Here is a 57,671-nt window from a genome sequence, read left to right as displayed (position 1 = left end):
GCAAGTTCAATCTCTCTTAAGCTTTTATCGCCAATAGTTCCTAAATTTTCAAGATAGACTATTTTTTTAAGTTTTTCAGGTTCTAAGCCTTTTTGTAAATCATTTTGATAAAAAAACATTGCATCACTTAATCTTGCTCTTAAAACTCTTTCATTACCGTGTATAATTTTAGAATAATCCTCGCAAACCGCATTGCTAACAACTATAAAATGATTACTCAAGCCTTTTTGATCAAAAACAGCAAAATAGCGTTGATTTTCTCGCATTGAAGTGATGATAACTTCGTTTGGAATTTCCAAAAAAGCTTCTTCAAAAGTTCCAAAAAGGGCCTTAGGGTATTCTGTAATTGCTACAACTTCAGTTAAAAGTTCTTCATCTTGTGCAATAGAAATTTTATACTCATTTTCAAGTCTTACAAATTCACTTAAAATTTTTTCTTGGCGTTTTTTTGGATCAAGAATAATATAATTATCTTCTAAAATTTGGAAATATTCTTTAGCGCTTTTAAAATCAAAATAGTTATAACTGACACTTCTATGGACAAAAGTTTTTTTGGAACTCTTTACTCCAAAAATTTCAAATTCAACAAGGTGATCATTTAAAATACAAGCTATGCTTTTTATAGGACGGATAAATTCAAAAGAATTACTTCCCCAGCGCATACTTTTACCAAAACTCAAACTTTTTAGGAATTTATCTATCATTTCTCCTAAAATTTCGGTACTATTTTTACCCCGAAGAGTTTTTTGATGATATAAGACTTCCTTTCCTTTAATTTCTTTAAATTCAAGTTCGTTTTCTTTTATACCCGCTTTTTCTAAAAATGCTTGACCCGCAGAAGTTAATTGTCCATCTTTAAAAGCTATATTTTTAGGTGCTCCTATAAATTCAGCGGTAGTATCTTCTTGTTTATTGTGAAAATTTTTATGAAAAAATACCAAACGACGAGGAGTGTAATAAAATATAAATTCACTCATTAAGCGATATTCATCTAAAATATTTTGCCATTTTTTTTCTATATTTGGAAGTTCTTTCAATAAAGGTATAGCGGGTAATTCTTCTACGCCAATTTCGATCAATAATTCACTCATTTTTTAAACTTTCTTTGAATACAATTTGTATTATTTTATGATATTTTCATTAAAAAACTCATAAATATTTTAATAAGTATTCTTTTAGAGTTTGTACGCTATCAAATTCATTTTCTTTTAAATTCTCTGTTTGATACCATTTAGCGTGGTAATATGGAATTTTTGCATTTTTAGCACATTCTCTGTCTTTTTGGCTGTCGCCTATAAAAATACTTGTTGGATAAGGTGCTTCGTTAATAAGAAGATTAAGCATTTGAGGATTAGGTTTTGGTTCTATACCAACGCTCACTCCTAAAATTTTATCAAAATATGGAATGATATTATGTTTTTTAAGTATGCTAGAAAGAGAACTTTGTGGAGCATTTGTCGCAATTGCTAAAAAACAATTTTTACTTTTTAAAAATTGCAAAAGCTCTATTACTCCATCAAATAAAATCACACTTTGTTTATAATGCTTAATAAAATATTTTTCAAAGCCATCTTTAAAACCAGAATGATGAAAATTGTCAATGTTGTAAAGCTCTTTAGCCCAATCTACATTGGGTGTATTGATAATTGTAATTATTTTTTCTTTAGGAAGAGGATTTAAATTTAAATCAGCACGAATTTCATTAACAGCACAAGTAATTGCATTTGCACTATCTATAAGCGTTCCATCCATATCAAAAAATACATTAATCATTCGTATTCCTTTAAATAGTTTTTATGTTTTTCTTTGTGGTTTTGGTTTTTTAGTTTATCTAAAGCGTTGGCAAGATTTAAAAGTTCTTCTTTTTCTTTAGAAAAATCAAGACAAGCATTGACAAAATTTTCTAATTTTTTACTATAGGTTGAGTTTAAAATAACCGCTTGACATTTTTCTACAACTTTTTTATTTTTTTGCATTCTTTCTTGAAATTTTTCCAATTCAAAATCTTCTCTTTTTAAACAGGATCTTGCTATATTAGAGAATTTTTCTAATGCTCTTAAATATTTTACTCTTAAGTTTTTTTCGTTAATTTTTGTCAAAACTATACCTTAGGTGTTTTTATGAATTCTACATTCTAAAGCTTCTTGAACTAAATTTCTAGCTAAAATTTTTTCAGAATTTATAACGCGAATATTTTCATCTATGCTTGAAAACAACATTTTTTCAAGATTTCCGCTAACGTGGATAATAGTATCAATAGGCTTTGGGTAAGATGATAAAAGTTGGCAAAGCATTTCAAGTTTTGCTTCATTGGTTATAGTAATGACTGCAACAGCACATTCTTCTATATTGGCAATTTTTAAAGTTTCTTCTTGGGCAGCATTTGCAAAAATCACATTTTCCCCACGACTATTTCCTAATTCAACCAAATTTAAATCACTTTCTAGTACTAAATAAGGTACACCAGTATTTTTAATCCTTTGCACCATTTCTTGCCCTAAGCGTCCATAACCAAAAATGACAAGATGATTTTTTAATTTGTATTGTTGAGTATTGTTTTGTATAGTGTTTTTATTTAAAGTCATATCTTCAACGACATTTGCAATTTTGCGTATGTTATTAAGTATAAAAGGAGTAATAATCATTGTTATAATTGAAACCACAATTAGAATTTGTGAAGTTTTAATATCAAGCATACCTTTAGCTTGCAAAAGAGAAAAAATTGCTAGAGCAAATTCTCCAATTTGGGCAATAGAAAAAGCAGTTTTTAGAGCTACTCTTTTTTTTGTATAAAGAAATAAAAATCCAAATATTATACCAAATTTCATAGACATAATTAGCAGGGTTAAAATACAAATTAAAAACCAATTTTCTGTGATAATATCGAGTTGAATTTGCATTCCTACTGTCATAAAAAAAAGCCCCAGGAGTAAGTCTCTAAAAGGAATTAAATCGGCTTCAATTTTATGTTTATATTTGGTTTCTGCTATCAATGCTCCTGCTATAAAGGCACCCAGAGAATAGGAAAAGCCAAAATAGTTTGCTAAAAAACTTGCACCTATTACCATAAATAAAATTGTAGCTATAAAAATTTCTTGAGAAGAAGCACGAATAATAAGCCTAAAAACCCTATCTACTAAATATTTTCCTATAAAAAAAAGCAAAGCAATTAAAATAATTGCTGAAATAAGAGAAGTGAGTAATAGCTGTCCTATGTCTTGATTGTTAGATGAAAATATATCTACAAGTAGCAGTAAAGGAATAACCGCAATATCTTGAAAAAGTAGTATTCCTAAAGCTTTTCTGCCGTATTGTTCATTAATATCTCCATTGTCATTTAGCATCTTAAGTACAACAGCAGTAGAAGAGAGTGCTAAAGCAAAACCTGCTATGGTTGCACTTTTATCTCCAAGACCTAAAATTCCCATAGTAATTAAAGTAAATACAAATCCGCAAGTAAGCATTTGCAAAGATCCGTTTAAAAAAACCTCTTGTTTCATAGCCATTAAATGCTTAAAAGAAAATTCAAGTCCAATTGTAAACATTAAAAAAACGATACCAAATTCAGCAATATGAGTTATTTCGCCTTTCCCGCTTAAATGATAAATTTCAGAAATGATTTCTCCAGCTGCTATATAACCGATAATAGTTGGAATTTCGAATTTTTTTAAAATAACATTTAAGATAATAGCAATAGCCGCCGCAATGAGAAAAATTTCTAAAAAATTATCCATTTTTTGTTATTTTTTCTCATAGAAGATTAAATCAAAGCTGTTTTTATGTTTAACAACAGCTTTTGAGGTTGCATTAGGATTTTTCTGTTTGCTAAGTTCCAAACGTAACTCATCGATTAAATTTTCAAATTCGTGAATTTGATTTTTTAATTTTAATATAACATCAACTCCTGCTAAATTTACACCCATATCACGAGTTAAGCGAAGTATTAATTTGATGCGATCGATATCTCTTTGAGAGTATAGTCTTATTTTACCATCAGTTCTACTTGGCTCTACTAGTCCTTCTCTTTCATATTGTCTTAAGGTTTGTGGGTGTATGCTTAAGACTTTAGCAACAACGCTTATTAGGTATACAGGTTCGTCGTAGTGATGATCCATTATTTTCTCCTTTCTATGGAAGTTTTTCTTTTAAAAGTGTGATAAGTTTTTCATCTAATGTTTCTGTATTTGGCAATATAATATTTAAAATCAAATACATATCTCCATAAATATTATTTTTTCTATTTTGCACCCCATAACCTTTTAAACGTATCTTTTGTCCATTTTTTGAATTTGGAGCTATAGAAATTGTAGCTTCTTTCTTGTTTTCTTTAAAAGTTTTAATTGTAATTTTACCGCCAAAAAGAGCCGTTTTAAGTGAAATATCAACTTTTTGATATAAATCATCATCGTCTCTTTGATATATTTTACTTTCTTCAATTTTTACTATAATAATGAGATCTCCACGGGTTTTATTGTAAGCATTCTTTCCTTTTCCGCGAATTCTAAGTTTTTCTCCTTCTTTAATACCGTGTGGAATTTTAAATTTAATATTTTCTCCTTGAAAGGTAAAAGTATGTTCTCCCCCAACAACAGATTTTTCAAAAGGAATGGTTAGTTCTATGGTTAAGTCTAAATCTTCTTCTTCAAAATTTCCAAACCCACCAAAACCTTTAGAAGAAAATCCATTAAAACGATGATGGCGTGAAGATCCACCAAACCCTCCGCCAAATAAATCTTTCAAGATATCGTCTAAATTAATTCCTCCGGTATTTCTTGAAAAATCGTGAAAACTTTGTCCTCCAAATATAGAATCACCATATTGATCATATTGAGTACGTTTTTTTTCATCACTTAGAATTTCATAAGCAGCATTGATTTCTTTAAATTTTTCTTCAGCTCCTTTTTCTTTATTGATGTCAGGATGATATTGTCTTGCTAAGCGACGATAAGCTTTTTTTATTTCATCAGAGCTTGCATTTTTTGATACTCCAAGTGTTTCATATAAACTATTCATTGCTTATTTTTTTCCTTAAAAAAATTAGTTTTTTATATTATTGTTATTATAACATAAACTTTAGTCTAAGTCAATCAAGTTTTATCAATTTTTACCACTCAAGTTTTTTTATTTACAATTTCGTAAATTTTTGATTTTATACTATGTCTTATGTAAAAAATATTTTTTTACAAATAAAACCATATTAGGATTTATAAATTTTCTATATAGAAAGGAAAAAATATGAAAAAGATTGTTTTGTCAATAGGTTTAGCAAGTGCATTATTTGCAGCGAGTGTTAATTTCAATGAATCAAATACGTCTGCTAATCGTGTTAATCCAGCAGATGGTGGAGTTATATTAAGTTATCATGATTCTATTAAAGATGTCAAAAAATCAGTTGTTAATATTTCAACTTCAAAAACTATAGCACAGGCAAATCATTTTAGCCCTTTAGATGATTTTTTTAATGATCCTTATTTTAAGCAATTTTTTGATTTTGATCTTCCTCAAAGAAAAAGCAAAAACAACAAAGAAGTGATCAGTTCTTTGGGATCAGGAGTGATTATTTCAAAGGACGGTTACATTGTTACTAACAATCACGTAGTTGATGATGCGGATACAATTACTGTAAATTTACCAGGCAGTGATACAGAATATAAAGCTAAGTTAATAGGCAAAGATCCAAAAACTGATTTGGCTGTGATTAAAATAGAAGCTAAAGATCTTTCAGCTGTTACTTTTGCTAATTCAGATGATTTAATGGAAGGCGATGTTGTATTTGCTTTAGGAAATCCTTTCGGGGTTGGCTTTAGTGTTACAAGCGGAATTATTTCAGCGTTAAATAAAGATAATATTGGTCTTAATCAATATGAAAATTTTATACAAACTGATGCCTCTATTAATCCAGGAAATTCAGGCGGTGCTTTAGTTGATAGTCGTGGTTTTTTAGTGGGTATTAATTCAGCAATACTTTCTCGTGGTGGTGGTAACAATGGCATAGGATTTGCCATTCCTTCAAATATGGTCAAAGATATAGCTAAAAAACTTATCGAAAAAGGAAAAATTGAAAGAGGTTTCTTAGGAGTAACTATATCAGCTTTACAAGGAGAAACTAAAAAAGCTTATAAAAATCAAGAAGGTGCTTTGATTACCGATGTTCAAAAAGGATCTAGTGCCGATGAAGCCGGATTAAAACGTGGAGATTTAGTTACAAGGGTAAATAATAAAGTCATTAAAAATCCAATGGATTTAAAAAATTATATAGGCACACTTGAGATTGGAGAAAAAGTAGTAATTGATTATGAAAGAGATGGAGACAATAAGCAGACTAGCTTTATTCTTAAGGGAGAAAAAGAGAATTTAACAGGAGTGCAAAAAAATCTAATTGATGGTTTAAGTTTAAGAAATTTAGATTCTAGATTAAAAGATCGTTTGCGACTTCCAAGAGATGTGAATGGGGTTTTAGTAGAGAAGGTTAAGAGTAAAAGCAAGGCCGATGAAGCTGGATTTAAAGAAGGAGATGTGATTATAGGTATTGGTCAAGATGAGATTAAAAATTTAAAAGACTTAGATCAGGCGTTAAAACATATCAATAAAAAAGAATTTACCAAAATTTGGGTATATCGTAATGGTTTTGCTACTTTATTGGTGTTAAAATAATTTATGGCAAAAAAGGTTTTCTTTTTGTTATAAATTTTAGTTTAAAATTAAAATTAAAGAACAAATTAAAGGAGTATAATGACTAATATTCTTATGATAGAAGATGATTTAGAATTGGCTGAAATTACTGCTGAGTATTTGGAAAAATTTGAAATGAAAGTGGATATAGCACATGAACCTTATATAGGTCTTTCAAAACTTGCTTTGAAGGAATATCAGCTGATCATTCTAGATCTTTCTTTGCCAGGGCTTGATGGGCTTGAAGTTTGTGAAGAAATTCGTAAAAAATATGATACTCCTATAATTATTTCAAGTGCAAGACACGATATTACAGATAAAGTAAATGCTTTAGAGCTTGGCGCAGATGATTATTTGCCAAAACCTTATAATCCTAAAGAACTTCAAGCACGTATAAAAAGTCATTTAAGACGTATTTCAAATACTAAAAGTGTTCTTGCTAAGAGCGTAAAAGATCTTGTGTATGATCAATACAAGCATACAATTTCAATGAAAGGACAAGAGCTTCTTTTAACGAATGCTGAATTTGATATCTTAAGTTATTTGATCAAAAAAGAAGGTGGAGTTGTGAGCAGAGAAGAGCTTGTTTATAATTGCTCATCTATAAGTGAAGATTCTAGTAATAAAAGTATAGATGTTATTATTAGTAGAATTCGTCAAAAAATGGGCGATGATCCAAAGACGCCAAAATATATCCATTCTATTAGAGGTATAGGGTATAAATTAACTCAATGAATAAATCTTCAGTTTTTTATACCATTACCTTTATTTTTATTTTTGCTGGTATAAGTGTTGTTTTAGGTTTTTTATGGCTTATTGAATACGACCAGCAAAATTATACTAGAGAGCTCAATACTAAATATTCTTTAATTGCCAATGCTAGACTTTTGTATTTTGCAGGAGTTATCAGTGAAAGAGAATTTGAAGAGCAAACTAAAAACTATAATAAAATGGAACAAATAATAGAAGCTAGACGAATTCGAAAAATTCTTTTTAATGGCGATATTTTAGATAGAGTTGAAGTTAGAAATGGTTTAATAGAAATCATTTCTTATAATAATCAAGTTTATCTAAATATAATTTATGATGGTAAAGTAAATCTTTATAAAGATCAAGATTATCAAACTTATAGATATTTTATTATAAAAGTGATCGCTGTAGCTGTAATTTGTATACTTGTTTTGCTTTATATTTTTATATTTAAAAAATTAAAACCTCTTAAAACTCTTAAAAAACAAATTGATAAATTTGCACAAGGAAAGCTTAATGATATAGAAGATGTCAGTACCGGAGCAGATGAAATTTCTCAAGTGAGTGAAGCTTTTTATCAAGCTATTTTACAAATTCGAAAACTAAATCAATCGCGTCAATTTTTTTTAAGAAATATTATGCATGAGTTAAAAACTCCAATTACAAAAGGACTTATCACTCTTGAAATGTTGGAAGATAATAAATATAAAGAAAGATTAGAAAATATTTTCAATAGACTTGAAATTCTAATCAATGAATTTGCCGCTATAGAACAAATAACCTCGGGGGCCGCTTTTATTAATAGAAAAAAATATAATATTTTAGATGTTTTAGATGAGGCTAAAGAAATAGCGATGCGTGATGATAATAATATAAGAATTTTTATGAAAGAAAGTTTTTTCGTAAATGTTGATTTTAAACTTTTTACTACAGCGATTAAAAATATGATAGATAATGGTATTAAGCACTCTAAAGATGGTTTTGTGCAAATAAATATAACACAAGATTTTATTTGTTTTAAAAATTGTGGTCCTGAACTTAATAATACTTTAGAATATTATACTCAAGCTTTTACACAAGGAACAAAGCAAAAATCTAGCTTCGGACTAGGGCTTTATATAGTAAATACTATTTTGCAAACACATGAAATGAAGCTTGATTATAGCTACAAAGATGGAATGAATTTATTTTATTTTGTTGATTTGAAGAATATTATTGTCAAGGAATGATTTAATATCTTTTAAAAAAATCTTGACAAATGTATTAATTTTCAATATAATTGCATTTTTAATTTTATTCCGGATTAGCTCAGCGGTAGAGTAGTCGGCTGTTAACCGATTGGTCGTAGGTTCGAATCCTACATCCGGAGCCATTTTTACTTCTTTTTCAAATCTTTCTTATTTCTCAATATTTTTATTTTGGTTAAATTTAGATTTGTAGTTTGATTTTTTTGTTACAATTATATAAAAATTATAATTCTTAAGGGAAATAATGGCGACAAAAATTTTACTTTTAGAAGACGATTTAAGTTTAAGCGAGATTATAGAAGAATATTTAATAGAGCAAGGATATAAACTTGATGTTTGCAATAATGCTCAAGAAGCTTTAGAATTAGCTTATGAAAAACATTTTGATTTATGGATTTTAGACGTTAAAGTTCCATTAGGAGATGGTTTTTCTCTATTAAAAGAGTTAAGAGAATATGGAAAACAAACTCCTGCTATTTTTATGACTTCTTTAAACACAGTTGATGACTTAAAAGAAGGCTTTAAAGTCGGTTGTGATGATTATATACGAAAACCTTTTGAACTTACGGAACTTTCTATTCGAATACAAGCTTTGCTTAAAAGAGCATTCTCTCATAAAAATGAAGATTATGAAGATTTAGGGAATGGTTTTAAATTTAGTTTTACTTCTCAAATTCTTTATCATTTTGATAAAGCTTTGACTTTGCCAAGTAAGGAAATCAAACTTTTATCATTGCTATTAAAAAATAAAAATATTTTTTTAAGCCCAGAAAGGATTTTTGAAGAAGTTTGGGAATATAATGAAGAACCTAGCGAACTTAGCTTAAGGGCTTATGTTAAAAATTTAAGAAAATTATTAGGCAAAGAGAAGATTATTAATCAAAGAGGCAGGGGATATCGTTATGAGCAAGAAAGTCATTAGACAAATTTTATTGCTTTATCTTACGACTACGGGATTTTTTATAACCTTCTTTTTTGTACTTTGGTATCAAAAACTGCATGAAGAATTGATAATTTTAAAAAGCACATCTTTAAGAGAGATCCATAGAAATATTGTTATAGGTATTATAAATTCCCGTTTTACTCCTATGAATGTAAGTGCTAAAAATATTGCACAAAGTTCCCGGCTTAATTTTGCTATTTTTGATAATAATAAAACTATTTTTGATAATTTAGATTTTAATTTTAGAAAAGCAAAAATTGAATTTAAGGGCAGGGGAATTTATGACGGAAAAGTTTTTTTAATCGCTCCAATGAGCACAGATTTATATTTTTTGCAATATATTAAAGATGAAAATTTAGACAATGAAAATGGATTGAAAATTTTAATTCAAGGAGAAGATGTTAGCAAAGAACTTTTTTATATTAGAGTAAGGGTTTTTGGTTTTGCTATAGCAGCTTTTTTTGCACTCGGTTTAATAGCTTATTTATTGGTAAAAATTGCCTTGAAACCTCTAGAAGAAAGAATCAGTATTTTAAATAGGTTTATAAAAGATTCTACACACGAACTAAACACTCCTTTAAGTGTTATTTTGATGAGCATAGAACAGCTTGAACAACAAAATTTGAAATATAATCATAAATTTAAGCGCATTAAATTAGCAGCAAAAAGCTTATCTCAAGTGTATTCTGATTTAGTTTTTTACAATTTTCCAAGTACTTTAGAAAGCGAAAAACAAGAATTTGATTTAAAAATTTTATTAGAAGAAAGAATAGAATATTTTAAATTATTTTTTGAACAAAAGAAGATAAAACTAGAACTTCGATTAGATAAAGTAAAGATTTTTGCTATTAAAAATCAAATTTCAAAACTCTTGGATAATCTTTTGAGCAATGCAATTAAATATAATAAAAAAAATGGAGCTATTTCTATAGAACTAAAAGAAAATTTTTTAAGTATTACTGATACAGGTTGTGGTATATCAAAAGAAAATTTGAAATTTATTTTTGATCGTTACGCAAGATTTAATAAAGATCAAGGAGGATTTGGTATTGGATTATCCTTGGTAAAAAAGATTTGTGATGATAATAATATAAAAATTATTTGTGAATCAGCGGAAAATCAAGGGAGCGTGTTTAAGCTAAGTTGGTGAAAATCAAGCCAGAAAGCTGACTTGATTTTAGCTTAGATGGAAATTACATCATTCCACCCATGCCTCCCATTCCACCCATACCACTCATATCAGGCATAGCAGGTTTGTCTTCTTTAATTTCACTAATAGTTGCTTCAGTTGTTAAAAGCATACTTGCTACAGATACTGCATTAAGTAAAGCAACTCTTTCTACTTTAACAGGATCGATAATGCCAGAAGCAAACATATCTACATATTCGCCTTTAGCAGCATCAAAACCTGTATTTTCTTCTTTTGTGTTTTCTACAGTATTAACAACAACACCTGCATCAAAACCAGCATTCTCAGCAATTTGTCTTAAAGGCGCTCTTAAAGCTCTTTCTACTATTGCAGCTCCAATAGCTTCATCACCTTTAAGATCTAGTTTGATTTTTGATTTTGCTTTGATAAGTGCGGCACCACCACCGATCACTATACCTTCTTCAACAGCAGCTTTTGTTGCGCTTAAAGCATCATCAACGCGATCTTTTTTCTCTTTCATTTCGGTTTCAGTTGCGGCTCCAACTTTGATTAAAGCTACGCCACCGCTTAACTTTGCAAGTCTTTCTTGTAATTTTTCTTTATCATAATCACTTGTTGTTTCAGCAATTTGTGCTTTGATTTGATTAATTCTTGCATCAATATTTGCTTTTTCACCAACACCATTTACAATTGTAGTATTATCTTTGTCGATAATCACACTTGAAGCTTGTCCTAAATCCTGTAAGGTTGCACTTTCTAAAGTTCTTCCAAGTTCTTCAGAAATCACTTCCCCGCCAGTTAAAATAGCGATATCTTCAAGCATGGCTTTTCTTCTATCTCCAAAACCAGGCGCTTTTACAGCTGAAATATTTAAAACACCTCTTAATTTATTAACCACTAAAGTCGCAAGTGCTTCACCCTCAATGTCTTCAGCAATAATTAAAAGTGGTTTTCCTGTTTTTTGAATTTGTTCTAAAATTGGTAATAAATCTTTTAAATTCGATATTTTTTTATCATAAAGTAAAATATAAGGATTTGAAAGTTCCACTAACATTTTATCAGCATTTGTGATAAAATAAGGGCTTAAATATCCTCTATCAAATTGCATACCTTCAACAACATTTAATTCATCATTGATTGATTTAGCCTCTTCAACAGTGATCACACCATCTTTTCCAACTTTTTCCATTGCATCAGCAATTAAATTTCCGATTTTTTCATCAGAATTTGCTGAAATAGTAGCAACTTGAGCTATTTCTTTTTTATCTTTAACTTCACGAGAAAGTTTTTTAAGTTCAGCTATGATAGCTTCACAAGCTTTATCCATACCGCGTTTAACTTCGATAGGATTAGCCCCTGCTGTAATATTTCTTAAACCTTCTTTAAAAATTGCATGAGCTAAAACGGTCGCAGTCGTTGTTCCATCACCTGCTTGATCAGCTGTTTTACTTGCTACTTCTCTCACTAAAGAAGCACCCATATTTTCTAAAGAATCTTTTAATTCAACTTCTTTAGCAACACTTACACCATCTTTTGTGATACTTGGTGCACCAAAACTTTTTTGAATTAAAACATTGCGACCTCTTGGTCCCATAGTTACTTTTACAGCATCATTTAATTTTTTAACACCCTCATAGAGTTTATTTCTTGCTTCATCTGAAAAAAATATTTCTTTTGCCATTTCTTACTCCTTAAAAAATTATTTTAAAATTCCTAAAACATCATCAATGTTTAACACTAAATATTCATTTTCATCAAGTTTGATTTCGGTTCCGCCATATTTGGCAAATATAATTTTATCACCGTTTGATATATCACTTATTTCTTTACTTACTGCAATTACTTCTCCGATTAGTGGTTTTTCTTTAGCATTATCTGGTATAATTATACCCGAAGATGTTGTTTTAGTTTCTTCTACGCGTTTAACTAGAACACGTTTTCCTAAAGGTTGAAAATTCATTTTGTCCATCCTTAAAAAATAATTTTAGCACTCTTTAATTTTGAGTGATAAAATCATACAATAAAAAATGAATTTTGTCAATAGTTTTAGTAAAAATATTTATATAACTTTAGTTAAATAGACTAAATTTTTTTTATAAAAAATATATCAAGGATAAACGAATGAAAAAATTTTTTTATGCGGTTTTTATTTTAATTGCGGTGTTTATAATGGTTCTATATGGAATCTTATTTACAAGTTTTGGTAATAGTTTTGTTGCCAATATAGCTCAAAGCAAGATTAAAGAAAGCTCTGGGCTTGATGTGAATATTACACGCTTTGATCTACGCTTTTCAAGTATCAATCTCCAGCTTAATTTGGAAAATATGGTTAATCTTGATTTGTATGGAAAATTAAATCTTTTTAAATTAGGCTTTGATCTTAATTATGCTATTAAATTTGATAAAAGTTATGCTCAAAATTTAGGTTTAAATTTAAAAGAAAATTTAGTCTTTGGAGGAAAAATTCAAGGCAAAGCGAGTGATTTTATCGCCGATGGAAAAGGTTATTTATTTGGATCTGATGTCTTGCTAGATACTCGCATTTATGATTATTCTCCTATTGCTTTAAATTTAAGTGCTCAAAGTATGCAAATTTCGGAACTATTAGGACTTCTTGGTAAGACAAATTTGGCAAAAGGAACTTTAGATATAGCGAGTAAAATTACTGCCAAAGATTTAAAACCTGATGGGAATATTATAATAAAACTTGATAATACTTATATAAACTATGAAAAGTTTAAAAAAGAATTCGGGATAGATTTGCCTGAAAATTCTAATTTAAAAGCTCAAATTTTGGCAAATATAAAAGAAGATAAGGTTTATATTGTGAGTAAAATTTATAATGGTTATTTAAATTTACAAACTCAAAAAACTTTATATAATTTATCCAACAACACTCTTTTTACAGATTTTGATTTAAAAATTCCTAGTCTAGCTAAACTTGAAAAACTGACAAAAACAAAACTAAATGGTGATTTACAAACTATAGGAGATTTAAGTTTGGCTAATAATGCCTTACAAGCTTTAAATGCTAATATTATAGGATTAGGTGGTGAAATAAAAGCTAGTTTAAAAAATAATCAATTACTTGCTCAGATTGATAGTGCAGATTTAGGAAAAATTTTAGCTATTGCCGGATATGGTAGTTTGATTAACGGTAATTTGAATGCTAATTTAAGCAGCACAGGTCTTGATTTTGCTAATTTTAATGCCGAAGCAAAAATCGATAATGCAAAAATAAACACCCAAGAACTTAAAAAAAATGCCCACATAGAACTTCCAAGTACAACTTTTAGTTTCGATGCAAAAGCTCTTGCTAAAAATAATAATATCACTTATAATGCAATTTTGGCTTCTAATTTATTAAATATCAAAAAATTATCTGGAAATTATAATTTAAAAAATGGAGAATTAAATACAGATTTAAATTCTTTTATCGATGATTTATCACAATTTAGTGCCATTGCAGGACAAAAGCTACAAGGTAATGTGCAATTAAATGCAAAAGCTCATATCATAGGTTCAAAGATACAAAATTTAAGCGCAGATGCAAATATTGCTGATGGAATTATAAAAGCGAGCTCTGATGGAGAAAAGCTGGATTTAAATATCAATAAACTCGATCTTTCAAAAATTTTAGTTATTGCAGGTATGCCAAATTATGCAAGTGGAGATATTAATGCAAAAGCGCATTTAGATAGTGTTGATTTGAAAAATCTTAATGGAAATATAAATTTAAATGCAAAGGGTATTTTAAATTCTGTAGTTTTAGGTAAAATTTTAAATAAAAAATTTCCAAGCAATATAAACTATGATTTAAAATCTAACGTAGTTTTAAAAAATAGTATTGCTGAGTTTGATAGTGTTTTAAATTCTACTTTAGCTAATCTTTCACATTTAAAAGGTAGTTTTGATATTAATAAAATAAATTTAAAATCTAATTTTAATTTAGATGTCAATGATTTTTCAAAACTAGGATTTTTACTAGATAGAAAACTTAAAGGTTCGGCTAGTTTTAATGGCGATATCAATTATGATAAAACGTTAAATTTTAATATCATGAGTAAAAATTTATTCAATGGAACTTTAAATGCAATTTTAAAAAATAATATTATTAACGCTGATTTAAACAATGTAGATTTGGATACTTTAGCTCAAGGAATAGATATAATGGATGTTTATCAAGGTAAGGCTAATGTAAAAGCAAATTATAATATTTTAAATGAACAAGGCGAAGTGAATTTAGATGTCAAGCAGGGAAAACTTAAGCCAAATTCTATTACCAAGGCTTTAAAAGCTTTAACTTTAAAAGATTTTACCCAAGAAGTTTTTCATACAGCAAATGCAAAAGCATTGATTAATAAGGAAAATATAAAATTAAATTTAAATATGCAAGCTGATAATGCTAGTATTGTTATAAATTCAGGAGAGCTTAATTCAAAAAGTGGTTCTTTAAATCTTCCTTTTAGTGCTAAAATTGACAAAGCTGACTTTAAAGGAAATATTGCAGGAACGACTGATAATCCTAAGATAAAATTAGATGTGGGCAGTGTTGTTGATTCTGTGAAAAATATACTTGGTGTTAAAAATAATGATGCTAAAGATACAGATAAAAATAAAAAAGTTGATAAAGCAATTAATAAGCTATTAAACAAGATATTTTAAGGAAATTAATGTTTAATGGTCTTATAAGAGAAATTGCACAAGTTGTATCTTATCAGAATAACATTTTAAGATTAAAAGCACAATATAAGCCTAATTTAGGAGATAGCATAGCTGTTAATGGAGCTTGTTTGAGTGTGACAAAAATTTATCACGATGGTTTTGAAGTTGAGCTTTCTCATGAAAGTCGTTTGCATATAGCGGTGCAAAATTTAAAAGAGAGTGTTCATATAGAGCCAGCTTTAAGGTTTGGCGATAGAATTGATGGGCATTTGATGCAAGGACATATTGATTTTATTGGAACACTTGAACAAATTCATAAAGATGAAAATGGAGTAGATTTTTTTATTTTATTGCCTAAAGATGCGATGAAATTTGTCGCTTCTAAGGGTAGTATAGGGATCGATGGGGTTAGTTTAACTATCAATGAGGTTTTTGAGAATCAAATTAGATTAACCATTATACCCATCACTTTTAAAGAAACTCTTTTTAAAGAGTATAAAATAGGTAGAAAAATTAATATTGAAACTGATTTGCTTGCTAGATATATATATGCGCAATTAAAAGATACTAAGGAAATGTCATGGAAAGAGATAGAAAAAATTTCTTATCTTTATTAGATAATGAAAAAGTAAGTATTTTTTGTGCCTATGATCAAGATTATGGTGTTTTTAGAGCAAATTCTTTTAAGAAAAATTTATTTTCTCATTTGGGTTTTGAGGGTATTTCAGAATGTGTTTTTATGGATCAAATTCATTCTAGTTTTGTGCAAATTTATGATACAAATTTAAAAGATCTTACTTGTGATGGTTTGATTACCAAGAAAAAAAATGTTGCGCTTTGTGTTTTGAGTGCGGATTGCTTGCCTTTGCTACTATATCACGAAGATGGCATTGTAGCAGCTTTACATTCTGGCAGAAAAGGAAGTTTTAAAAATATTTTAAAAGAGTGTATAGAGAAGATTAGTTTAGAAAGTCCTAATTTGGATGGGAGTAAATTTCATCTTTTTATTATGCCAAGTATTTGTTGGAAAAATTATGAAATTAGCGGAGAGGTTTTAGATTTTGCCAAGGAAAATTTTAAAGATTTTTTATTAGGTAATCAGTTAGACTTAAAGTCTTTGGTAAAATTCCAAGCCAAAAATTTAAATATAAATAATATTTTAGACTCTGAAATTTGTAGCTTTGAAAATAAAGATTTTTTTTCTTATCGTCGAGATAAAACACAAAAACGTTTTGTGAGTGTGATTTATTTAAAGGGTTAAAATGTATGAAAAAAAAGATTTAAGGGTTTTAAAAATCATTCAAAAAGCTAGAGAATTTGGTGATTTAGATCTATGTAATGAAATTTTAGTCAATCAACTTGTAAATTCTACCTTTAATGAGATTGATTTTAAAGAAAAAGAAGAGCTCATCGCTCTTTTAAATTCTTTAATCGAGGTAAAAGATAAAGCACTGCTTAGCAATTAAAATTCTATATAGTTTTCAAATTCTTCTTCTCTAGGTGGATTTGGTTGATGAGTTTCTAAAGCTTCTTGAACAGTTTTTTCATATTGGACTATAGTGTTTTCAAATTCTTTTTTTTGTTTTCCTTTTAATTCAGATTTAGCAATTTTTACTACTGATGTTGGATTGATAGCTTTATTATTAAGATAAACTCCAAAATGCAAATGAGGTCCTGTGCTCATACCTGTTGAGCCCACATAGGCAATGATTTGTCCCTGATTTACTTTTTGACCGCTTTTAATTTTAGCAAAGCGACTTAAATGTGCATATAAAGTGGTATAACCTGCATCATGCTTTATTTGAACGACATTTCCATATCCGCCTTTTGTTCCTACAAAAATAATTGTTCCCTTACCCGCACTTTTAACAGGTGTGCCAGTAGGGGCTGCATAATCAATACCAAGATGAGCACGATATCTTTTAAGTATAGGATGGTATCTTGCAGTGCTAAAAGGAGAGGAAATTCTTGTATAATTAACTGGTTTGATGAGTAAAAAATTCTCTAATTCTTTACCATTTCTATCATAAAAAATATCATTATAAGAAAAAACTTCTTGAATATTTTTATTGATTTCTACCGATGCCATTTTAATTGTAATATCTCCCCAAAGCCTCCCCATACGACGTTTTTGTTCATAATAAAGAGTTATTTCATCTCCTTTTTGAATATTTCTAAAATTAACACTTCTTTTAAAAGCTCGAACCATAGCACGAGCTAAGGTACTGCTACCGCTTTCTTCATATACATCTTGATAAGCTGAGTTTTTAACTGTTAAATGTAAAATTCTATCATCTTTTTGATAAGAAACTGGAGTGAAAGTAAGAGTATATTGATTGTTTTTGTCTTTATAAATATGAATTTGTAAATCATCACTGATAGGGATTAGAACTTGTTCTATATTGTTGTTTTCATCTTTTAAAATTTGATATTTTACGTTATAGGCTATATCAGAAGCAAGTTCTTGGTCTTCTTTATCAAGTTCATAATAAAGTGACATAGGAATGGAGTTTCGTTGTAAAAATTTAAGCAAAGTATCTCCGTTATCCCAAGTTGATTCTTCTATACTTAAAGCAGCAAAGCTTTGAATAACAAATACAAACAAAAGCAAAATTTTTCTCATAAAAAACCTTATTTTGAAAAAATTTTAAAAAAATAAAAGCTATATTTTACTTTATTTTCCTTACAATTACTTAATAAAAAAAGAATATAATTTTGTAAATAATTTTTTAAGGAGTAACATTTGCTTAAGATTATAGTATTTTTTTTGGCATTAAGTATCAGTGTATTTGCTGTAGATTTTAATTTAAAACCTATCAAAACTGAACTTTTAAGAGTGGATGATATTTATGGTTATATTAAAGATGATCCGAAGATTAAGGTTAATTCTAGCGGTATTGTTGTGCAACAATTTAAAACTTCTAAAAGTATTGTTGCAAGAGCAAGTGTGATTGCAAAAGAAAATGGTTTTGCAAAATTAGAATTCAGTGTTTTTTCAGATCTAGAACAAAAGGCTTTGCCTTTACCTGATGTTTTGCCTAAAGGTGGTGATGAAGTTATTTTAAATTTTCTTTATGATAGAGGTGTGGTTATTGCTCCAGATGAAAAAACTTATAATGAACTTGTATTAGATTTTCCTCAAATTTATTTTACCCATATAGATGTTTTTGGAGCACAATTGATTAGAACTTCGACTTTAGCCCCAAAACGAAGTGATTTTAGAAAATTTTGTGCAGACAATGCAGTGGGGATTTTGGTTTTTGCATTGGAAGATAAAGCGAAAGTTGTTGATTGTCAAAATTTTAAAGAACTTTTTGAAATACCTATTTTTAAGTCTTCTAATATACAGATACCATTTTTTTCTCGCATAGGGGGATATAGAAGTAATTTTTTTGATTTAAATTCTCAAGAAATAGGTAATTATTATAGATATTATAATGCTTTAATTGATTTTTCTAAGGTTTAATAGCTTTTCAATGAAAGTAGAATTTGAACAATATTTTAAACAGCTTTTAGGTGAAGAGAATGTTTATTTTGATGAAGCCCATAGGCGTGTTTATAGCTACGATGCAACCAAAAAACATTACTTACCAGATGGAGTTCTCTTTCCAAGAGATGAAGAGGATATTTCTAAGATTTTAAAATTTTGCAATGATAAAGGTATTATCATAATTCCTCGTGGTGCAGGATCTGGCTTTAGTGGTGGTGCTTTGGCTGTAAATGGAGGTTTGGTTTTAGCTTTTGAAAAACATATGAATAAAATTTTAGAAATTGATTTAGGTAATTTGGTTGCTGTAGTGCAACCTGGTGTTATCAATATGCATTTACAAAAAGAAGTGACTAAATACGGACTTTTTTATCCCCCTGATCCTGCAAGTATGGAACATTCTAGTTTGGGTGGAAATGTGAGTGAAAATGCTGGTGGAATGCGTGCGACTAAGTATGGGATTACAAAGGATTATGTAATGGCCTTAAGGGCAGTTTTACCTAATGGAGAAATAATTTCTGCTGGGAAACGAACTATAAAAGATGTCGCGGGTTATAATTTAGCTGGAATTTTAATTGCTAGCGAAGGTTCTTTGGCTGTTTTTAGTGAGCTAACATTAAAATTGATTGCTCTGCCTAAATTTAAAAAAACAGCCATGGGAGTTTTTCCAAGCGTAAAAAGTGCTATGAATGCTGTTTTTAAGACTTTAGCAAGTGGTGTTACTCCTGTTTCGATGGAATTTTTAGATAATCTTAGCATTTGTGCAGTGGAAAATAAATTTAATATAGGACTTCCTAAAGATGCAGGAGCAATTTTAATTGTCGAGGTTGATGGAAATATTCAAGAGGTAATTGATGAAGATTTAAAAACCATAAAACATTATTTTTTAGAAGAAAATGCAAGTGAATTTAAAATTGCTAAAGATGAAAAAGAAGCCAAAGATATATGGTTTGCTCGTAAAAGTTGTTCTCAAAGCATTACTGTGTATGGAAGTTTAAAGTTAAATGAGGATATAACTGTCCCTAGATCAAAACTTCCTGATTTACTAGAAGGAATTGCTGAAATTTCAAAAAAATATGGTTTTAAAATTCCTTGTTTTGGTCACACAGGAGATGGTAATGTTCATACTAATATTATGATTGAAGATAAAAATGATCAAGAACAGGTTAAAAAAGGACATTTAGCTGTAGAAGAGGTTTTTAAGCTCACGATTAAACTAGGTGGGACTTTAAGCGGAGAACATGGTATAGGAATTTCAAAAGCATCTTTTATGAATTTAGCTTTTTCTGATGCTGAAATGAATTTGATGAGAAATATAAAAAAAGCCTTTGATCCAAATAACATACTTAACCCTTTTAAAATGGGACTTTAAAGGAATGAAAATTTGAAAAGGATTTTTAATATTTTATGGAGTATTCGCGATAAAGAAATTTTAAATTATGCTGCTGCGCTTAGTTTTTATACAATTTTATCTTTAATTCCGATTTTATTTATATGCTTTTCTGTTTTTACTCAAATTTCAAGCTTTAAGATATATTATGAAAAAGCTAAGCGTGTTATTTTTGCTTTTTTAATTCCTGCTCAACAAGATATAGTGGCTACTTATTTAGATACTTTTTTAAAAAATAGCGTAAATTTAGGTATAGTGGGTCTTATAGCGATGACTTTTACTTCCTTAGCGTTTTTTTCTGGTTATGATTTTGTTATCAATCGTATCACTAAAAGCGAACCTAAAGGAATTTGGCAAAGCATTAGTTCTTATTGGACTTTATTGACTCTCGTTCCTTTGGGACTCGGGCTTAGTTTTTATATTTCTGGCTTTATTCAGCAAACTTTGGATGATTATAAAATAGGATTTAATTTTTTTGAAATTCTACCTTTTGTGATTGTTTGGGGTTTGTTTTTTATATCTTATTCAAGTTCTGTGCATAAAAGTTCTTTAAAAAGTTTATTTCTTGTGTCCTTTAGTGCAAGTGCTATTTGGTATATCGGAAAGAATTTATTTGTTTATTATATAGTTTATAATAAAACCTATGCAAGTGTTTATGGATCTTTTTCCACTATACTTTTTTTCTTTATTTGGATTTATATTTCTTGGATAATTTACCTTTTTGGACTTAAGGTTTATTTTTTTCTAAATCACAATGATAATGAAGGGAAGAAGGTTAGAAAAAATACAAAAAAGAGCTAATAATTTAAAACGAATCGACAAAAGTGAAACTCCAATATAACTGATAAAAATCCAAAATGGAATTTGAACATTGCTTGCATAAAATTTAAAATCAAAAAATTCTTTCAATGCAAAATCAAATAGATCTCCAATTCCAATAAAATGTAAAATCAAACTTAAGGGATAAAATATTACAAAGATAGCACTTAAAAATATGGATAAAATTTGTTGATAACTAATCAATGGAAAGAAATAAATAACGGGTAAAGTCATAGCAAAAAAAGTCCATATATTTAAAAAAAGTACATTGAAAAAAGCGTTAAAAGATTTTGAAAAATGATGTAAATATAAAAAAATATAAAAAACTCCCATGATGGAAAATAAAAATCCCACGCTAAATAAAAGCTTAGGATAGCAACAAATACAAATAAAAACACTGGTAAAAAGTGTGAAAAAATTAAGCACTTTGATATTTTTACAAATAAGATAAAATCCAAAAATAGCCATAGTTAAAGAACGCACATAAGAAGGAACAAAGCCTATAAGATAGGTATAAGAAAAAAGCAAAATAAAAATTAAAATACTTAAATCAAAACGCAGATTTCTATAAGGAAAATATTTTTTTTGAAAAAAGCTATAAATTGGAATTAGGATAAAAAATATCAAACTAAAAATAAGACCGATATGATACCCACTAATAGCGATTAAATGAGCAATTCCATAATAATTAACATCATTTCTTAAATCTTTAGATATAGGTAATGCAAAAAACAAAGCACCATAAAATTCGCGAATTTTTTTGTTTTCATGTTGGTTTAAAAAATAAGAAACAACGGCATTTTGTTCTTTTATTTTTAGCTTTTCAAGATCATAACTAGGCACGTAAAAAGTTTGGCTAAGATAATCTTTGAAATTGATATTTTCAGTAATGATTCTTAAATTTAAAAGTTGATTATCGCTTAAATTTAAATCTTTAAAACTTGTCGTGTAAAAAGTAAAATCTTTTGTTTGTATTTTCAAAACCCAATATTTTTTATTTTTTTTTATTGTATTTTATATAGTTTTGCATTAAAGTGGCATTTTCTACTAAATAATGTTTATTTTTTTTAAATGATAAAAAATCATAATATTCTAAAGATAGATTAAAAATAAAAATTATTATTCCAAATAAAAATATATAACGAAATTCTTTTAAACTATTAAAAAAAGAATTCCGCCAAAACATTATTTTTTAGAAAATTTAGCCAAATAAAACCAAATAATTCCAGCAAGTATTAGTAAAAAAAGAGGTGCAATGTAAGGATAAGAACTAAGCTTGTTAAAAATTGTTTCTATAATATATCCAAAGCTATAAGCACCAAAACCTAAAATAATTGACCATATTAAACTTGCTAAGGTGTTAATCATAGCAAATTTTGTAAAATTATATTTTGCTATTCCAGCCGCTATAGGTATGAAAGTTTTTAATCCATAAATAAATTTTTGCACAATAAGTAAAATCGTGCCGTATTGTTTGATTTTCATTGTTGCTAGTGCAAGTTTGCGCCGATGATTTTTAAAATAGGGCATGATGTCTTTTTTGTAATATTTTCCAAGTATAAATAACAAAGTAGAGCCTAAAGTATTTCCTAAAAAAGCTAGAAAAATACATAGGCCAATTTCCATTTTTCCTTGAGAGCAAAGTATTCCAGCAGCTAAAATTCCAACCATGCCACCACCTAAAGAATAAAAAAACAGGACTATATAGCCATATTGGATTAAGGTATCAACCATATCTTGCATTATAAGTCCTTATTTAGCGTATTCTATAGATCTTAATTCCCGTATGACATTAACTTTAATTTCTCCAGGATATTGCATTTTTTCTTGAATTTCATTAGCAATTTCTTTAGCCAACAAAACACTTTCATTATCATTGATTAATCTTGCATTAGCAATGACACGAATTTCTCTACCTGCATTAATAGCGTAAGCGTTTTTAATTCCTTCTTTGCTTTTTGCAATTTCTTCAAGCTCTGTAACTCTTTTCAAGAAGGCTTCTAAAACTTCACGTCTCGCTCCAGGTCTTGCAGCACTTAAGGTATCAGCAGCACACACAGCAGCAGATTCAATACTCGTTGCTTCTTCGTGTCCGTGATGAGCATAAATAGCGTTAATTACTACTGGGTGTTCTTGATAGCGTCTGCAAAGTTCAGCACCTAAATCTACATGTGAACCTTCATAATCATGAGTTAAGGCTTTTCCGATGTCGTGTAAAATTCCAGCTCGTCTTGCTAGATTTTCATCACCTCCGCATTCAGCAGCAATAATCCCTGCTAAGTGAGCTACTTCTAAAGAATGCGCTAAGGCGTTTTGCCCATAGCTTGCACGATATTTAAGTTTGCCAATGAGTTTTACAATTTCTGGGTGAATTTTACTCAAACCTAAATCCATAACTATAGTTTCGCCTTCTTCTAAAATAGCACTATCAAATTCTTGGCATACTTTTTCATGAACTTCTTCTATACGCGCAGGCTGAATTCTTCCATCTTCTACAAGTAATTCTATTACTTTTGTAGCAATAGCACGGCGATAAAGATTAAAGCAACTGACTATAATAGCTCCAGGTGTATCATCGATAATGATATCAACCCCCAAAACCATTTCTAGAGTTTTAACATTACGCCCCTCTTTTCCTATAATTCTACCCTTAAGTTCATCATTTTTTATATTGATAACATTAATAAGCCTTTCAGCAGCAAATTCACCTGCAAAACGTGAAGTAGCCTGAGCTATGATATAATTAGCTCTTCTTTTGGCTTCATTTTTAGCTTCTTCTTCATATTTTCTTACTATATGTGCAATTTGATCGCGTGAGGTTTCTTCAACTTTTTTTAAAATAAATTCCCGTGCTTCGTTTTGGGTTAATCCCGAAGAACATTCTAAAATACCAAGAACTTCACTGAGTTTAGTTTGATATTGATTTTTTAATTTATCAGCGTCTAGATGCAATTCTTGAATTTCTTTTCTTGAATGAATTAGTTTTTCTTGATTTTCTTTTAAATTTTCTTCTTGGAGTTGAAGTTTTTGTTCTTTTTTGGATAATTCATCAAATTTTTGACTAAAATCTCTTTGAAATTTGTGAATTTTATCTTCATATTTTTTTTTAGCCTCGAGCTCAGCATTTAAAATAGAATTTTTAGCATCTTTTAAAATAAGTTCTGCTTCATATTCTATAGCTTTTGCTCTTGCTTTTGCTTGCTCAACAAAAATTTCATGCTTGGCATCGTTGATTTTTTTGGCAACTAAATATCCTATTCCAAGACCGATTAAAGCGGTTATAAGTGCGATTACTAACTCTATCATTTTTGTTTTCTTTCCTAAAATATTTTTTATAAGGATTGATATAAAATTCACCCATAATATCGTGTTTTTCAGTGATATTTTTTTCACTAAAAGCATCGATACTTTGAGTGAAAATTATATAAGGTTTATAACTTAAATTTTCAAAAAATCTATCATAAAACCCTTGCCCATGTCCTATTCTTTTTAGATCTCTATCTATGCCTATAACAGGCACAATAGCTAGATCAATTTTAATTTCTAAAAAAGAGTTCATAGGTTCTAATACTCCAAACCTTTTTTTAATAAAAGGTAATCTTAATTTTACAATTTTTAAACTTTTATCTTGCATAAATGGAGCAAAAAGTATGCATTTTTTACTAAATAAATGACGAAATTTTATTAGATTTGGCTCATAACTTAAAGGAATAAAAATTAAAACCTTTTTTGTTTTAAATTTTTTGATTAATTTAAAACATTCTTTAAATATTTTAAAATCTTGTTTAAAATAAAATTTTTTATGTTGCTTGAGTCGAAGTTTTTGCAATTCTCTAAAATGAGTTTTTTGCATTATGTACCTTTTAAAAACTTATTATCTTAGTTGTGTTATAATTTTACCACTTTTAAATAATAATTGAAGATATGGATTGGTTTTTATGAAAAAAATATTTTTATTGAGTTTTATAATTTGCTTTTTTATAGCTTGTAGCGATAACAAGCAAGATAGTGATGATAATGCAAGTATTGATTCACAGGCTAATTTGGAACAGGGTGATGATGTTGATTTTAATATCCAATTGATTGATGGAAATTCTATTTTTGTTAAAAAAAATGATGGAAAAATAACTTTTGATAATGATAAAGCCACTTTATTTGTTTTTTTTACAACTTGGTGTACTCCATGTATAGCGGAAATTCCACATCTTAATAAACTTCAAGAAAAATATAAAGACGATTTTAATATAGTAGGAGTTTTACTTGAAGATAAAAGCGATGAAGAAATTAAGGCTTTTAAAGAAAAAAATAAAATTATATATGAAATAGCAAATGGAGAAAATAATTATCTCTTGGCAAAAATTTTAGGTGGAGTTGATGGAATTCCTACTATGTTTTTATATGATAAAAACTCCCAATTAATCAATGAATATTTAGGTCTTATACCTGAAGAAATGTTAGAAATTGATATACAAAAGGCAATATCATAAATGCTTGGCTTTTTGCAAAAAGGACTTTCAAAAACTCTTGAGAGTATTGTTGGCATTAAGGGTGAGAATAAGAAAATAACAAAAGATTTACTTGAGGAAATTTTATTAGAATCTGATGTAAGTTATGAAATTGTCGAGGAAATTATTTATTATTTACCGCCTAGCAGTGAAGTCAAAAAAGAAGATTTGAAGCGAGTAATGAGTTCTTATTTTCTTTATGATAAATCTGAAATTGTAAATTCTAAGCCTTTTGTGGAATTGATTTTAGGAGTTAATGGGGCAGGAAAAACAACGACGATTGCTAAACTTGCTCATTTTTATAAAAACAGACAACAAAAAGTGATGCTAGGTGCTTGTGATACCTTTAGAGCAGGTGCGATCGAACAATTACGCCTTTGGTCTGAAAAAATTGGAGTGGATATTGTGCTTACAAGTCAAGGGCATGATCCTTCAGCAGTTGCATTTGATACGATCAGCAAGGCTAAGGCTAAAAATTTTGATCAAGTTATCATAGATACAGCAGGTCGTTTGCAAAATCAAAAAAATTTAGCTCATGAGCTTGAAAAAATCGTAAGAATTTCAAATAAAGCCTTAGAAGGAGCTCCACATAGAAAAATTCTAGTACTTGATGGCACTCAAGGAAATGCAGGAATTTTACAAGCTAAAGCTTTTAATGAAATTGTTAAACTTGATGGAGTGATTATTACTAAACTTGATGGCACAGCCAAAGGAGGAGCTCTTTTTGGTATAGCAAGAGAACTTGAACTTCCTATTTTATATATAGGAGTGGGTGAAAAGATGGAAGATTTGATAGAATTTAATCCGGATAATTTTTTAGATATTTTATTAGAGGGCGTTTTTGAGTAAATGGCCAAAAATAGAATTCTTTTTGAATGTCAAGCTTGCGGAAATCAACAAAGCAAATGGTTAGGAAAATGTCCAGAATGCGGTGCTTGGGATAGTTTTATAGAGTTAAAATCCGAGCAAATTAAAGTTTTAAAAGAGATTGCAAAGGCAAGTTCAAAAGCCAGTGAAGCTGTATGTATCGAAGATGTAGAGCTTGAACATTTTTCAAGATCAAGCACAGGGGATGATGAGCTTGATTTGGTTTTAGGCGGAGGATTGGTTGAGGGCTCTTTAGTACTTATTGGCGGAAGTCCTGGTGTTGGTAAATCAACGCTTTTATTAAAAATTGCTTCAAATTTAGCCAAAAAAGGCAAAAAAGTTCTTTATGTCAGCGGTGAAGAAAGCAAAGCGCAAATCAAATTAAGGGCGGATAGACTTGAAGCAAATGCTCCAAATTTATTTTTATTGATCGAATTATGTCTTGAAAATATTTTAGAAGAATTGCACAAAAAAGATTATGAAATTTTAATCGTTGATTCTATACAAACTTTATATTCTAATAAAATTTCTTCCGCAGCAGGAAGTATTACGCAGGTGCGCGAGATTACTTTTGAGCTTATGAGAGTAAGTAAAGCTTTTAATATAAGCACTTTCATTATAGGACATATCACCAAAGAAGGGTCTATAGCAGGACCTAGAGTTTTGGAACATATGGTAGATGTAGTGCTTTATTTTGAAGGTGATGCAACAAAAGAAATCAGGCTTTTAAGAGGCTTTAAAAATCGTTTTGGCGGGACGAGCGAAGTAGGAATTTTTGAAATGACTTCTAAGGGTTTAATGAGTGCAAAAGATTTGGCCAATCGCTTTTTTACTCGTGGAAGAGCCATTTCAGGGAGTGCTTTAGGTGTTGTTATGGAGGGTTCTCGTGCTTTGGTTTTAGAGGTGCAAGCTTTGGTTTGTGAAAGTGCTTATCCAAAACGCAGTGCTACAGGCTATGAAAAAAATCGTCTCGATATGCTTTTGGCATTGCTTGAAAGAAAGCTTGAAATTCCATTAGGGCATTATGATGTGTTTGTAAATATCAGCGGTGGCGTTAGAGTAAGTGAAACTGCAGCTGATTTGGCTGTGGTAGCGGCTATAATTTCGAGTTTTAAAAATCGTCCTTTAAGTAAGGATAGTGTTTTTATCGGAGAGCTTAGTTTAAATGGTGAAATTAGAGAAGTTTTTAGTCTTGATACTCGTTTAAAAGAAGCAAAAATGCAAAAATTTAAAAATGCTATTATTCCTTCAAAACCTATTGAAGATGTAGGTTTGAAATGTTTTGTGGCTAAAGAATTAAGTCAAGTTCTAGAGTGGATGTAATGAGAAATTTATTATTGTGTTTTATTGTTAGTTTTACTTATGCGAATATAAGTGGTTATTATATTTTAGAAAAAGATGAAAATAATAAACAAGCTGTTGTAGAAATTCTTGAATATAATCATAAATATTATGCTTATGCATTAGGGTATAGTGATAAAAGTTTTCACAAAAGCGAAAATAAAAATCAAATTTTTATGTGGGGTTTGGAAAAAGTTGATGAGTATAATTTTGATAAAGGAAAAATATTAAACATTAAAAATAATAAAATTTATGATATTGCAGCCAAAGAAGAAGGTAATAGTTTAAAAATAAAAATAAAAATAAAAGTTCTTTTTGGGCCTACTTTAAAATGGTATAAAATTTTAGATGAAGAATTTAAAAAATATAATTTTATTAAACCTGATAGAAAATTAATTTTGGAAAATATCAAGAAAGATTTTAATGAATAAATTTGATGTAATTGTTATAGGATCGGGGTTAGGTGGATTGAGTGCGGCTTCGTATTTGGCTAAAAATGGTAAAAAAGTTTTAGTTTTAGAACAACATTCTTTAATTGGAGGATGCGCAACTTGCTTTAAACGGAAAGATATGTTAATTGATGCAGGACTCCATGAAATGGATTGGGGAGATCCAAAAACCGATATGAAAAAGATGGTTTTTAAGAAATTAGGCTTAATGGAAAAAATCGAGCTTGTTTCTTTGCCTAGTGTTTGGAGTATCTTATCTAAAGATTTTCATTTACAAATTCCACATGGAGGAGAAGTTAAAAAAACCTTAATTCAATCTTTTCCTCATGAAGAAAAAGGAATTAAAAAATATTTTAAAGCCATTAAGCTTCAAGCTTATTCTGCACGTAGGTTTTCTTGGGATATGAATAAACTTGAATTGTTTCTATTTCCTTTTACTACAGGATGGATTTTTTTAAAAAATAAATTGTTAAATTTAAAGGTGAGTGATGTTTTAGATTCGATTATCAATGATGACAAATTAAAAAAAATTTTAAATATAAATATAGGTTATTATCATCACGATCCTAAAAAATTTATTTGGAGTTTTCATGCAATTGCACAAAAACATTACTATGATGGATCTGTCTATGTTAAAGGAGGTTCGGGTGCTTTAAGTAAAGCTTTTGAGGAGATTATTTGCGAAAATAATGGAGAGGTAAAATCAAAGTGTGAGGTAGTAGAGATTTTAACTTCAAATTCTAAAGCAACTGGAGTGCGCTATAAACAAAATGGAAAATTTTTTGAAGTACATGCTGATAATATTATAGCAAATTGCGATCCAGAAATTGTTTATAATGAACTTTTAAAAAATCAAAATTTAGATTTGTCTTTAGATATTAAAGAAATAAAAAATAAAAATAGGGCTTGTTCTTTAATCAGCGCTTATCTTATTTATGATCGAAATATTTCTGAAATTTATCCAAATATGGACTATGCAAATTTTATTCTTGATAAAGAATTTTTTAATTCTAGTAATAGCAATACATTGGATTTTGAAATTTCAAAAAGAACTTTAGCTTTTGTAAATTATTCAAAAATAGATAACGGATTGAGTCAAAAAAACGATAGATTTTTAGGTGTTGTAGCTATTTCCTCTCATTTTAAGGAGTGGGATTTAGATAAAGAAAAATATAAAGCTAAAAAAGAAGAGATTTTGCAATCTATTATTTCTAAACTAGATGAATATTTTCCAAATTTAAGTTCTTATATGATACATTCGGAACTAGCTACACCTAAGAGTATTTTAAGATATACTCGAGCAAAGGAAGGTGCTGCATATGGATTTTCTCAAGATAATGAAGGAAGATCTTATCGTTTAAATTATGTTTCTAAAAGTGTTAAAAATTTATTTTTTGCTTCAGCCTTTACTTTTCCAGGTGGAGGCTTTACAGGCACTATTTTAGGTGGATATTATACAGCAAATAAAATCCTTCGCAAATTTTATAATTCTTAGACAAAGTTATTTTTTAAATTCTTTAATATATTTTTCCAATGCTTTTATGGTTAAGTTTTCAAAAAGGATTTTATCTTCTTTGATATTATTTTGTAAAGCAGATTCTAGATATTTAATAAATATATTCTCTTCCATTTCTTCAAATATAGGACTATATAACTCTTTTATAATTCTAAAAATGTTAAGCAATTTTGTAGATTTTATTAAGGGAATATTATCTATAATGCTTTCTAATTCTTTTATATTAAGACTAGGATGTTTCATATTTAATTTTGAACTTTTTTGTTGAGTTTTTAAATTTTTAAAGACTTTTGTCAAACTTGTTAAAATATTATCATACTCAAGAGAATTTAAATCTTTTTGTGCATTTTTTTAAATCACTCTCTGTTTTTTCTTCTATAAAATCATAATCATTTGATTTTATAGTATTTTTTAATTCTTCTTTTTCGTTAAAATCAAGATCAGTTTTACCTCTAGGTTTGATTTCAATTCTATCAAATTCTTCATTTTTTTTCAATATCTAATTTATTTTTATTTTCTTGAAAATTTTTCTCAATGTTTTTTGCATCAACAAAGCGAAATTCTATATTGCCAATTTTAAAGGTATCTCCTTTGTTGATCATAGTATCATAACTACTAGACATTTTTGAAAATGAGCCATTGTAATAAATTTCAGCATCTTCAATAGGGGTTATTGTAAAGGAATCTTCTTCGTAGGATATTTTAGCGTGTATTTTTTTTATTTGTTGTAATTTGTCTCGAACATAAAATTTACAATCCTCCTACTTCCTATTAATCCATCTTCTGTTTCAAATATACAAGATTTAAAATGGCTTTCGCATTCTTCAGAATTTTCTATAATAATTCCAATTTGTATTTTTTCCATTAATCTACTCGCTTTTGGTTTTTGTTGTATTTTCTATAATTTTAAAATCATTGAAAATTTGAAGCACTTGATTTAGTTCATCAATTCCATTAATAATTTTAAAATCAAAATAAAGATTTTTATTATTGTTGAAAAATATACTATAATTTCCCATATCATTCTTACTTTCTTTCTTTTATAAATTTATACCAAGCCCATTGCCTTTATAGGATTTTTCATAATTTAAATTCGTGTTAGAATAGCTATGAGCAATTAAAGTTAAATTTGTCCCATTATTAAATTCCTCGGCAACAATTTGCAAAGTTGGATTAAAAGTATGGTCATATCTTATATTTTTATTTTGATAATTTAAGTCTATGAAAGAAAAATCACCACTTAAATCAAGACTTTGTAAGGTGAATATGATTTTTAAATTATCATTCGCATTAAGCATTAAGTTTGAAAGATTAGTTGCATCAGTAATAAAATTTATAAATTCTTTAGAAAAATTTAATTTAGAAGAGAATTTAGAATTAATAAGATAGGTGTTCTTCTTTTTATTAAGACATTTTTGAGATATCTCTTGTAAAAATTACTTAAAATACCATTTTTTCCAAAAAATGTTTTAAAACTATCCATACTCAGATCTGTTGTACTTTCTTTATTAAAAGGATAAAATAGTGCAATATCATTTATAAATGGAGTATAAACTTCATTAATCCAAGCATTGTTAAATAAAGAGATCCCATAATTTTCTATTAAATTCCAAGAATAGTTAGAAAGTTCATTGTAGTATCTTTCTAAATCGTTAAGCAATTTTTTGGTGTAAGTGTTAAACATAACAAAGGCATCATTAGTATCTTTGTTATTTCCTAAAGCGTATGAAATTTTCTTCAATGCTTTGATTATTATTTGAATTAAAATCTATTATCTTATTTGCAAGATTGTTTGTATTTACATTTAAGGAATTTAAAATTGCTCCTCATTAGAATTTTTTCCAATTTCGATATCTCCCAACACTTAAAATCGCATTTTTATTTAAAAGTTTATGATACGGTGCAAATTTATTGGAGATATTTATAAAACTAGATTTAACTTCTGCAGCATTAAGACCTAAATTATACGCTTGTGTAAGCAATGTTGCATCATTTAGATTTGTATTTGAGCTAATAATTTTGAGTAAAGAATATAGAGGATTTTCTTTCTTCGATAAAATATTAAGTTCGTTAAGCATAGCTTCTTTTGTGTTGTACCGAACAGGACTTAAATAAAAAAGAATATTTTGCCAACTTTGATACGCGTTTAAATATAATTTTAATATTCCCATAGTAATATGATTTTTATTTTCTTTCGAAGTATTTTTTAGCATCCAAGATTCAATCTTAATAGTATTAATCGATTTGCTGATTTAGAGTATTTAAAAAATCCATCATGCCAGATTTGGTATAAATTTTATCAATCAAGTTTATTTGAGAATTGTTTGAAAAAATACTATTAGCATTAAAACCTAATTCTTCTTTTATAATATATTTTTCTTTAGGCTTATCACTATTTAAAAAAATTAAGAAGGATATAAATTCTTTGAATCCTACTAATCATTTCAAGTTTATTTGTTGCTAATTTTACACTTTTACATCTTCTTTGAAGCTTTCTAAATTGATTTGTTTAAGCTCATTAATGCCTGACATAAAGTTTTCTTTTGAAATTTTGTATTTTTCCAAATGATCCCAATTGTCATTAATCCACAATTTTAGCAAATTTTTATTGAGATATTTTTGTTCAAACAAAGATTTATACATATATAAAGTTTTGATTAAATTTTCTTTATCTTGACTTGTTTGAAGTATATTTTCCATTTCTTTTGGTAGAGTGTTTTTTAAAACATTTTCATTAAGTTCATAATAAAACTTTTAGCTTTTTCAAATCCTTTATTAGAATATATTTAAATTAAAATATTGCAAAATACTTTCATTTTCCCAAAGTTGTGGATATATATTAAAATATTTTTTAATTTAATAAGAAACTCTGCTTTTTCTTCAATATTTAGTTCATTGTAGTTTTGATTTTTAAACAGCGAGTGTAGCAGATCTAAAGTTTTATTGCTTTTTTTGAAATTCGAAATTGTTTTTAGAAATGAGATAGAGAGATAAAGTATAAGTTCCTATGGTTATTATTAAAACTAAAATTAGAAGAGATAAATTCTTTATATAAGTTCTTATTGTGCTTAGAGAATAATCTTTGAAAATAATATCTTCAAATGATTTAACGAAATAACTTTGTTTATTGTAAGTCGAATTAGTTTTAGCTAGATTTTTCTTGCAATTATATTTATCACATATAGAGTCGAGTAAAAAATTTCTAGGAATATTTTCTTGGTAAGCACTTACAAAATAAACTCCTCTAATATATGAGTTATTTTTAAGTTTATTTTCTTTTTGTATATCCAATATAAAGATTTTTACTAAAGCAAATAAATTATCAAGTTGTTTCAGAAAAAGATAGCTTTTGTTTTTATCTTCTAAATTAATTATAAATAAAATTATTTTTATTCATAAAAGATTGCGTTAATGAGTTGCTAAGATCTTTAAATTCGAGATCCAAATATTCTTCGCTTAATATTTGACTAAAGGATAAACCTAAAACTTTATTAGCTATTTTCTCATTAAAAATATCAAAATATTCTTTCATTCCTTCGATTAAATCAAGTTTAGAAAATACTATATAAATAGGTAATTTTAAATTTAAAGAATTTTCGCATTCATTCACTCTTTTAGTTAAGTATCTAATGAGATTTTGAGAATATTCTTTTGGACTATTTAAAAAAAGAATAGTATCAATTATTAAAACAATACCATTAAGTTTGCTATGAAAAAAATTTTTATTTAAAAAAGCTAAAAAATTTTTCCATATATATTTTTTTATTAAAAAATCTCTATTTTTATTTAAATCATCTTCTGGTAATTCATCACTACTAGTAGGTTTAAAAAATTCTTCCTGAGAAAAATAGTTGCCTTCTGTATCCAATAAAGCCCCCATTTTTTGAAATATAAAGGGCGAAATTTCGAGTTGATTTATGGAGTTTTTATAAGATTCTAAACTATCACTTAATGGGTATTCAATATTGGAATAATTAATAAAAGTACTTTTACCTGCACCTTCATTTCCTATAATAATTACTAATGGTAAGTTTTTTATTTTTATATCTTTTTTCCAAGTATTTTTAGCATCTTGAAGTGCAATAAAAAATTTCTTTTTGCTTTGAAAATTGATTTATTAATCTCTTTTTTAAGAGTTTTTAATTGGTTTCTTTTTTCACTTTTAAAGAAGTCATGAAATTAATAAATTAAATAATAATTAAAATTTATAAAAAAGCATAGCGATAAGCCGAGTTCTGTCTAGAATGCTCATTTATCTAGTTTTGTTTTTGCAAACAAAATCAAGCGAAGGGTAAAATTAAAGACTAAAACCATCCCTTCTTGCTGCACATTGGGTTTACATAGCCGAAATTGTTGCCAAAATCGCTGGTGGGCTCTTACCCCGCCGTTTCACCTTTTCCATAATATTTTATGGTAGTTTGCTTTCTGTTGCACTGTCCCTTAGGTTTCCCTAGCCATCCGTTAGATGGAATGTTTGTCTTTTGCAGCTCGGACTTTCCTCTTCCAAGTTACGGAAGCGAGCATTTGCTATGCTTTGTCTTAAATTCTAACGCAAAAATACTTAAATTTAATTGCGATATCAAGTAATTTTTGCTAGAATTGTGTTTTATTTTAATATAAAAAGGAACATTATGGCATCTTATTCAATGGGTGATTTAAAAAAGGGACTAAAGATAGAAATTGATGGAATTCCTTTTAAAATAGTGGAATATCAGCACGTAAAACCAGGAAAAGGTCCTGCTTTTGTCCGTATTAAAATTAAATCTTTTATTGACGGAAAAGTTCTTGAAAAAACTTTCCATGCAGGAGATAAATGCGAAGCTCCTAACTTGGAAGATAAAAAAATGCAATATCTTTATGACGATGGAGAAAATTGTCAATTTATGGATACAGAAACTTATGAGCAAGTAGCTATTAGCGAAGAGGATGTAGGTGAAGCTAAGAAGTGGATGCTCGATGGTATGATGGTAGATGTACTTTTTCATAATGGCAAAGCTATTGGTGTAGAAGTTCCTCAAGTTGTAGAACTTAAGATAATTGAGACTGCTCCTAACTTTAAAGGAGATACACAGGGCTCAAATAAAAAACCTGCTACACTTGAAACAGGTGCTGTAGTGCAAATTCCTTTTCACGTTTTAGAAGGAGAGGTGATTCGCGTAGATACAGTGCGTGGTGAATATATAGAAAAAGCAAATAAATAAACTCAAAGAGTGTTGATTAAGGACTCTTTGAGTTTAGGTTATTACACAAATCTAATATCACTTATTGTAAGTTTTCTAACTTCTTTTTAAATTTTAACCTTGGAGAAAATATGAATTGGCTATTGCTTGCTTGCATTCCTTTAATTATTTTAGGTTTTATAATTAGATTAAATCCTTTTTTGGTTGTGACTTTTGTAGGAATTTATGCTGGAATTATAGCCAAATTTGATTTTTTTAAAATAATTAGCGATATAGGACAATCTTTTGTAAATAATCGCTATGTAGCAATCATATGGTTAATATTACCTTTGCTTGCTGTTTTAGAACGTAAAGGTTTAAAAGAGCAAGCGAAAAATTTAATTTCAAAAATTAAAACTGCTAGTACAGGAAAAATTTTAATGGGATATTTTATTTTTAGACAAGTAACTGCGGCACTTGGACTTTTATCCTTGGGTGGTCATGCACAAATGATAAAACCTTTAATAGCGCCGATGGCTGAAGCGGCTGCAAAACTTAAATTTAAAAATCTCACTCGCAAAGATAGTCAAAAAATAAAAGCTTATTCTGCAGCTACAGATAATGTTGCTGTTTTTTTTGGTGAAGATATCTTTATAGCAGTACATTCTATTTTATTTATACAAGCTTTTTTTGCAAATAATAACATTTCAGTTAGTCCTATAGATTTGTCCATTTGGGCAATACCAAGCGGGATTTTAGCTTTAATTATTCATTGTTTTAGATTATATTTACTTGATAAAAGGCTAAAAAAGACATATGGAGTTGATGATGCTCACTCTTGATTTGTTATATTATATAGTTGGATTTTTATTTTTGATTTTCGGAATTCTTAATTTTTTAAATAAAAATAAAAAAATAAAAGCTAGATTAAGTGGAGGGATATTTTGGACAAGTTATAGTGCGACTTTTTTGCTTGCAAATATTTTATCCGATTTTATTATGGGTTGTATTGTAATCTTGCTTGCTATTATTGCAGGATTAAATTGGTTAAAACCTGAAAAAATTGAGATTACACCTAAAGAAAAAGAATATGAAATTCAAAGTGCTAATATCTATAGACATAAACTTTTTATTCCAGCTTTGTTGGTGCCTTTTATAACTCTTACAGGAACTTTTTTACTTCCTTATTGTAGTTTTTTTGAAGCTAAAAATGCTACTTTAATTTCTTTAATTTTAGCTATTATATTCTCTTTTATCTTGGCGTGTTTTATGTTTAAAGCTTCTCCCAAAAAGGCAATAAAAGATGCAACACACACTATGGATCATATAAGTTGGGCTGCTTTATTGCCTCAAATTTTAGCAACGCTTGGAGTTATTTTTGTTTCTACCGGTATGGGTAATGAAGTTGAAAAGTTATTATCAAATTATATTTCTTTAAGCAATAGTTTTATAGCTGTAGCTGTTTATTGTATATGTATGGCTCTTTTAACCATGATTATGGGAAATGCTTTTGCTGCTTTTCCTGTGATTAGTGCTGCTATTGCCTTACCTGTTTTAATCGTAAATATGCATGCAAATCCTGCTATAGTAGGAGCTATAGGTATGCTTAGCGGATTTTGTGGCACTTTAATGACGCCTATGGCGGCTAATTTTAATACCGTTCCAGCAGCTCTTTTAAATTTAGATGATAAAAATGGTGTTATCAAAGCACAATTTATGTCAGGATTGCTTTTATTGGTGGCCAATATTTTTTTAATGTATTTTTTAGCTTTTAATTTTTAAGGAGAAAGTAATGAAAGAATTTATCAAACAATTTAGTTCTATAGCTTTAGAAAATATTTTTAGAGAGTTACCAAACAAAATCACTCATTCTTTTAATGATCTTAATGACATAAAAATACCTAAGCAAATGTATCCTATATTTTATGGATCTTATGATTGGCATTCTAGTGTGCATTCTCACTGGCTTTTAGTGAAAATCTTAAGGAATTTTTCCAAATTTGCTCCGGTTGATGAGATTACAAAGGCTTTAAATTCTCAATTTAGCAAAGAAAAGGCAAATGGGGAATTAAGATATTTAGAAAATCCAGATCATAAAGGTTTTGAAAGACCTTATGGATGGGGGTGGTTTTTAAAGTTAGCTTTGGAAATTAATTTACTTGCTAAAGAAAATAAAGATGCACAAGCATGGGCTAAAAATTTAGAAGGCATTGCGGATTTTTTCGTTAAAGAATTTAAAGAATTCTTACCAAAAATGGATTATCCAATCCGAGTAGGGACTCATTTTAATAGTTCTTTTGCATTGTATTTTGCTTTGGAGTTTGCAAGATTTAAGAAAGATGTAGAGTTGGAACAATGTATTATTGAAAGTGCTAAAAGATGGTTCTTGAATGATAAAAATATGCAAACCTTAGAGCCTTGCGGAGATGAGTTTTTGTCACCAGTTTTAATGGAAGCTGTGCTTTTAAGTGCTGTTTTGCCTAAGGATGAATTTAAAAGTTTTTTCGTGCAGTATTTACCAAATTTAGATAAAAAAGAGCCTCGAACTTTATTTAATCCTGTAAGGGTAAGCGATAGAAGTGATGGAAAAATTGCACATTTAGATGGGCTTAATTTGAGTCGCTCTTGGTGTTTGAAAATTTTATCTAATTTTTGTGATGAAGAATTGAAGAATATTCTAAGAGAAAATGCTATAAAACACTTTGATGAAGCAATAGCACATATAGAAGAAGATTATCTTGGATCTCATTGGCTTGGAAGTTTTGCTTTACTTGCCTTGGATGTAGAATTAAAGTAAAGGTGGTTTTTTCCTTAAAAATATCTTTTTTAGAAAAATTTTTAACTAGAAGTAGAGTATTTTTTATAAATTAATTATTTTTTTATCATAATTTTTATTTTTTATTTAAAAAAAATTAATAAAATATAAAAAATAAAACATTAAAAAAGGTGGAAAAATGAAAAAAATAGATTTAATTGTTATTGGTGCAGGGCCGACTGGTATAGCTTGTGCTGTTGAAGCAAAATTAAAAAATAAAGAAGTTTTAATCCTAGAAAAAACAAACAATGTTTGTCAAACTCTGATGCAATTTTACAAAGAAGGTAAAAGGGTGGATAAAGTTTATAAGGGATGTGAAGGTACAAATTACGGTCATATTCCTTTTGAAGATGGCACGAAAGAAAGCACTATAGAATTATTTGAAAATATTTTAAAACAATACAATATAGAAATAGAATTTGGTTCAGAAGTCGAAAGTGTAAAAAATGAAAATAATCTTTTTTTAGTAAGCACAGCCAAAGAAACTTATGAATGCAAAAATATCATCGTAGCAATTGGTAGAATGGGTAAACCAAACAAGCCAGATTATAAACTCCCTATGACTTTAACTAAAATTATCAATTTCAATGCAAATTCGGTTTTAGGAAATGAAAAAATTCTTGTTGTGGGTGGTGGAAATTCTGCTGCTGAATATGCTGTAGATTTAGCAAAAACAAATAATGTAAGTCTTTGCTATCGTAAAAAAGAATTTACAAGATTAAACGATATCAATCTTAAAGACATAACCGAAGCTGGAAATAGTGGAAAAGTCAATCTAAAACTTGGTATTGATATCGAAGCTATTGAGGATGAAAATGGTAAAGCTAAAGTTAATTTCAATGACTCAACAAGCGAAACTTACGATAGAATTATTTATGCTATTGGTGGATCAACTCCGGTGGATTTCTTGCAAAAATGCGGTATTGAAGTTGATGATAAAGGTGTTCCTTTAATGGACGAAAATAAACAAAGCAATGTCAAAGGCATATTTGTGGCAGGAGATATTGCTACAAAAAATGGCGCAAGTATCATTGTAGGACTTAATGACGCTGCAAAAATTCTTTCTATCTTATAAAATTTAGCCTTTGGCTAAATTTTGACTTATTAAAAGTATAGTGCTAGAATACCGCTAGGTTCTATACTAAAATTTAGAGATTTTTTATGCAAAATAGAATGGAATTAAATAAACTTACAATTAAAATTTTCTACTTAAATTCTTATACTTTAGGATGTTTAGCATTTTATTAGCGGACTTAAAAAGTATTTTTATTTGAAATATTTTTTAAGGATAAATTATGTCAGATCTTTTTAGCACTTTAAGCCCTTTTAGGCTTTTTATAAAGTGTGCTATGCCTAATATGATCAGCATGGCATTTCTTTCACTTTATTATATTGTAGATGGAATTTTTGTAGGCAAATATCTAGGAAACGAAGCTTTAGCTGCTTTAGCTTTAATCATCCCTTTTATTATGATGTCCTTTGCTTTATCTGATACTATAGCGATTGGCTCTGCTGTTCAAATTTCTATAAAATTAGGGCTTGGTAAGAAAAAATTAGCCAAGAAAATTTTTAGCTCTAGTATAGTGATTATTTTTATATTTTCTTGTTTGATTGGAATTTTAGAATATCTTTTAGCGCCTATTTTTATCGATTTTTTAAATGTTAGCTTAGAGATTAAAACCATGGCAAAAGAATGCATGATGGTTTTCGCTTTATTTGCACCCATTACCATGCTTTCTTTTGCTTTGGATAATTATTTAAGAATTTGTGGCAAAACCACTTATAGTATGATCATTAATATTATCATTGCTTTGAGTAATATTTTATTTGATTATATTTTTATAGTTATTTTAGACTTGGGATTGTTTTCAGCTGCTCTTGCTACTTGTTTAGGTTTGACTTTGGGTGGAATTTTTGGAATTTTCCCTTTTTTATTTCAAAATTTAGAGCTCAGATTTTCTTTTCCTTATATTAATTTTAAAATTTTTAAAAATATTCTTTACAATGGCAGCAGTGAATTTTTCAACAATGTTTCAGGCTCTCTTTATGGTGTTTTTGCAAATTTTGTTTTGCTTAAAATAGCTGATGTTAAAGCTGTGGCTGGATTTTCTATTATAGTTTATATTGATACTTTTATTATGATGCTTATTATCGCTATGGCGGATGCCATGCAACCGGCTTTAAGCTATAATTACGCTAAAAAAGATTTTCATCGTATTAAATCTTTTTTAAAAATTATGTTTTTATCTGGATTTGTTTTTTCAATTTTTGTTTTATTTTTTATCTATATATCAGGTGAAAATTTAATAGGATTTTTTATAAAAGATCATGATCAAGATTTTTTAAATTTTGTTTATTTAGCCTTGATTCTTTTTTCTTTAAATTATATTTTTGCTTGGTTTAATGTATTAAGCAATTCTTTTTTAACTGCTTTTAATAAACCTAGTTTTTCTTTGATTTTAAGTTTGAGTCAAAATTTATTTGTTCCTTTATTTTTCCTTTTTCTTTTGTCTTATTTTATAGGCTTAAAAGGAGTTTGGCTTACTCCTTTATTTGCGGAATTTTGTGTGGTGATTTTGGCTGTTGTTTTATTGAAAAAAAGTTTCAATGTATCGAAATAAATTCGCTTTTTAAGCTCTTTTTGCTAGAATTTTAAAAAATTTTATAAGGAAAAAAATTGCAAGAACATTTTGATCTGGATCTAGAGCGTGCGATTTTAAGCAGTTGTATTATGAGTGAAGATGCTTATTCAAGTATAGCAGGAGATATCGAACCTAAAGATTTTAGTCTTAAAGCTCATCAAGATATCTTTAAGGCCATTATTGCTTGTGCAAATTCTGGAGAGCCTATATCTATAAGTTTTTTTAAAAAACACAAAAAATTAGACGAACAAATTTTAAATGAAGTCATTGCTACGCCCTCAATGATTGATTTAGCCGCTTATGTTAATGAACTTCGCGAAAAATCAATCAAAAGACAGCTTTTAAGTTTTGCACATCTTCTACCAACTCGCATCAATGAAAATCGTGCTGTAAGTGAAATTTCAGATGAAATAAGCAAAGAAATTTTTAATCTAACAAATCGTATCAATACAAATGATATTAAAGATGTGGAACTTGTCTTAAACGAACTTTTAGAAGAATTTAAAAAACAAAAAACTCTTGAAAATAAATCTATTATCGGTTTAGACACCGGATTTGAAGATTTAAACTATATGACTAAGGGTTTTAAAGATGGTGAGCTTATCATCATCGCTGCGCGTCCAGGTATGGGAAAAACAACTTTATGTTTAAATTTTATTGATCAAGTGCTAAAACAAGATCAAGGTGTGGTTATGTTTTCTTTAGAAATGCCTGCTACTCAGATTATGCAAAGGCTTTTATCTGCAAAAACTTCCATTCCATTGCAAAAAATTCTTACTGCTGATCTTAACGATGATGAATGGGATCGTGTAGGCGATGCTTGTAATATGTATTCTAAAAAAAAGCTTTTTATATATGATAGCGGTTATGCAACAATAACCGATGTTAGAGCTATATTAAGACGTCTAAAAGCACAAGAAGAGAGTATAAAACTTTGTGTAATTGATTATATTGGACTTATGATGAGTAATTCAAATTTTAACGATAGACATTTACAAGTGAGTGAAATTTCAAGAGGATTAAAGCTATTAGCTAGAGAGTTAAATATGCCTATTATTGCACTTTCACAATTAAACCGATCTTTAGAACAACGTGCAAATAAGCGTCCGATGATGAGTGATTTACGCGAGAGTGGGGCAATAGAACAAGATGCAGACACAATCTTGTTTGTATATCGTGATGAAGTTTATCGTGAGCAAGAAGAAAAAGAGCGTGAAAATAAGGCTAAAGCCGAAGGTAAAGATTATAGAAGGCTTTTTATTCCAAATCCTATGCAGGAAAATGCTGAAATTTTAATCGGAAAAAATAGAAATGGTCCTGTAGGAACTGTCGAAGTTTTATTTTTAAAAGAAAAATCGTGCTTTGTGGATAAGCCAAAATTTGAAAGCACGGAATTTCAAGGATAAAATAAAAAATTCTTTTGTTTTTGAAAATGTCATTTATTTTAAGAAACTTATTCTTAGAGCAAAGGTAAATTTATTATCTTTTCTTATAAAAAATAAACTCTAAGGCTTGGGTAAATTTTATTTTCTTGTAGTATAATTTTATTAACAGCTGATGAAATGTTCTTTTAAACCAGTCGCCCGTCAAGACTTTGGGCTTGAGTGTAGGGGGTGTGGGCGTCCCTACTATCAGCTACTACATCTTTTTTAGCCATTAAATCTAAGTTTTTAATTTTTAAAATTTGTAATTTTCATTATATATAGTGATTTAAGTTTTGCAATTTTTTATTTTTTATCATTGCAAGTGAGTTTTCAACCTTTGTATTAATTTCTACTACCAAAACTAAAAATATTAATAATTTTCTTTAATGTAAATTGTTATTAGAGTTTGGTTTGAAAGAATATTTATTAGTATTTCAAAGCGTTAAGATGAAATTTTTAGTTAGCAATAGCATATTTAGCAGGACTCGAACCCGCGGTCAATTAGGTTTATAAATCGTAACCATTTTAATCAACTAGTAAATTCTAAAATTAGACATTATGTATTCTGTTTAAAAATATTAATTTGTCTGATTAAGATATCTGAAAGTAATCAGATGTTGTAATATCGCAGTAAAATCAATTTTTAATAAAAATTTAGCAAACCGTATTTAATGAAGATCATTTATTTATGTAAAAAATTATTACCTAAATAAGTAGCTCCTTGGAAGTACTATCAAGAATTTGAAAAAATGTGCAAAGAGCTAGATGGTTAAGTTTTGCTTATTTTTTTAAATAATTTCATCCATTCTTTGCTTAACATTTTTTTAGGCTCTATGAAAGTGTTTTCCTTCCCATTAACGGCATGATAAACGCTTACTCCATATTTACTCGCGTAAAATTTCATTAAAAGCTGTTGCAGTTTATATTCGGTAGAATGATTAAACCAAGCATTATTGCTTATAGCTATGATTATGTTAGAATTTTTGTAATTTTGCTCTTTAGTTGCTTCATAACAAATAGCATTGGTAATGATTTGGTTATCAAGCTTATATTTGCTTTGTAAAGGACCTTTAGAAAATTCTTGCATATTTGGTAAAAAATACTTTTGAACCAAGTTTTTAAAAATCGGAATTTCTTCGCCAAAAGGTACTAAAAAATGTTTATTTAAGATATAGACATTTCCTCCTTTAAAAATATAGGTACTATTATAAATAAAATTTTGATCTATATTAAAAGCTCCTGTGATAATGGTAATTTTATGAGATAAGCTTTTAAGTAAATTTTCATAAGGAGTATTTTTTAAATTGAAAGCAAAAGCTGTTTCTGGTAAAACAACAAGCTCTTTTTTTTCTTCAATAGCTTTGAGAATTTCTTGAACGAGATTATTTGAATTTGTTTTTAAATTTGTTTGGAGAAATTTTTGATCTTGCGAAATATTGGTATTGATAAGTTTATAAGTAAGATTAAGAGTTTGTGCTTTTTTTTCTTCATATTGACAACCTATAAAAAATAAAATTAAAACTATAGCAATTTTATAATATCTTGAAATATAGCCCTCATAGATAAAATAAGCTATTAAGAATAAACATATAATACCTTTATAACTTGCATCAAAAAAACCATAAACTGTCAATATTCCCCAATTAAACCAGTCAAATCCAAGCGGATGAATAAAACTTAAGCAAAAAATTCCGCAAAGCCTTAAAAAATCAAATTTAAACAAATGGCACAAACTAAACAATATACCATAAAATATACCTATCATGAGAATTATTATAGGGACTAAATAATTAAGATTAAAATAAATCGAAGAAAGTCCTATCCACCAAAACCAAAGTATTCCTACAAAAAATCCTACTAAAAAATATTCTTTTGCTTTTTTACGTTTTAAAAGTAAAACTAATCCTAAAATTGCTAAAAAAGGGCTTAAGGTTTGAGTAAAAATATTCTCAAAAAAAGATAAATAGATAGAATTTGAGAGTAAAATTGCAATACAAAAGACTTTTATTATTTTAAAAATGGTAGAATTAGTATTTAATTTTTTTGGAACAAAGGAAAAATATGGCAGAAAATTCAATTTTAACTTCATTGTTACCTCTTATTGTTTTATTTGCAATTTTTTATTTTTTGGTAATAAGACCACAGCAAAAACAAGCAAAAGATCATAAACAAATGCTTGATTCTTTGCAAAAAGGCGATAAAATTATTACCAGTGGCGGACTTATTTGTGAAGTCGTAAAGCCAGAGGAAGATTTTATCAAAGTTAAGCTTAATGATGACAATGTTAGCGCAAAAATTTCCAGAGAATTTATAGCAAAGAAAATTGATGCGTAATTTTAAAGTTACCTATAGATTGACTATCTTTGCAATTGTTTTTATTTTTGGGGTGATTTTTTCACTTCCAACTTTTTTGCAATCTGAGTATGGTGCTAAAATCAATTTAGGTCTTGATTTGCAAGGTGGACTTTATATGCTTTTAGGTGTTGATAACGAAGAAGCTGTAAAATCTAAAATCAAATCAATTGCTTCTTCTTTGAATTATTCTTTTGAAAAAGAAAATATTCTAAACGATGGTTTGAGTACTTATGGTGACAAATTAGAATTTACTTTATTGGATAATGCAGATATACCTAAAGTCGAAAAACTACTTAAAGAAATTAATGGGCTTAATATTCGAAATGAAAATTTGCATTATCAGATTTCTTTTACAGAGCAAGAAATAAAAAATATAGAAAATTTTGCACTTTCTCAAGCTGTAGAAACTATAAGAAATCGTTTAGATCAATTTGGACTCGCCGAACCTACCGTGGCCAAGCAAGGTGAAGATAAGATTTTAGTTGAGCTTGCAGGAATAAAAACAAAAGCAGATGAGCTAAGAGCTAAAGAGCGAATTACAAAAGCAGCACATTTGCAACTTATGGAAGTGGATGATTCTAAAATGAATCAAGCTTCAACTATGAGTGATGCTGAAGCAGCAAGCTATGGTCTTGTTTTAGTGCCTGATTCTAGAAATCCTAATTTAAAATATGCACTAAAAAATATTCCCATACTAGATGGATCTATGCTAACAGATGCTAGAGTAGGGTTAAGTGATAAAAGCAATTATCCAGTTATTAATTTTACTTTAAATGCCGAAGGATCTAAAAAATTTGCAGATTATACAGGGGCAAATGTTGGAAAACGTTTAGCTATTGTGCTTGATAATAAAGTTTATTCTGCTCCATCTATTAATGAAAGAATAGGTGGAGGAAGTGGACAAATTAGCGGTGCATTCACACAAGAAGAAGCACGAGATGTGGCAGTAGCTTTAAGAAGCGGTGCTTTGTTAGCGCCTGTTAAGCTTTTAGAGCAAAGAAGTATCGGACCATCTTTAGGAGCCGACAGTATTAGAATGAGTATGATAGCACTTACTGGAGCTTCAATATTTATCATTGTGTTTATGATATTTTATTATGGTATGGCTGGAATTTTTGCTAATATCGCTATGATTGCTAATATTTTAGTTGTTGTTGCTATAATGGCAATGTTTGGTGCGACTTTAACCTTACCAGGTATGGCAGGACTTGTTTTAACCGTGGGTATGGCTGTAGATGCAAATGTTATCATTAATGAGCGTATTCGAGAGCTTTTACGTGATGGAGCAAAAATAAAATTAAGCATAGAACAAGGTTATAAAAATGCTATGAGTGCAATTATAGATTCAAACATAACTTCGTTGGTTACTTCGGTAGTTCTTTATGTTTATGGAACAGGTTCGGTTAAAGGTTTTGCGGTAACTTTGGGTATAGGTATAGTTGTTTCTATGATTACCGCTATTTTGGGAACTCATGGAATGTTTGATTGTTTTATGCATCGTATTGAAAAAAGTAATAATACAAGATTTTGGTTTGGATATAGGAGAAAATAATGCAGTTTTTTAGCGAAAAGAAAATTTATGATTTTATGAGAATGCGTTTTGCTGCAATTTCTCTTTCTTTTTTTCTATTTTTTGGATCTATTTATTTGCTTTGGGATAGGGGTTTGCAGTATGGTATTGATTTTAGTGGTGGGACTTTAATTCAGCTTAAATATGAACAAGTCGCACCTATACCTAAGATCCGAGAAATTCTAGAGCAAAAAGGTAAATTTCAAAGCTTATCTGTAACAGAATTTGGAAGCAAGGATGAAGTAACGATACGTTTTTTGGGAAGTAGTGATAATTTAGGTAATGATATTAGCTCTTATATAAGCACACTTTTAAAAGATACTGGAAAATTTGAAGTGCGTCGAGCAGATGTAGTAGGCCCAAAAGTAGGAGATGAACTTAGAAATAAAGGTATTACTGCGGTTGCCATATCTTTAGTTGCTATATTAATTTATATAGCAATTCGTTTTGAATGGCGTTTTGCTATGGCTGCAATTATTAGTGAAATTCACGATGTGGTTATTACTTTAGGAGCGATTTCTCTTTTTAAAATCGATGTTAATTTAGATACGCTAGCTGCGGTTTTAACTGTTCTTGGATATTCGCTTAATGATACGATTATTATTTTTGATAGAATTAGAGAGGGTATTAAGACAAGTAAAAAAACAGAGCTTGCACCTATTATTAACGAAAGCGTTTCGGCGACTTTATCAAGAACTATTTTAACATCAGGACTTACTTTAGCTACAGTGGTTATACTTTATTTTTTTGGTGGAGAAATGATACAGGGATTTTCTTTAGCTCTTATAGTAGGTATTATCGCAGGAACTTTAAGTTCTATTTTTGTAGCAAGTCCAACTTTGCTTTGGTTTAAATTTAATGTTCTTGACTTTAGAAACAAAGAGCTTGAGAAGTTAAAAAGAAAACAAGAAAAAGAAAGAAATCGTGCTATGTATGAAAAAGGAATTGTTTAAGGAGAATTATTTATGGCTTATGAAGCAAAAATAATAGAGAAAAAATGGCAAGAGATCTGGGATAAAAATAATTATTTTGAGCCAAAAAATGATTTTTCTTTGTCTAAAAAATATATTTTATCAATGTTTCCTTATCCTAGCGGACGAATTCATATGGGCCATGTAAGAAATTACAGCATAGGAGATGCTATAGCAAGGTATTATAGAAAGATAGGTTATAATGTTTTACATCCTATTGGTTTTGACAGTTTTGGTATGCCTGCTGAAAATGCAGCGATCAAGCATAAAGTGCATCCAAAATCTTGGACTTATGAAAACATAGATTATATGAAAAAAGAACTTTTTTCTTTAGGTTTTTCTTTTTCAAAGAAAAGAATTTTAGCAACTTCTGATCCACTTTATACAAAATTTGAGCAAGAATTTTTTATCAAAATGTATGAAAAAGGCTTGATCTATACTAAAGAAGCTAATGTAAATTGGTGCGAACAAGATCAAACGGTTTTAGCAAACGAGCAAGTAGAAGATGGAAAATGTTGGCGTTGTGGGCATGAAGTTGTCCAAAAAAAGATGCCAGGTTATTATGTAAAAATTACAGCTTATGCTGAAGAACTTTTAAGAGAGCTCAAACAATTAAAAGACAAATGGCCAAATCAAGTTTTAACTATGCAAGAAAATTGGATTGGTAAAAGCGAAGGTCTTGAATTTAAGTTTATATTAGATGAAAAAAGCCAAGAAAAAAGCCAAGAAAGTTATGTAGATGTTTTTACTACACGTGCAGATACAATATATGGAGTCAGCTATATTGCTTTATCAGTCGATCATCAAATCGTTCAAAATCTCATCAGTAATTCTTATTTGGATCATATAGTAATAGAAAAAATAAAACAAATACAAAATCAAACTCAAAGAGAAAGACAAAGCAGTGAAAAAGAGGGTTATTTTTTAGATATTTATGTTATTCATCCTCTAACTAAAGAAAAAATTCCTGTATGGGTTGCTAATTTTGTTTTATCTGATTATGGAAGTGGTGCAGTTATGGCTGTCCCAGCACACGATGAGAGAGATTTTGAATTTGCTAATAAATATGGACTTGGAATAAAAAAGGTTATCGAGTGTGATACGGAACTTCCTTATGTTCAAAAGTCGGGAAAATTAATACAGAGCGGTGAATTTAGTGGAATTGAGTGTAATGAAGCAAAGGAAAAAATTATTTTTAAATTTGAGAAAGAGGGTTTAGGAAAAAGAACGATTAATTTCAAAATTCGAGACTGGGGAGTTTCGCGTCAAAGATACTGGGGTGCTCCTATCCCCATGATAAAATGTACAAAATGTGGCGTAGTACCACAAAAAGTAGAAAATCTTCCTGTTGTTTTGCCTGAAGACGTTGAGATTACAGGAGAGGGAAATCCTTTGGAAAATCATCCTAGCTGGAAAGAATGCATTTGTCCAAAATGTGGTCTTAAAGCCTTTAAAGAAACAGATACTTTAGATACTTTTTTTGAAAGTTCGTGGTATTTTGCACGTTTTGCAAGTGATGAAACAACTTGGCAAGAAAAAGCTTTGGATGAAAAAAGTATGAAATATTGGATGAATGTGGATCAATATATAGGCGGAATAGAGCATGCAATTTTACATTTGCTTTATGCAAGATTTTTTCAAAAAGCTTTAAGAGATTTGGGTTATTTAAATGATAATGAGCCTTTTGATAGGCTTTTAACTCAAGGTATGGTTTTAAAAGATGGAGCTAAAATGTCAAAATCTAAAGGCAATGTTGTAGATCCTGATGATATTATTAAAAAATATGGAGCGGATACTGCAAGATTGTTTATTTTATTTGCAGCTCCACCTGCTAAAGAATTGGAATGGAATAATGATGCACTCGAAGGAGCTTATAGGTTTATTTGCAGACTTTATGATAAAGCACAAAATGTTCGTAAAGGGGAACTTTTAGAGCTTAAGCAAGAAAATTTAAATAAAGAAGAAAAATATGCAAGATTGAAAGTTTATGAAGCTTTGAAAAAATCTGAAGAAGTGTATACTCAAACCTTTGCATTTAACACTTTGATTGCATCTTGTATGGAAGCTTTAAATGCGCTTGGATCTTGCAAAAATCAAGCCTTAGAGCAAGAAGCTTTTTATATTATTTTAAATATTTTAGAACCAATTATTCCTCATGTATGTTTTGAGTTAAGCGAACGACTCTTTGGATGCGAAAATTTTAAAATTTTAAGACCTAAAGATGAAGTTTTTATCAAAGATACATTAAATTTAGCAGTGAGTGTTAATGGAAAAAAACGTGCAGAATTTGAAATTTCAAGCTCTGCTACTAAAGATGAAATTTTAAAAACAGCCAAAGAAAATGTTTTAAAATGGATTCAAGATAAAGATATAATTAAAGAAATCTATGTAGAAAAAAAATTGGTCAATTTGGTGATAAAATGAAGAATTTTTTTGTTTGTTTTTTAATATTGTTTTTTTCAGCTTGTGGTTATACTCCTACTTCAAAAATAGCTAATAATATTTTTAACGATAAGGTTTATGTTAATGTAGAGTTAAACCTTCAAGATCCTAAAAATAGTATTTTTGTGGCCGACACTCTTAAAGAAATGGTGATTTCTAAGCTCGGACGCAAACTCGCTTTAAAAGATGAAGCTGATGATATAATTAATGTTAGGATGAGCAATCTTGATTTTATCCCTTTAATTTATGATAAAAATGGCTATGTTGTAAACTATAAAGCTAAATTAAATTTAGAATTTTATGTAGTATTTAAAAATGGAACCAAGGAACATTTTAAGACAAGTGGTAGTTATAATTTCGATATTTCGCCTAATAGTATTATAAGTGATTCTGCACGTTATGATGCCATTCGTGCAGCTTCAAGTGAAGCTTTTGATGAGTTTATTTCAGCAATAGCTATTAAGGGATATAAACGTGATATCTAATATTAACGAGATTGCAAAAAAAACCTTAGTTGCTCTTCAGGAAAGAAAACTTCGTCCAACTCCCGAAAATTACACTGAAGTCTTTGAAGAATTTGCCCAAAAATATGGACTTATAACTTCTAATAAAGCAAAATTAGATAAATATAAGACTTTGCTTTTGCCAAATTATCAACAAGATCTTGCTTCAAAATCTATTCATACTATTGAAGAATTTGTAAGTTTTTTAATTTCTATGCTTAATAGACAAAGTGGAAAACAATTTAATGAATTTTTTGATTTTTTATCTACTTTATGTAAAGCTTTGCAAATTAGCAAAGATAAAAAAATTAGAGATTTGGCTAAGATTACTTCTGTAAGAATTTCTAAAACTATGGATAGTGAGAGTATTTATTTACTTTCTAAAAAATGGAAAGAATTTGAAAAAAAATATGAAGAAAGTGAATTAGATAGCGAAATTCGAAAATATGGTGTTGGAAAATATGATGATTTTGATATGATAATTAAAAAGCTTTTAAGTAAACTTGAGGAAAGAAGCTTAGAATATTTTTGCGAACTTCTAGCATTCTGTTTAAATCCTTCTTTAGTTGAAGATTTAAAGATTCAAAGTTTTTCTCAAAATTTAATTCAACAGCCTTTTATGATAATTGAGGATATTTTTAAAGAGGAACTTTTGGAAATTATAAATCGTAGAATTATGGTTGATAACAGATATGTGCAAAAAAATTTAAATTTTTTTAATGAGAATTTGAAAAAAATTTATGAACTTTTTGCATTGCTTAGTAAAACTAATCAAAAAAATATGAGTTTTTTTAATACTCTCATTCCAGATGAAAAAGGAGAGATTAAAATCAGTTTTGAATTTTTAAAGAAAAGACTTGAACAACTTAATGAAAAAATTAATTCTTTAAATACTCAAATTGAATTTGCTCAAAATTTAGAAGAAAGAGAAGCTTGGACGGTTGTGAAAGAACTTGAGAAATTAGATGAAAATTTCAATAAATATAAAGTAAATTACTCATTAGCATTATTTTCCATTCAAAATTATCGTTTTATTATGGAAAAATATGGAGTGGGTAGTTTGAATGAAATTTTTGTTCGTTTTAAAAAGATTTTAAAAGATAGTTGCGCTGAGCTTGATGAGCTTTGGATGATAGATGAGAAAAGCTATTTGATTATTTCTCCTGGTAAAAGCAAAGAAGAAGTTGCACGACTTGTCAAAGAAAATCTAAATTCTATTGAAAATTTTCGCTTTATTTATAAACAAGATACAATAACTCCAAAAATTAATACTGCTTATCTAGATAAACAAAGTAATCCAGATGCAAATATTTTAGAAAAACTAATTAGTCAGATCGAGGGTTTAAATCAAGCAAATAATACAAACAAAGATGATGAGCAGCAAAGTTAATGATTTTCTTACTTTAAAAAGTATTTATTATGATAAAATTGATCGTTTTTTAATGTTTAAAATGTATGAAAAATATAAAGAACAACTTTTAGCTAAACCTATAATTCAAATCATTGGAACTAATGGAAAGGGTAGTACGGGACGTTTTTTAGCTCAACTTCTAGAAAGTATAGGTTATACGGTTGGGCATTATACTAGTCCTCATATTTTTGAATTTAAAGAGCGTTTTTATAAAAATAAAGATATTCTTAGTAATGAAGAATTAGAACAAGGGCATGAAGAGTTAGAAAAAATTTTTCGAAAAGATTTAAACAAACTAAGTTATTTTGAATACGCTACTTTTCTTGCGGCTGTGCTTTTTAAAGACTGCGATTATGTAATTTTTGAAGCAGGATTAGGTGGAGAATATGATGCTACTTCTGTTTTTGAAAAAAAAATGAGTATTTTTACAAAAATAAGCTTTGATCATATGCAAATTTTAGGTAATTCTTTAGAACAAATTGCAAGAACAAAACTTAAAGTTATGTCCAAAAAAGCTTTAATTTCATCTGAGCAAGATACAATAATTTTAGAAATGGCAAAAAAAATTGCATTTTTAAAAAAAACTGATTTAAAAATTTCTTGGAAATTAAAAAACGAAGAATTAAAACAAGCTGAAATTTATATTCAAAAATACAAATTGTCTAACTATTTAAAACATAATTTTTATCTTGCTTTAAATGCGTTTGAGATGTTAATTTCAAAAGAAAAATTAAAATTAGCTTTATTAAAATTAGAAAGACTGAATTTAAGAGGACGTTGTGAGCAATTGACACCTAATTTATATATCGATGTAGGACATAACGTAATGGCAGCATCTGCTTTATGTGAACAATTTATGGGCGAAAAATTGATTTTAGTTTATAATTCTTATCAAGATAAAGATATTTTTGAAATTTTAAAAACATTAAAGCCTATTATTGATACAATTAAAATATATAAATATATTAGCTTAGAGAGAAAATTAGCTAATGATGAAATTTATAAAATAGCTGATATTTTAGGAATTAAGTGTGAAGAATTTACTTCTTTGGAGAAGCAAAAAAAAGCTTTAGTTTTTGGATCTTTTGCTTTAGTTGAAAATTTTTTAAAGGAATGGAGTGATAAAAAATAAATTTACAATCACCATTACAGACATTAATGGTTCAAAGCATTTTTATTTAAATCAGATTATTAAAAAAATTTTTATTTATATCATTACTTTTGTGCTTTTGTTTTTAATTTTTAGCGGTTTTTATATTCAATATCTTGATAGTAAGATTACTGATGTAAGTAAAAAAAGAGAAGAGCTTTTGAAAAAAAGCAAAGAATTAGAATTATCTAATATTCAAATGCAAAAAAAAGTTGAAGACAAGGCAAAAGAATATGCAGCTATTGAGGATAAAATAGCTTCTTTTGAAGAAGCTTTGGGCTTAGAAGCTGAAAATAATCTTACAATTACAGATAGATTAGAAAATCTTAAACTTACTAATGAGCAACAGGTTGAAATTCTAAGACAAATTCCAAATGGGTGGCCTATAGAAAATAAAGGAATTACTGGAAATTTTGGCTGGAGAGAGCATCCTCTTTTAAAAAGAAAAGAATTTCATCCAGGTATCGATTTAAGGGCAGAAATTGGTACTCCGGTTCATGCTTCGGCTAGTGGAGTTGTAGAATTTGCAGGATATAGTGATAATGGATATGGTTATAATGTAATTTTACTTCATAATTTTGGTTTTAAAACTGTTTTTGCTCATATGATGCGAAAAGATGTAGTTAAGGCTGGACAATTTGTGACTAAAGGACAATTGATTGGATATAGTGGAAATACCGGTCTTTCGACAGGACCGCATTTGCATTATGAGGTGAGATTTATTAATAAAACCTTAGAACCATTGTATTTTTTAAATTTGCAAAGAAAAAATATGAATAATTTTTTTAATCAAGAAAGGAGAGTTCCATGGCAATCTTTAGTAAAGGCAGTAACGGCACAACATCTAGCACAAACTCAGAAACAACAGTAATCTCTTCTGGTGCTAGAATAGAGGGTAAATTTTATTTTGCATCTATGCTTCATGTAGATGGAGAGTTAAGTGGAGTAATCCATTCTGAAAGTATAGTTGTGATTGGAAAAAATGGAAATTTAAAAGGCGAGCTTAAGGCTGATAAGATAGTAGTCAATGGTTATTTTGAAGGCGAATTAGAGGCAAATAGTTTGGAAATTCTAAATGGTGGTATGGTTAATGGGGATATTAACATTAAAGAATTAGCTATAGAAAATGGTGGACGCTTTAATGGGGTAAGCAAAATCAGGCAAGATGATCCTGTAAGATTGATAGAAAATACACCAGAAGAATAATGCAAGCAAGTTTTTTTGAATACTTGCAAGGTTCAGATGTTGCACAATTAATACTTTGCGAAGATGATAAAGAAGCTTTTTTATTAGCTCAAGTTTCTCTTTTTAAAGGTTTTAAAACTTTTGTTTTACCTGATTTTAGGGCTGAATTTGGAGATGATCTAAGAGCTTTTTCTAAAGAGCTTTTTGATCTTTGTAAGGTTTTAAACGCCTACCATAAAGAAGAGAAAAATAAGATTTTAATTTCTCCACTTTCTACTGTGCTTAAAAAACTTCCAGCTAAATCTCACCTGAAAAATTATATACTTTCTAAAAATAATGTATTTAAACTTGATCAATTTTGTGATGAAATTTCAAGATTGGGTTATGAATTTGTAGATATGGTGCAAGATAAGGGTGAAGTAAGTATTAGAGGAGAAATAATTGATATATTTTGTATCAATGAAGATCTTCCAACAAGAATTTTGCTTTTTAATGAAGAAATAGAAAGTATTAGAAAATTTGATCTTGTAACTCAAAAATCAATACCGATAGAATATGAAAATTTAGAAATTTGTCCATTTTTGACTTATTTTTCTGATCAAAATTATGAAAATTTTAAAACCAATTTAGAAAATTTTAAAAGTGATGTTTTAATTAATGATATCAATTCTTTAGGTTTTTGGTGTATAGATGATTTTTATGATTATTTAGAACTTGATTTTGTCAGCATTAAAAAATTTGATGAAAAAGAATGGCAAAAAGATTTAGCCAAGATCAACGCTAAAATTATTCCCGAGGCGAAACAATATAAAGATTTAGAAAGTTTTTATAATAAAGATTTTTTTAATTTTCATCAAAATAAAAAAATTACAATATTGGCCAAAAATGAGGCTCTTTTTAAAGCTTTAGAGCTTACTGAATTTAAGAATATTTATTTTGAAAAAAGTGAGTTTATTGTAAATTTAATTAGCGACAAAGAGCTTATTGCCTCACTCAATAAAAAAGAAAAACAAAAACAAAAGCGTAGAGCAAATTTAATCATAGATGAATTAAAGCAAGGTGATTTTATTGTTCATGAGGATTATGGTGTAGGTAAATTTTTAGGGCTTGAAATAATTAGTGTAGCAGGAGCCAAAAAGGAATTTGTATCTATTGAATATCAAAATAGTGATAAACTTCTTTTACCCGTTGAAAATTTATATCTTATTGATAAATATTTAGGTGCAAGTGGTTCTATTCCACTTTTAGATCGCTTAGGAAAAACTACCTTTATTAAATTAAAAGAAAAATTAAAAACAAAACTTTTAACCATTGCATCACAAATTGTTATTATGGCAGCAAAGAGATCATTACTTAAACCAAAATTTATTCAAGTTGATTATGCTGATCAGGCATATTTTGTTTCAAAGGCAGGATTTTCTTATACAGAAGATCAAGTTAAAGTATGTGAGGAAATTTTACAAGATTTTCGAAGCGGTAAGGTTATGGACAGGCTTTTAAGCGGAGATGTGGGTTTTGGCAAAACCGAAGTTGCTATGAATGCTATTTATCCAGTGGTTAAAAGTGGTTTTAGTGTTTTTTTCTTTGCGCCAACGACACTTTTATCACATCAGCATTTTAAGACTTTAAAAAAACGTTTTGAAAATTTTGAAATTCCTATTTTTAAGCTTGATCGTTTTACAAATTCTAAAGATAAAAAAATACTTTTACAATATTTAGATCAAGAAAAACCTTGTGTTGTTGTCGGCACTCACGCACTTTTAAATTTAGAATGTAAAAATTTGGCTCTTGTCGTTATAGATGAAGAGCACAAATTTGGAGTTAAGCAAAAAGAAAAATTAAAAGAAATAACTCAAAATTCGCATCTTTTATCTATGTCTGCAACTCCTATTCCAAGAAGTCTAAATCAGGCTTTGAGTTCTATAAAATCTTATAGCGTTTTACAAACTCCACCAGAAGATAGAATGGATGTTAGAACTTTTGTTAAAGAGAGTGACGATGTGATTTTAAAGGAAGCCATAGCTAGAGAATTAAGACGTGGAGGTCAAATTTTTTATATTCATAATCATATAGCAAGTATTGAGCAGTGCAAAAGACATTTGCTTAAGCTTTTTAAAGATTTAAGGATTTTGATTTTACATTCTAAAATTGATGCAAAAATGCAAGAAGAAGAAATGCTTAAATTTGAAAATAAAGAATACGATTTGCTTTTAAGCACTTCTATAGTTGAAAATGGAATTGATTTAGCTAATGCAAATACTATTATTGTGGAAAAAAGCGATCGTTTTGGAATGGCCGATTTGCATCAATTGCGTGGAAGGGTTGGTAGAAGCAATAAACAAGGATATTGTTATTTTTTAGTTGAAAATAAAGACAATATCACCCAAGATGCTTTAAAGCGTTTGATTTCCTTAGAGAGTAATTCATTTTTAGGCGCAGGATCTGTTTTGGCTTATCACGATCTTGAAATTAGAGGTGGTGGAAATTTATTAGGAGTTGATCAAAGCGGACATATAGAACAAATAGGACTTAGTTTGTATTTGAAAATGTTAGAAGATGAACTTAATTCTTTAACCAAAAAGGAAAGTTTTGAAGAGAAAAAAATTGATTTAAAATTAAATATTAATGCTTTTTTAAATTCGGAATTAATTGCTGAAGATCGTTTAAGACTTGAACTTTATCGTCGTTTGAGCAAATGCAAAAAAATCAATGAAATCTATGAAATAGAAGGAGAAATTGAGGATCGTTTTGGAAAGTTAGATGTTTATACTAAGCAATTTTTATCTTTAATGATGATTAAAATTTTGGCTTTAGGTAAATTTAAAATAATTAGCAATTTTGAGCAAAATATCCAATTTGTTAATTTTAACGATGAAAAAGAATTCATCAAAGCAAGAAGCAAAGACGATGATGATGTTATCGAGGCTATTTTAACACATTTAAGAAAAATTGATGAAAAATAAACATCTTAAAGGATATTAGATGGATGGAGCAGGAATTTTTAGAAAATTATTAGCTTTAAATTTGGATTTTAAGGAATTTGATTGGCTTGAGAATCAGGATTTAAGTGATTTTGAATTGTTAATTTCGGTTGTTTTGACTCAAAATACAAATTGGAATAATGTCTTAAAAGCTTTAAATAATCTTCGAAATTCTAAAATTAGCTCTTTAGAACAAATCAATAAAATGCAAAGTCAAGATCTTGCATTGCTTATAAAACCAAGTGGATTTTATAATACCAAAGCAAAACGTTTAAAAGATTTAGTTGAGGCAATTTTAAATAAATATAATGATTTAGAAAATTTCAAAGAAAATGTTTCTCGCGAGTGGCTTTTAAAGATTAAAGGTTTAGGCTTTGAAAGTGTTGATAGTATTTTAAATTATCTTTGCAAAAGAGAAATTCTAGTCGTAGATAGTTATACTCACAGACTTGCTTTATTTTTAGGATATGAATTTGAGTCTTATGAAGAATTGAGGGAATTTTTTGAGAGTGGTATAGAAAGCGAACAAGATAATTTATGTAAAATTTTAAATAAATCCTGTCAGCTTTATGAACTTTATCAAATTTTTCATGCTTTGATTATAGCTTTTGGAAAAATTGCTTTTAAGGGCAAAAAATTAAGTTTTGAAGGAGAAAAATTAATTCAAATTTTAAAGGAAGAATAATGAAGGCAAAAGGGAGTGATTTAATTCCTGTTTTAACAATAGCAGGAAGTGATTGTAGTGGAGGAGCTGGAATTCAAGCAGATCTAAAAACTTTTAGCGCCCATGGACTTTTTGGTATGAGTGTGATTTTAAGCGTTGTGGCTGAAAATACAGCAAGGGTTATTTCAGTTTATGATATATCAACTTCAAGTGTTGATGAGCAAATGTTGGCTGTTTTTGAAGATATAGTGCCAAAAGCAACTAAGATAGGAATGATAGGAAGTCGCGATCTTATGAGTTGTGTTGCGAAAAATTTAGAACTTTATAAGCCTGAAAATTTAGTTATTGATCCTGTAATGTTTGCTAAAAATGGCTATGCTTTAATGCCTGAAGAAAATTGTGATTTTTTTAAAAAGACTATTGTTGCTTTTGCTGACTTACTTACTCCAAATATACCAGAAGCAGAATTTCTTTGTGGTTTTAAAATTACAAATGAAGAAGATATGATAAAGGCAGCAAAATATTTATGCACTTTGGGCACTAAGGCCGTTTTACTTAAAGGTGGACATAGTGAAAGTAATGCCAATGATATACTCTT

Annotated in this window: 59 protein-coding genes, 1 tRNA gene, 1 other RNA gene and 3 pseudogenes (2 of these 64 cut by a window edge); 38 read left to right on the top strand and 26 right to left on the bottom strand. The window is 28.6% G+C overall.

Features of this window, described 5'->3' with window-relative positions:
* The 6 genes in view from glyS to CQA69_RS01775 are tightly spaced (at most 58 nt apart) and all read right to left on the bottom strand, a layout consistent with a single transcriptional unit that may run on beyond the window.
* Positions 1–1,091, bottom strand: partial view of a glycine--tRNA ligase subunit beta gene (gene glyS, locus CQA69_RS01800; protein ID WP_137620134.1) — the 5' portion only. Its footprint begins 901 nt before the window's first position; the window shows 1,091 of its 1,992 coding nt (coding positions 1–1,091); the start codon lies at positions 1,089–1,091; its stop codon lies beyond the left edge, outside the window.
* Positions 1,092–1,149: 58 nt separating this feature from the next.
* Positions 1,150–1,773, bottom strand: a complete 624-nt coding sequence (locus tag CQA69_RS01795) for an HAD family hydrolase (RefSeq protein ID WP_137620133.1) — start codon at positions 1,771–1,773, stop codon at positions 1,150–1,152.
* Positions 1,770–2,099 (bottom strand): DUF810 domain-containing protein, encoded by a 330-nt coding sequence (locus CQA69_RS01790; protein WP_137620132.1) that lies wholly within the window; start codon positions 2,097–2,099, stop codon positions 1,770–1,772. The genes CQA69_RS01795 and CQA69_RS01790 overlap by 4 nt, the downstream gene beginning before the upstream one ends.
* A 9-nt stretch (positions 2,100–2,108) precedes the next feature.
* The gene (locus CQA69_RS01785) at positions 2,109–3,734 is read right to left on the bottom strand and encodes a cation:proton antiporter (RefSeq protein ID WP_137620131.1); all 1,626 of its coding nucleotides are present in this window, start codon (positions 3,732–3,734) and stop codon (positions 2,109–2,111) included.
* A gap of 6 nt (positions 3,735–3,740) precedes the next feature.
* A complete protein-coding gene (locus tag CQA69_RS01780; RefSeq protein WP_137620130.1) occupies positions 3,741–4,115 on the bottom strand; it encodes a heat shock protein transcriptional repressor HspR in 375 nt (124 codons plus the stop codon).
* A gap of 13 nt (positions 4,116–4,128) precedes the next feature.
* Entirely contained in the window at positions 4,129–5,013 is an 885-nt protein-coding gene (locus tag CQA69_RS01775) for a DnaJ C-terminal domain-containing protein (protein WP_137620129.1), read from the bottom strand.
* Between the two features lie 222 nt (positions 5,014–5,235).
* Here CQA69_RS01775 and htrA point away from each other — a divergent pair, with 222 nt between their 5' ends.
* The 6 genes from htrA (at position 5,236) to dccS (ending at position 10,762) form a co-directional block, all read left to right on the top strand.
* Positions 5,236–6,654, top strand: coding sequence for a serine protease HtrA (gene htrA, locus CQA69_RS01770; RefSeq protein WP_137620128.1), 1,419 nt, complete (start codon positions 5,236–5,238; stop codon positions 6,652–6,654).
* 78 nt (positions 6,655–6,732) lie between these two features.
* The gene (locus CQA69_RS01765; RefSeq protein ID WP_137620127.1) at positions 6,733–7,407 is read left to right on the top strand and encodes a response regulator transcription factor; all 675 of its coding nucleotides are present in this window, start codon (positions 6,733–6,735) and stop codon (positions 7,405–7,407) included.
* A complete protein-coding gene (locus tag CQA69_RS01760) occupies positions 7,404–8,651 on the top strand; it encodes an ArsS family sensor histidine kinase (protein ID WP_137620126.1) in 1,248 nt (415 codons plus the stop codon). Before CQA69_RS01765 ends, CQA69_RS01760 begins: the two co-directional genes overlap by 4 nt.
* A gap of 68 nt (positions 8,652–8,719) precedes the next feature.
* Positions 8,720–8,794 (top strand) — tRNA-Asn (locus tag CQA69_RS01755).
* A 119-nt stretch (positions 8,795–8,913) separates the two neighbouring features.
* Positions 8,914–9,591, top strand: a complete 678-nt coding sequence (dccR, locus tag CQA69_RS01750) for a two-component system response regulator DccR (protein WP_137620125.1) — start codon at positions 8,914–8,916, stop codon at positions 9,589–9,591.
* Positions 9,572–10,762 carry a two-component system sensor histidine kinase DccS gene (dccS, locus tag CQA69_RS01745; RefSeq protein WP_137620124.1) on the top strand — a complete coding sequence of 397 codons (1,191 nt, stop codon included), beginning with the start codon at positions 9,572–9,574 and terminating at the stop codon, positions 10,760–10,762. The genes dccR and dccS overlap by 20 nt, the downstream gene beginning before the upstream one ends.
* A gap of 43 nt (positions 10,763–10,805) precedes the next feature.
* Here dccS and groL read toward each other — a convergent pair whose 3' ends face one another.
* Together groL and groES are read right to left on the bottom strand one after the other, a co-directional pair.
* Positions 10,806–12,443, bottom strand: a complete 1,638-nt coding sequence (gene groL, locus CQA69_RS01740) for a chaperonin GroEL (protein ID WP_137620123.1) — start codon at positions 12,441–12,443, stop codon at positions 10,806–10,808.
* A gap of 18 nt (positions 12,444–12,461) precedes the next feature.
* On the bottom strand, positions 12,462–12,722 hold the full coding sequence (gene groES, locus CQA69_RS01735; RefSeq protein ID WP_137620122.1) for a co-chaperone GroES: 261 nt from the start codon (positions 12,720–12,722) through the stop codon (positions 12,462–12,464).
* 161 nt (positions 12,723–12,883) lie between these two features.
* On the opposite strand from groES, the gene CQA69_RS01730 reads away from it, so the two are divergent.
* The 4 genes from CQA69_RS01730 to CQA69_RS01715 are packed head-to-tail and all read left to right on the top strand — an operon-like array spanning position 12,884 to position 16,893.
* The gene (locus CQA69_RS01730) at positions 12,884–15,427 is read left to right on the top strand and encodes a translocation/assembly module TamB domain-containing protein (protein ID WP_137620121.1); all 2,544 of its coding nucleotides are present in this window, start codon (positions 12,884–12,886) and stop codon (positions 15,425–15,427) included.
* A gap of 8 nt (positions 15,428–15,435) precedes the next feature.
* The gene (gene ribE, locus CQA69_RS01725) at positions 15,436–16,044 is read left to right on the top strand and encodes a riboflavin synthase (RefSeq protein WP_137620120.1); all 609 of its coding nucleotides are present in this window, start codon (positions 15,436–15,438) and stop codon (positions 16,042–16,044) included.
* Positions 16,008–16,688: a polyphenol oxidase family protein gene (locus CQA69_RS01720; RefSeq protein WP_137620119.1), complete on the top strand. Its 681-nt coding sequence runs from the start codon at positions 16,008–16,010 to the stop codon at positions 16,686–16,688. Before ribE ends, CQA69_RS01720 begins: the two co-directional genes overlap by 37 nt.
* Before the next feature lies 1 nt (position 16,689).
* Positions 16,690–16,893 (top strand): hypothetical protein, encoded by a 204-nt coding sequence (locus CQA69_RS01715; RefSeq protein WP_137620118.1) that lies wholly within the window; start codon positions 16,690–16,692, stop codon positions 16,891–16,893.
* On the opposite strand, the gene pgp5 is transcribed toward CQA69_RS01715, so the two are convergent.
* Positions 16,890–18,050 carry a peptidoglycan metallopeptidase Pgp5 gene (gene pgp5 / locus CQA69_RS01710; RefSeq protein ID WP_137620117.1) on the bottom strand — a complete coding sequence of 387 codons (1,161 nt, stop codon included), beginning with the start codon at positions 18,048–18,050 and terminating at the stop codon, positions 16,890–16,892. The genes CQA69_RS01715 and pgp5 overlap by 4 nt on opposite strands.
* Positions 18,051–18,170: 120 nt before the next feature.
* Here pgp5 and CQA69_RS01705 point away from each other — a divergent pair, with 120 nt between their 5' ends.
* Genes CQA69_RS01705 through CQA69_RS01695 form a run of 3 tightly spaced genes read left to right on the top strand, consistent with a single transcriptional unit; the run spans position 18,171 to position 21,105 of the window.
* Positions 18,171–18,893 (top strand): plasminogen-binding N-terminal domain-containing protein, encoded by a 723-nt coding sequence (locus CQA69_RS01705; RefSeq protein ID WP_137620116.1) that lies wholly within the window; start codon positions 18,171–18,173, stop codon positions 18,891–18,893.
* Between the two features lie 10 nt (positions 18,894–18,903).
* Positions 18,904–20,286: an FAD-linked oxidase C-terminal domain-containing protein gene (locus CQA69_RS01700; protein ID WP_137620115.1), complete on the top strand. Its 1,383-nt coding sequence runs from the start codon at positions 18,904–18,906 to the stop codon at positions 20,284–20,286.
* A gap of 12 nt (positions 20,287–20,298) precedes the next feature.
* Positions 20,299–21,105 carry a YihY/virulence factor BrkB family protein gene (locus CQA69_RS01695; protein WP_137620114.1) on the top strand — a complete coding sequence of 269 codons (807 nt, stop codon included), beginning with the start codon at positions 20,299–20,301 and terminating at the stop codon, positions 21,103–21,105.
* Here the strand turns inward: CQA69_RS01695 and CQA69_RS01690 are convergent.
* The 4 genes and pseudogenes from CQA69_RS01690 to CQA69_RS01675 all read right to left on the bottom strand — a co-directional run bounded on the left by CQA69_RS01690 (position 21,049) and on the right by CQA69_RS01675 (position 24,976).
* Positions 21,049–22,309, bottom strand: a pseudogene (locus CQA69_RS01690) (ComEC/Rec2 family competence protein). The gene CQA69_RS01695 and the pseudogene CQA69_RS01690 overlap by 57 nt on opposite strands.
* A complete protein-coding gene (locus tag CQA69_RS01685) occupies positions 22,309–22,866 on the bottom strand; it encodes a DedA family protein (protein WP_137620113.1) in 558 nt (185 codons plus the stop codon). The pseudogene CQA69_RS01690 and the gene CQA69_RS01685 overlap by 1 nt, the downstream one beginning before the upstream one ends.
* 9 nt (positions 22,867–22,875) lie before the next feature.
* A complete protein-coding gene (gene rny / locus CQA69_RS01680) occupies positions 22,876–24,429 on the bottom strand; it encodes a ribonuclease Y (protein WP_137620112.1) in 1,554 nt (517 codons plus the stop codon).
* Positions 24,338–24,976, bottom strand: a complete 639-nt coding sequence (locus CQA69_RS01675; RefSeq protein WP_137620111.1) for a 5-formyltetrahydrofolate cyclo-ligase — start codon at positions 24,974–24,976, stop codon at positions 24,338–24,340. The genes rny and CQA69_RS01675 overlap by 92 nt, the downstream gene beginning before the upstream one ends.
* A gap of 85 nt (positions 24,977–25,061) precedes the next feature.
* Between CQA69_RS01675 and CQA69_RS01670 the strand changes: the two genes are divergently transcribed.
* The 5 genes from CQA69_RS01670 to CQA69_RS01650 are packed head-to-tail and all read left to right on the top strand — an operon-like array spanning position 25,062 to position 29,780.
* Positions 25,062–25,610, top strand: a complete 549-nt coding sequence (locus tag CQA69_RS01670) for a TlpA family protein disulfide reductase (RefSeq protein ID WP_137620110.1) — start codon at positions 25,062–25,064, stop codon at positions 25,608–25,610.
* Positions 25,611–26,477, top strand: coding sequence for a signal recognition particle-docking protein FtsY (ftsY, locus tag CQA69_RS01665; protein ID WP_137620109.1), 867 nt, complete (start codon positions 25,611–25,613; stop codon positions 26,475–26,477). It abuts the gene before it with no gap.
* Positions 26,478–27,818 (top strand): DNA repair protein RadA, encoded by a 1,341-nt coding sequence (gene radA, locus CQA69_RS01660; protein WP_137620108.1) that lies wholly within the window; start codon positions 26,478–26,480, stop codon positions 27,816–27,818. It abuts the gene before it with no gap.
* Complete coding sequence (locus tag CQA69_RS01655) at positions 27,818–28,267, top strand: DUF2147 domain-containing protein (protein ID WP_137620107.1); 450 nt, start codon at positions 27,818–27,820, stop codon at positions 28,265–28,267. The genes radA and CQA69_RS01655 overlap by 1 nt, the downstream gene beginning before the upstream one ends.
* Entirely contained in the window at positions 28,260–29,780 is a 1,521-nt protein-coding gene (locus tag CQA69_RS01650) for a phytoene desaturase family protein (protein ID WP_137620106.1), read from the top strand. Before CQA69_RS01655 ends, CQA69_RS01650 begins: the two co-directional genes overlap by 8 nt.
* Positions 29,781–29,786: 6 nt before the next feature.
* Here the strand turns inward: CQA69_RS01650 and CQA69_RS09110 are convergent, their stop codons facing one another.
* The 12 genes and pseudogenes from CQA69_RS09110 to rnpB all read right to left on the bottom strand — a co-directional run bounded on the left by CQA69_RS09110 (position 29,787) and on the right by rnpB (position 34,337).
* Positions 29,787–30,044 (bottom strand): hypothetical protein, encoded by a 258-nt coding sequence (locus CQA69_RS09110; RefSeq protein WP_246023100.1) that lies wholly within the window; start codon positions 30,042–30,044, stop codon positions 29,787–29,789.
* A gap of 76 nt (positions 30,045–30,120) precedes the next feature.
* The gene (locus tag CQA69_RS09105) at positions 30,121–30,297 is read right to left on the bottom strand and encodes a hypothetical protein (RefSeq protein ID WP_246023099.1); all 177 of its coding nucleotides are present in this window, start codon (positions 30,295–30,297) and stop codon (positions 30,121–30,123) included.
* The gene (locus CQA69_RS09100) at positions 30,284–30,424 is read right to left on the bottom strand and encodes a hypothetical protein (protein WP_246023098.1); all 141 of its coding nucleotides are present in this window, start codon (positions 30,422–30,424) and stop codon (positions 30,284–30,286) included. The genes CQA69_RS09105 and CQA69_RS09100 overlap by 14 nt, the downstream gene beginning before the upstream one ends.
* A gap of 6 nt (positions 30,425–30,430) precedes the next feature.
* A pseudogene (locus CQA69_RS09095) lies at positions 30,431–30,502 on the bottom strand (hypothetical protein); the annotation flags it as partial.
* A gap of 168 nt (positions 30,503–30,670) precedes the next feature.
* Positions 30,671–30,820, bottom strand: coding sequence for a hypothetical protein (locus CQA69_RS09090; protein WP_246023097.1), 150 nt, complete (start codon positions 30,818–30,820; stop codon positions 30,671–30,673).
* A 21-nt stretch (positions 30,821–30,841) separates the two neighbouring features.
* A complete protein-coding gene (locus tag CQA69_RS09085; protein WP_246023096.1) occupies positions 30,842–31,099 on the bottom strand; it encodes a hypothetical protein in 258 nt (85 codons plus the stop codon).
* A gap of 56 nt (positions 31,100–31,155) precedes the next feature.
* The gene (locus CQA69_RS09080; RefSeq protein WP_246023095.1) at positions 31,156–31,542 is read right to left on the bottom strand and encodes a hypothetical protein; all 387 of its coding nucleotides are present in this window, start codon (positions 31,540–31,542) and stop codon (positions 31,156–31,158) included.
* Between the two features lie 88 nt (positions 31,543–31,630).
* Positions 31,631–32,014 carry an ImcF-related family protein gene (locus CQA69_RS09075; protein ID WP_246023094.1) on the bottom strand — a complete coding sequence of 128 codons (384 nt, stop codon included), beginning with the start codon at positions 32,012–32,014 and terminating at the stop codon, positions 31,631–31,633.
* A gap of 253 nt (positions 32,015–32,267) precedes the next feature.
* On the bottom strand, positions 32,268–32,501 hold the full coding sequence (locus CQA69_RS09070) for a hypothetical protein (protein ID WP_246023093.1): 234 nt from the start codon (positions 32,499–32,501) through the stop codon (positions 32,268–32,270).
* A gap of 240 nt (positions 32,502–32,741) precedes the next feature.
* Positions 32,742–33,137, bottom strand: coding sequence for a type VI secretion protein IcmF/TssM N-terminal domain-containing protein (locus tag CQA69_RS09260; protein ID WP_281275559.1), 396 nt, complete (start codon positions 33,135–33,137; stop codon positions 32,742–32,744).
* 31 nt (positions 33,138–33,168) lie between these two features.
* Positions 33,169–33,669 (bottom strand): type VI secretion protein IcmF/TssM N-terminal domain-containing protein, encoded by a 501-nt coding sequence (locus CQA69_RS09255; protein WP_281275557.1) that lies wholly within the window; start codon positions 33,667–33,669, stop codon positions 33,169–33,171.
* A gap of 340 nt (positions 33,670–34,009) precedes the next feature.
* Positions 34,010–34,337, bottom strand: an RNA gene (gene rnpB, locus CQA69_RS01635) — RNase P RNA component class A.
* Positions 34,338–34,432: 95 nt separating this feature from the next.
* On the opposite strand from rnpB, the gene efp reads away from it, so the two are divergent.
* From efp to CQA69_RS09355, 8 genes and pseudogenes are all read left to right on the top strand, one after another.
* Positions 34,433–35,002 carry an elongation factor P gene (gene efp, locus CQA69_RS01630; RefSeq protein WP_137620105.1) on the top strand — a complete coding sequence of 190 codons (570 nt, stop codon included), beginning with the start codon at positions 34,433–34,435 and terminating at the stop codon, positions 35,000–35,002.
* 110 nt (positions 35,003–35,112) lie between these two features.
* Complete coding sequence (locus CQA69_RS01625) at positions 35,113–35,802, top strand: DUF969 domain-containing protein (RefSeq protein WP_137620104.1); 690 nt, start codon at positions 35,113–35,115, stop codon at positions 35,800–35,802.
* The gene (locus CQA69_RS01620) at positions 35,789–36,742 is read left to right on the top strand and encodes a DUF979 domain-containing protein (protein WP_137620103.1); all 954 of its coding nucleotides are present in this window, start codon (positions 35,789–35,791) and stop codon (positions 36,740–36,742) included. The genes CQA69_RS01625 and CQA69_RS01620 overlap by 14 nt, the downstream gene beginning before the upstream one ends.
* A gap of 10 nt (positions 36,743–36,752) precedes the next feature.
* The gene (locus CQA69_RS01615; RefSeq protein WP_137620102.1) at positions 36,753–37,757 is read left to right on the top strand and encodes a DUF2891 domain-containing protein; all 1,005 of its coding nucleotides are present in this window, start codon (positions 36,753–36,755) and stop codon (positions 37,755–37,757) included.
* 157 nt (positions 37,758–37,914) lie between these two features.
* The gene (locus CQA69_RS01610; protein WP_137620101.1) at positions 37,915–38,850 is read left to right on the top strand and encodes an NAD(P)-binding domain-containing protein; all 936 of its coding nucleotides are present in this window, start codon (positions 37,915–37,917) and stop codon (positions 38,848–38,850) included.
* A gap of 220 nt (positions 38,851–39,070) precedes the next feature.
* Positions 39,071–40,396: an MATE family efflux transporter gene (locus CQA69_RS01605; RefSeq protein ID WP_137620100.1), complete on the top strand. Its 1,326-nt coding sequence runs from the start codon at positions 39,071–39,073 to the stop codon at positions 40,394–40,396.
* A gap of 56 nt (positions 40,397–40,452) precedes the next feature.
* Positions 40,453–41,823, top strand: a complete 1,371-nt coding sequence (locus tag CQA69_RS01600) for a replicative DNA helicase (protein WP_137620099.1) — start codon at positions 40,453–40,455, stop codon at positions 41,821–41,823.
* A gap of 731 nt (positions 41,824–42,554) precedes the next feature.
* Positions 42,555–42,614, top strand: a pseudogene (locus CQA69_RS09355) (DUF2972 domain-containing protein); the annotation flags it as partial.
* On the opposite strand, the gene CQA69_RS01590 reads toward CQA69_RS09355, so the two are convergent.
* Positions 42,611–43,930 (bottom strand): apolipoprotein N-acyltransferase, encoded by a 1,320-nt coding sequence (locus CQA69_RS01590; protein WP_137620098.1) that lies wholly within the window; start codon positions 43,928–43,930, stop codon positions 42,611–42,613. The pseudogene CQA69_RS09355 and the gene CQA69_RS01590 sit on opposite strands and share 4 nt — an antisense overlap.
* Here CQA69_RS01590 and yajC point away from each other — a divergent pair.
* The 12 genes in view from yajC to thiD are tightly spaced (at most 19 nt apart) and all read left to right on the top strand, a layout consistent with a single transcriptional unit that may run on beyond the window.
* Positions 43,903–44,175 carry a preprotein translocase subunit YajC gene (gene yajC / locus CQA69_RS01585; RefSeq protein WP_137620097.1) on the top strand — a complete coding sequence of 91 codons (273 nt, stop codon included), beginning with the start codon at positions 43,903–43,905 and terminating at the stop codon, positions 44,173–44,175. The genes CQA69_RS01590 and yajC overlap by 28 nt on opposite strands.
* The gene (gene secD, locus CQA69_RS01580; RefSeq protein ID WP_137620096.1) at positions 44,168–45,748 is read left to right on the top strand and encodes a protein translocase subunit SecD; all 1,581 of its coding nucleotides are present in this window, start codon (positions 44,168–44,170) and stop codon (positions 45,746–45,748) included. The genes yajC and secD overlap by 8 nt, the downstream gene beginning before the upstream one ends.
* Positions 45,748–46,719 (top strand): protein translocase subunit SecF, encoded by a 972-nt coding sequence (gene secF / locus CQA69_RS01575; protein WP_137620095.1) that lies wholly within the window; start codon positions 45,748–45,750, stop codon positions 46,717–46,719. The genes secD and secF overlap by 1 nt, the downstream gene beginning before the upstream one ends.
* Positions 46,720–46,731: 12 nt before the next feature.
* Positions 46,732–49,161, top strand: coding sequence for a leucine--tRNA ligase (leuS, locus tag CQA69_RS01570; protein ID WP_137620094.1), 2,430 nt, complete (start codon positions 46,732–46,734; stop codon positions 49,159–49,161).
* A complete protein-coding gene (lptE, locus tag CQA69_RS01565; RefSeq protein ID WP_137620093.1) occupies positions 49,158–49,664 on the top strand; it encodes an LPS assembly lipoprotein LptE in 507 nt (168 codons plus the stop codon). Before leuS ends, lptE begins: the two co-directional genes overlap by 4 nt.
* Positions 49,654–51,072, top strand: coding sequence for a hypothetical protein (locus tag CQA69_RS01560; protein ID WP_137620092.1), 1,419 nt, complete (start codon positions 49,654–49,656; stop codon positions 51,070–51,072). Before lptE ends, CQA69_RS01560 begins: the two co-directional genes overlap by 11 nt.
* Positions 51,056–52,225, top strand: coding sequence for a Mur ligase family protein (locus CQA69_RS01555; RefSeq protein WP_137620091.1), 1,170 nt, complete (start codon positions 51,056–51,058; stop codon positions 52,223–52,225). The genes CQA69_RS01560 and CQA69_RS01555 overlap by 17 nt, the downstream gene beginning before the upstream one ends.
* Positions 52,212–53,114, top strand: a complete 903-nt coding sequence (gene pgp4 / locus CQA69_RS01550) for a peptidoglycan metallopeptidase Pgp4 (protein ID WP_137620090.1) — start codon at positions 52,212–52,214, stop codon at positions 53,112–53,114. The genes CQA69_RS01555 and pgp4 overlap by 14 nt, the downstream gene beginning before the upstream one ends.
* Positions 53,051–53,449: a bactofilin family protein gene (locus CQA69_RS01545; protein ID WP_137620089.1), complete on the top strand. Its 399-nt coding sequence runs from the start codon at positions 53,051–53,053 to the stop codon at positions 53,447–53,449. The genes pgp4 and CQA69_RS01545 overlap by 64 nt, the downstream gene beginning before the upstream one ends.
* The gene (locus CQA69_RS01540; protein WP_137620088.1) at positions 53,449–56,391 is read left to right on the top strand and encodes a DEAD/DEAH box helicase; all 2,943 of its coding nucleotides are present in this window, start codon (positions 53,449–53,451) and stop codon (positions 56,389–56,391) included. The genes CQA69_RS01545 and CQA69_RS01540 overlap by 1 nt, the downstream gene beginning before the upstream one ends.
* Before the next feature lie 19 nt (positions 56,392–56,410).
* Positions 56,411–57,094: a 3-methyladenine DNA glycosylase gene (locus CQA69_RS01535; protein WP_137620087.1), complete on the top strand. Its 684-nt coding sequence runs from the start codon at positions 56,411–56,413 to the stop codon at positions 57,092–57,094.
* Positions 57,094–57,671, top strand: partial view of a bifunctional hydroxymethylpyrimidine kinase/phosphomethylpyrimidine kinase gene (gene thiD, locus CQA69_RS01530; protein ID WP_137620086.1) — the 5' portion only. 235 nt of this gene lie beyond the right edge of the window; only the first 578 of its 813 coding nucleotides appear in the window; its start codon is at positions 57,094–57,096; its stop codon lies off the right edge, out of view. The genes CQA69_RS01535 and thiD overlap by 1 nt, the downstream gene beginning before the upstream one ends.

Origin of the sequence: Campylobacter estrildidarum (assembly GCF_005406205.1) — a bacterium.
In the GTDB taxonomy this organism is placed as follows: domain Bacteria; phylum Campylobacterota; class Campylobacteria; order Campylobacterales; family Campylobacteraceae; genus Campylobacter_D; species Campylobacter_D estrildidarum.
This window is presented reverse-complemented; position numbering and strand designations above follow the sequence as displayed.

Excerpts from the sequence above, each read along its gene's own strand:
- CQA69_RS01795 (WP_137620133.1), bottom strand. The coding sequence starts at position 1,773 with ATGATTAATGTATTTTTTGATATGGATGGAACGCTTATAGATAGTGCA.
- CQA69_RS01785 (WP_137620131.1), bottom strand. The coding sequence starts at position 3,734 with ATGGATAATTTTTTAGAAATTTTTCTCATTGCGGCGGCTATTGCTATT.
- CQA69_RS01780 (WP_137620130.1), bottom strand. The coding sequence starts at position 4,115 with ATGGATCATCACTACGACGAACCTGTATACCTAATAAGCGTTGTTGCT.
- CQA69_RS01775 (WP_137620129.1), bottom strand. The coding sequence starts at position 5,013 with ATGAATAGTTTATATGAAACACTTGGAGTATCAAAAAATGCAAGCTCT.
- htrA (WP_137620128.1), top strand. The coding sequence starts at position 5,236 with ATGAAAAAGATTGTTTTGTCAATAGGTTTAGCAAGTGCATTATTTGCA.
- CQA69_RS01765 (WP_137620127.1), top strand. The coding sequence starts at position 6,733 with ATGACTAATATTCTTATGATAGAAGATGATTTAGAATTGGCTGAAATT.
- CQA69_RS01760 (WP_137620126.1), top strand. The coding sequence starts at position 7,404 with ATGAATAAATCTTCAGTTTTTTATACCATTACCTTTATTTTTATTTTT.
- dccR (WP_137620125.1), top strand. The coding sequence starts at position 8,914 with ATGGCGACAAAAATTTTACTTTTAGAAGACGATTTAAGTTTAAGCGAG.
- dccS (WP_137620124.1), top strand. The coding sequence starts at position 9,572 with ATGAGCAAGAAAGTCATTAGACAAATTTTATTGCTTTATCTTACGACT.
- groL (WP_137620123.1), bottom strand. The coding sequence starts at position 12,443 with ATGGCAAAAGAAATATTTTTTTCAGATGAAGCAAGAAATAAACTCTAT.
- groES (WP_137620122.1), bottom strand. The coding sequence starts at position 12,722 with ATGAATTTTCAACCTTTAGGAAAACGTGTTCTAGTTAAACGCGTAGAA.
- CQA69_RS01730 (WP_137620121.1), top strand. The coding sequence starts at position 12,884 with ATGAAAAAATTTTTTTATGCGGTTTTTATTTTAATTGCGGTGTTTATA.
- ribE (WP_137620120.1), top strand. The coding sequence starts at position 15,436 with ATGTTTAATGGTCTTATAAGAGAAATTGCACAAGTTGTATCTTATCAG.
- CQA69_RS01720 (WP_137620119.1), top strand. The coding sequence starts at position 16,008 with ATGGAAAGAGATAGAAAAAATTTCTTATCTTTATTAGATAATGAAAAA.
- CQA69_RS01715 (WP_137620118.1), top strand. The coding sequence starts at position 16,690 with ATGTATGAAAAAAAAGATTTAAGGGTTTTAAAAATCATTCAAAAAGCT.
- pgp5 (WP_137620117.1), bottom strand. The coding sequence starts at position 18,050 with ATGAGAAAAATTTTGCTTTTGTTTGTATTTGTTATTCAAAGCTTTGCT.
- CQA69_RS01700 (WP_137620115.1), top strand. The coding sequence starts at position 18,904 with ATGAAAGTAGAATTTGAACAATATTTTAAACAGCTTTTAGGTGAAGAG.
- CQA69_RS01685 (WP_137620113.1), bottom strand. The coding sequence starts at position 22,866 with ATGCAAGATATGGTTGATACCTTAATCCAATATGGCTATATAGTCCTG.
- rny (WP_137620112.1), bottom strand. The coding sequence starts at position 24,429 with ATGATAGAGTTAGTAATCGCACTTATAACCGCTTTAATCGGTCTTGGA.
- CQA69_RS01675 (WP_137620111.1), bottom strand. The coding sequence starts at position 24,976 with ATGCAAAAAACTCATTTTAGAGAATTGCAAAAACTTCGACTCAAGCAA.
- CQA69_RS01670 (WP_137620110.1), top strand. The coding sequence starts at position 25,062 with ATGAAAAAAATATTTTTATTGAGTTTTATAATTTGCTTTTTTATAGCT.
- ftsY (WP_137620109.1), top strand. The coding sequence starts at position 25,611 with ATGCTTGGCTTTTTGCAAAAAGGACTTTCAAAAACTCTTGAGAGTATT.
- radA (WP_137620108.1), top strand. The coding sequence starts at position 26,478 with ATGGCCAAAAATAGAATTCTTTTTGAATGTCAAGCTTGCGGAAATCAA.
- CQA69_RS01655 (WP_137620107.1), top strand. The coding sequence starts at position 27,818 with ATGAGAAATTTATTATTGTGTTTTATTGTTAGTTTTACTTATGCGAAT.
- CQA69_RS01650 (WP_137620106.1), top strand. The coding sequence starts at position 28,260 with ATGAATAAATTTGATGTAATTGTTATAGGATCGGGGTTAGGTGGATTG.
- CQA69_RS09110 (WP_246023100.1), bottom strand. The coding sequence starts at position 30,044 with ATGAAACATCCTAGTCTTAATATAAAAGAATTAGAAAGCATTATAGAT.
- CQA69_RS09100 (WP_246023098.1), bottom strand. The coding sequence starts at position 30,424 with ATGTCTAGTAGTTATGATACTATGATCAACAAAGGAGATACCTTTAAA.
- CQA69_RS09090 (WP_246023097.1), bottom strand. The coding sequence starts at position 30,820 with ATGGGAAATTATAGTATATTTTTCAACAATAATAAAAATCTTTATTTT.
- CQA69_RS09085 (WP_246023096.1), bottom strand. The coding sequence starts at position 31,099 with ATGCTTAATGCGAATGATAATTTAAAAATCATATTCACCTTACAAAGT.
- CQA69_RS09075 (WP_246023094.1), bottom strand. The coding sequence starts at position 32,014 with ATGCTAAAAAATACTTCGAAAGAAAATAAAAATCATATTACTATGGGA.
- CQA69_RS09070 (WP_246023093.1), bottom strand. The coding sequence starts at position 32,501 with ATGGAAAATATACTTCAAACAAGTCAAGATAAAGAAAATTTAATCAAA.
- efp (WP_137620105.1), top strand. The coding sequence starts at position 34,433 with ATGGCATCTTATTCAATGGGTGATTTAAAAAAGGGACTAAAGATAGAA.
- CQA69_RS01625 (WP_137620104.1), top strand. The coding sequence starts at position 35,113 with ATGAATTGGCTATTGCTTGCTTGCATTCCTTTAATTATTTTAGGTTTT.
- CQA69_RS01620 (WP_137620103.1), top strand. The coding sequence starts at position 35,789 with ATGCTCACTCTTGATTTGTTATATTATATAGTTGGATTTTTATTTTTG.
- CQA69_RS01615 (WP_137620102.1), top strand. The coding sequence starts at position 36,753 with ATGAAAGAATTTATCAAACAATTTAGTTCTATAGCTTTAGAAAATATT.
- CQA69_RS01610 (WP_137620101.1), top strand. The coding sequence starts at position 37,915 with ATGAAAAAAATAGATTTAATTGTTATTGGTGCAGGGCCGACTGGTATA.
- CQA69_RS01605 (WP_137620100.1), top strand. The coding sequence starts at position 39,071 with ATGTCAGATCTTTTTAGCACTTTAAGCCCTTTTAGGCTTTTTATAAAG.
- yajC (WP_137620097.1), top strand. The coding sequence starts at position 43,903 with ATGGCAGAAAATTCAATTTTAACTTCATTGTTACCTCTTATTGTTTTA.
- CQA69_RS01590 (WP_137620098.1), bottom strand. The coding sequence starts at position 43,930 with ATGAAGTTAAAATTGAATTTTCTGCCATATTTTTCCTTTGTTCCAAAA.
- secD (WP_137620096.1), top strand. The coding sequence starts at position 44,168 with ATGCGTAATTTTAAAGTTACCTATAGATTGACTATCTTTGCAATTGTT.
- secF (WP_137620095.1), top strand. The coding sequence starts at position 45,748 with ATGCAGTTTTTTAGCGAAAAGAAAATTTATGATTTTATGAGAATGCGT.
- leuS (WP_137620094.1), top strand. The coding sequence starts at position 46,732 with ATGGCTTATGAAGCAAAAATAATAGAGAAAAAATGGCAAGAGATCTGG.
- lptE (WP_137620093.1), top strand. The coding sequence starts at position 49,158 with ATGAAGAATTTTTTTGTTTGTTTTTTAATATTGTTTTTTTCAGCTTGT.
- CQA69_RS01555 (WP_137620091.1), top strand. The coding sequence starts at position 51,056 with ATGAGCAGCAAAGTTAATGATTTTCTTACTTTAAAAAGTATTTATTAT.
- CQA69_RS01545 (WP_137620089.1), top strand. The coding sequence starts at position 53,051 with ATGGCAATCTTTAGTAAAGGCAGTAACGGCACAACATCTAGCACAAAC.
- CQA69_RS01540 (WP_137620088.1), top strand. The coding sequence starts at position 53,449 with ATGCAAGCAAGTTTTTTTGAATACTTGCAAGGTTCAGATGTTGCACAA.
- CQA69_RS01535 (WP_137620087.1), top strand. The coding sequence starts at position 56,411 with ATGGATGGAGCAGGAATTTTTAGAAAATTATTAGCTTTAAATTTGGAT.